Raw genomic sequence first — 57,671 nt, 5'->3', positions numbered from 1 at the left:
CTTCGTGCTTTGCGCCCTGCTCTACCGCCTCCCGGAGCTTGAGGGTATTCCGGGAAGGTGCATGGGCGACAACCAGCAACTTTTTCTTCGCATCCATACCACCTCCCCGATAGAGCGGGAACTAACCACAGAACTTAAAGAAGCTCACCATTCGCGTCTGCAGTTGCCTCTTCGGCTTCGGCTGCCTCTTTCTTGGCCGGCTTGGGCATCAGCTTTTCACGCACGGCTGCTTCAACCTCATTGGCAATTTCCAGATTCTCTTCCAGGAACTTGCAGGCATTGGCCTTGCCCTGGCCGATCTTGTCGCCCTTGTAGGCGTACCAGGCGCCGGACTTGTCCACGAAGCCTTCCTTCACGCCCATATCGAGCACTTCAGCCATGTGGTAGATGCCCTTGCCGTACATAATCTGGAACTCGGCCTGCTTGAACGGTGGGGAAACCTTGTTCTTGACCACTTTCACGCGGGTTTCGTTGCCCACCACTTCATCGCCTTCTTTAACGGCACCGATGCGGCGAATGTCGAGGCGAACGGATGAGTAGAACTTCAGGGCGTTGCCACCGGTGGTGGTTTCGGGGCTGCCGAACATCACACCAATTTTCATGCGGATCTGGTTGATGAAGATCAACAGACAGTTGGCGTGTTTTACATTACCGGTCAGCTTACGCAGCGCCTGGGACATCAAGCGAGCCTGGAGACCAACATGGCTGTCCCCCATCTCGCCTTCAATTTCGGCCTTGGGCGTAAGTGCTGCTACGGAGTCCACAATGATGACGTCAACGGCGTTGGAACGCACCAGCATGTCAGAGATTTCCAGCGCCTGCTCACCGGTGTCCGGCTGGGACACAAGGAGCTCATCCACGTTCACACCCAGTTTTTCGGCATAGACCGGGTCCAGGGCATGCTCTGCATCCACGAACGCACAGGTTTTTCCAGCCTTCTGGGCCTCGGCAATTACCTGCAGGGTCAGCGTGGTTTTACCGGAGCTTTCCGGGCCATAGATCTCACAGATACGACCATAAGGCAGGCCGCCTATTCCCAATGCCACATCCAGGCCCAGGGAGCCGGTGGATACCGCAGGGATCGCTTCCCTGGGCTGATCGCCCATCTTCATGACGGCGCCCTTGCCGAACTGGCGTTCGATCTGGCTCAGTGCTGCACCCAGTGCTTTCTTGCGGTTGTCTTCCATCGTTGCAAACCCTCTGTCGCCAATGCCGTTATCGGGACGGGAGCCCGGCGGCCAAAATCATGGACTGCGGAACCCGGATAACCGGACTCCTGTATATTTGAACAGTATTAAAACACAACACGGAGGCAAGACCAACCCCTCCGTCTCAGGCCTTCTCCAGAAAGCTCCTAACTCCCTGTAACACATAAAGAACCGCCTGGCGCCGAACCTGATCACGGTCGCCCTGAAACTGTTCAACCACCGCTTCGGTGTCAGCCGCAGAACGCCCCCAGGCAAACCACACCGTGCCTACCGGCTTGTCGTCACTGCCACCACCAGGGCCAGCCACGCCACTGATCGCAACAGCCACATCCGCACCCGTGGTCGCCAGGGCACCAGCAACCATTTCCCGCACCACCGGTTCGCTGACGGCGCCGTGCTCGCCGAGGGATAGCTCGGTTACACCCAGCAGCCCCCTTTTTGCATCGTTGCTGTAGGTCACGAGTCCCGCCAGAACGTAGGAAGAAGAGCCCGCGCGATCCGTCAACACCTTGGCAACCCAGCCGCCAGTGCAGCTTTCGGCGGTGGCAATCGTGAGCTCGCGTTGCTTCAACACATCAGCCAATTGCGTGCCCGCTTCCGCCAATGCCTCGTCAGTCAGTGGCATATTGATCTCCTTCGTTTCATCATGGCGGTTATTTTCTTACAATCCCTGCCTCCACATAAAGCCAATGGATCCGGAACCGTTCATGTCAGCAGCCCAGACCGATCTGTCCCACCACACCCCGATGATGAGGCAATACCTCAAGATCAAGGGCGAACACCCCAATGAACTGGTGTTCTACCGCATGGGGGACTTTTACGAGCTGTTCTACGAGGATGCCAAGAAAGCCGCCGAACTGATGGATATCACTCTGACGGCCCGGGGGCAGTCCGGGGGCAATCCGATTCCCATGGCGGGCATTCCATATCATTCCGCTGAAGGCTACATTGCACGTCTGGTTCGTGCTGGTCAATCCATCGCCATTTGCGAACAGATTGGCGACCCGGCGACCAGCAAGGGGCCGGTGGAGCGCAAAGTGGTGCGCATTGTGACACCGGGCACGCTGAGCGACGACGCGTTCCTGGAAGACCGCCGGGACAACCTTCTGGTCGCGATCTTCAGCCACCGGGAGCAGTTCGGTTTCGCCTCCCTCGACATCTCCAGCGGACGGTTTACCGTGTCTGAACTGGACGATCTCGAGGGCCTGCAGGGGGAACTCCAGCGCCTGCGACCAGCGGAGATCCTGATCAGCGAGGACTTCCCATATCAGGACATACTGAACGGCTATACCGGTATCCGCCGCCAGGGCCCATGGCTGTTTGAGTCCGACACCGCCCGCCGCGTTATTACCCAACAGCTGCAGGTCCGTGATCTGACCGGCTTTGGCTGCGAAGACCTCACGCTGGCCATCTGCGCCGCCGGTTGCCTGTTGCAGTACGCCAAAGAAACCCAGCGCACCGCCCTGCCCCACATTCGCAAACTCAGCCGCGAACGGCGCGAGGAAGCGGTCATCCTGGACGCCACCAGTCGCCGTAACCTGGAGATTGACACCAACCTGATGGGTGGCACCCAGCACACCCTGGCCTGGGTGATGGACCGGACAGCAACCGCCATGGGAGGTCGCCAATTAAGACGATGGCTTAACCGTCCCTTGCGGGACATTACCGTGGTGGAACAACGCCAGCAGGCGGTTTCAGCGCTTCTGGACGGCTTTCACTACGAGCCGGTTCACGACCTGCTGAAAAGCATCGGTGATATCGAACGGATTCTGGCCCGTGTAGCGCTGCGTTCAGCGCGCCCGAGGGATCTGGCACGGCTGCGGGATGCCTTTCTAAGTCTGCCGGATTTACAGAACGCTCTGACACCGGTCAGTTCCCACCATGTCGTCAGACTCGCCACAATCATCAGCGAGTACCCCGAATTGTCCGACTTGCTGGAACGGGCCATCATCGACAACCCGCCGGTGGTCATCCGGGATGGCGGCGTTATTCGCGAGGGTTTTGACGACGAACTGGACGAGTTGCGCAACATCAGCGAGAACGCTGGTCAGTTCCTGCTGGACGTTGAGACTCGTGAGCGTGAGCGCACCGGGATCAGCACGCTGAAAGTCGGTTACAACCGGGTGCATGGATACTACATAGAAATCACCCGCACGCAATCCGGGCAGGCACCAGTAGATTATATCCGCCGCCAGACTCTGAAAAACGCCGAACGCTTTATCACCCCGGAACTGAAAGAATTCGAAGACAAGGCCTTGAGCGCCAAGAGCCGCTCGCTGGCACGGGAGAAAGCCCTGTACGACGAGGTACTGGAAACCGTCGCCGCCGAACTGGCACCCCTGCAGGACGCTGCCCAGGCCCTGGCTGAGCTGGATGTGCTCAGCAACTTTGCCGAGCGGGCCACCAGCCTGCGCTTCAATGCCCCGGAATTCAGCGACACGCCCGGCTTCGATATCGAAGAAGGCCGCCACCCGGTGGTGGAACAGCTGTTAAGCGATCCCTACGTGCCCAATGATCTGCTGATGGACCAGCAACGGCGCATGCTGGTGATCACCGGCCCCAACATGGGCGGTAAGTCCACGTACATGCGGCAGGCAGCACTGATTGCCCTGCTGGCTTACACCGGAAGCTATGTGCCCGCCAACCGCGTGGTCATCGGGCCACTGGATCGGATTTTCACCCGCATGGGGTCTTCAGACGACATCGCCGGCGGCCGCTCAACCTTTATGGTGGAAATGACTGAGACCGCCAATATCCTCCACAACGCCACGGAATACAGCCTGGTGCTGATGGACGAGGTGGGTCGCGGCACCAGCACCTTCGACGGCCTGTCCCTGGCCTGGGCGACAGCGGAACACCTGGCCAAACACATTCGCTGCTATACCCTGTTTGCCACTCACTATTTCGAGCTTACGCAACTGGCCGACGATCTTGAGCACGCCGTCAACGTTCACCTGACTGCCACGGAGCACGACGACACCATTGTGTTCCTGCACAACGTTCATGACGGCCCGGCCAGCCAGAGTTATGGTTTGCAGGTCGCAAAACTGGCAGGCGTGCCTCAGGACGTGATTCGCAATGCCAGGGAGCAGTTGTCCCACCTTGAAGGCGGTGCCGCGCCTACAAGGCCGGCAGCCGATCATACCGCCATGGCACCGGCTGAGCCTGAAAAACAGCCGCGCTCCGCCCGTGTTAGCGAGCCGGTTATGCAGGCAGACATGTTCGCCAGCCTGGAGCCCAGCAAAGTGGAAGAATGCCTTGCTGACCTGGATGTGGATGGACTAACCCCGAGGGATGCCCTGAACCGACTATACGAATTGAAAGAACTGCTGGGGAAATAGCGGAACCCAGCGGCAGAATTGATCTGTGTAATAACGATAGTACGTCTCAGCGCTTGCGACAGGGCAGGCCGCTCAATACAATATCGCGCAATTATTATTACACTGATGAGATTGACTACTGGACCAGGAAACTGACTATGACGTTTGTCGTTACTGATAACTGCATCAAGTGCAAATACACGGACTGCGTGGAAGTATGCCCGGTTGACTGCTTCTACGAAGGCCCGAACTTTCTGGTAATCGATCCGGACGAGTGCATCGATTGCGCCCTGTGTGAGCCGGAGTGCCCTGCTGAGGCGATTTTCTCGGAAGACGAGCTGCCTGCGGATCAGGTCCAGTTTGTGGAACTCAACGCCGACCTGGCTGGCAAGTGGCCTAACATCACCGAGAAGAAAGACCCGCTGCCAGAGGCCGAAGAGTGGGATGGCAAGCCAGACAAGCTGCAGTACCTCGAAAAGTAATAGCAGCTTTCGGCGCATTGCGATCAAAAAAAGGGGAGCCTCGGCTCCCCTTTTTCATACATCACCACTTTACTGTGTCGCCAGTTTGGCCCCGATAGCCACGAAGAAACCGCCAGTCAACGCGTTCAGCATGCGCTTTACACCCTGCCCCACGCCAAGTCCGCGGGATTTGACCACCACCAGCGCCAGCCCACATTGCCAGGCCATCGCCAGCACAAAATGAACCGCCGCAAGGAACAGCGATTGCTGGAATGCGTTCCCGGCAGGATCAATAAACTGGGGGAGCAACGCCATATAGAACAGCGCCGTTTTCGGGTTCAGCACGTTGGACAGCAGGCCTTCATGAAACGCCACCCAGGTTGATACCGGCTTCACCAATGCGTGCTCGGCGTTGGATATCGACGCCCCATCAGCGTTTGCGGGCGTGCGGGCCATGGCCTGACGCAGCGAACTCAGCCCCAGCCATATCAGGTAGCAGGCACCTGCCCATTTGACTGCGGTAAACGCCCAGGCCGTCTCCACCAGCAACACCGAAATACCCAGAGCGGACAGGGTGGCGTGGATAAACAACCCACAGCAGATACCCACACTGGTGACACAGCCGTCCCGCAAACCGTGATTCAATCCACCCCGCCCGGCGTTCCGCATAACCAGCAGGGTATCCACCCCCGGCGTAATAGTCAGTAACGAGATAGCCACCAGATAGGCCCAGAACAGCTCCATTGGTACCAGCATTGCTAAACATCCCACGCGAACGCAGGAGTGCTCAGTTCTCCTGCTGCAAAAGTTTTTTCGCCGCGGCCGACTTATAGAATGACGCAAGACGACGACGGATCAAGGCTTCAAGATAACCCTCCTCCCGCAGCACGTCTATCACAGGAAGTGCGTAGGCATCCACCTCCGCCATGACCACATCCCGATCAACCCCAACGGTGCCCAGCAGCTCAATCACCGGTCTGTCGCCATAAAGGGTGAACAGATGCTCCACTACCGCCCTGGTGCAGCCCTCGAAATATTTGGTCTGGCGGAATTGCAGCCAGAACTCGTATCCCAGCACCACAAACTCCTGCAGCTGCACATCTCCCAGGCCCTCATGCAGCTCCTCGATGGTGCGATCTTCCAGGGAGACCCACGCCGCCATCACACTGTCACGCAGTTCCTCGTCCGACAGCGCTTTGTTCAGGAACTGTTCGCTCCGGCTGATCAGCCCCGGCAGACTGTCCGCCAGCCAGGCCTTGAAACGACGTTCGAACGTTTCGTCCAGGCCTGGCACCGCCCTGTTCGCCATGCGTTTGCCAAACTTCATCATCGAGCCGACACCGGGAACGCTCTTGGTGATCAGGTTGTCTTCATAGAGATAATTCACCACACCCTGATACACCACATTGGAAACCAGCTCCTGGTAAACAGGGTGAGCCATGATTTCGCTGATCACCCGCTCGCGTTGCTGACGAAGCTCAAGGGCTTCTTCCAGAAACCCGGTGGCCTGCTCCCGGGTGATGATATCCCGCAACCGGGACGTGCGCTGGACCGGTGCGTTCAATACTTCCGTGGCCATTTCGGCCGCCAGTTCCGGTATGCCGGCATCCAGTTCCATGTTGATCACAACGCGCTGGATCACACCCATGACCTGTTCCGCCGAAGTCAGCCGGTTCAGAGTGATGGACCCGGCATAGTCAAACAGCTCATCTACTTCGGTTTCGAGAAAACGCCGCAACTTGGCCCCTTTCAGGGACGCCAGTTCGTGTTTTACGTGTTGCTCGAGCAAGGCATTGGCGAGATCTGTTTTACCTTTGGTCATAATCAGGGTCCGGTGCTGTCTGGAATTGGGCTTCTGGAATCAAAACGACACGAGGCTAACACGAAGCCCGACCGGCTGCGTTCGCCGCAGATACAGCCATTGGTGTGCGAGCGGGCCAAGAAGCGGGAGGCGCTTCGTGAACGCCCGGTATTCCCGGCTACTGGAAGTCGCTGAATTCGTGGGGTTCCGCGGCCAGCGCCAGGCACAGACTGCCGGGGCCGATGTAAATGCTGCTGGTAATGCCCATCTGGGAGAGCAACAGCTCAACACCGTTTTTCTCGCAGGCGTCACGCAGGCGGTTCAAACCAGGAAGATCCTCGATTTCTGTCCAGGTCAGTCCGCAGGAAAGGCTGACATAAGGCGTCAACAGACCTGCCTCGACCCTCGCGGTGGCGTAATTCATCACTTTTTCCACTGCCATGTCAAAACTCCGGGTTTTGGCAGCGGGTTGCCCTTCAGCGCCCTGACCAAAAATGACCGGGGTGATATTCAGTGCCTTACCGAGAAACGCCACCAGGGCCGACACGCTCTTGTCGCCGCGCCGTCTTGCACGCTCGCGAATGTAGTGTAAATCCCGGGGGATCACGCAGGTATAGATTTTGTCGGTAAACGTGTCGACTTCATTGCGTAAGGCGTTTTTCGAAAGCTTCTGCTCAATCAGGCGAAGGGTGTGGGCCGCCAGCAGCCCCTGGCCGGCAAAGATCTGCTTGCTGTCGATCACCCGCATGGCGAACTTGCCCTCACGCCCTGCGGCGTGACGGGCCTCATGGTAGTGCCCCATCACACTGTTCATGGCTTCCGTGGCGTTCTGGAAAATCAGGCTGCGAGAGCGGGTCACCGTCTCACAGATGGCGATGTCAAATTCAGTGACAATTTTCTCCATGAACAGGTCGTGGATCTGTTCGGCGGAGAAGGCGTGGGTTTCGGCGTGATGGCCCTTCTGCAACAGGCCGCTCTGATAGAATTCCTGGGTCCTGACCGGATCGTGCTCGTCGATGTAGGTCTGACCATCAATAACGGCGGTGACAGGTAGCACAAACAGATCGTGCTTGCGACTGAACTCATAGGGCAGATCACATGCAGAATCAACGATAAGACCAACGCGCATGGGGCCTCCAGCTATGGGAAGCTATTCCAGCCGGTCGCTTCCCTTCATTTTATTCTCATTGTTATTCGCAGCGCCCAGTCTTACACAAAGCAATCAACATTTCAGCACCTTGCTAGCGAGCTGATGGCTTCAGTTCGAGTTCATTGAGGTTTTTCTCGATCAGTTCACGGTTATCCTGTTGCCACGGATGAAATCCCTTGCGGAAATAGGCAAGGAAGTCCGGCATGCACTTGCGCAATACCCCCGGTTTACCCCATAGAAAGTTAATACCACCTATCCAGGTACCCATGTTCCATAACTTGCCGTCGGTTTTCAGCAGGCTGCAGGTGTTCAGGAAGGTGTACTTGAAGAAGTTCCAGGTCACAAACAGGAATACAACCCGGCGAAGACGCTCATTGCCAACGCAGTGTCGATAGACGTCGAAAGCCACCGACTTGTGCTCCGTCTCCTCGATGGCGTGCCAGCGCCACAGCTTTTCCATGTCCGGTGTGGCCCCTTCCATCCATTCCGGATGACGGAGAATGGCATTTGCCAGCACCGCCGTATAATGCTCTGCTCCGCAAGTTCCGGCCAGCTGTCGACTGGGCGGCAGCTTGCCCACCCATGCCATGTGCCGGCGGAATCGCTCATCAATGGCATCGATGTTGTACCCACGAGCCTTCAACGCTTCATTGTAGTGCTTGTGTTCCCGGCTATGTAGCGCTTCCTGGCCAATGAAGCCGCGAATCTCTTCCTTCAGTTTGGGGTCGTCCACCTTGTCCCGGTAAAGACGAACGGCATTGATAAACTGCTGCTCACCATCGGGGAACTGGAGCGAGAGTGCGTTGAAAAACGCCGTGCGGAACGCGTCATTGCCGTGCCACAAGGTTTTGAGGTCGTCGGCGATATCGAAATGAAGGTGTCGGGGTGTAACCGAAACGCCTTCGGGAGTGGAACTGATGGTCATGACTGCCTCCGGTTTATTGTGATTATGGAGCGGCATTCACCGTACAGCGGCAATGCCGAGTACGAAAATTGATCAGAGACTTCAGTTTAAACCCGAATTCAACACGGAAGGAAGGTGGCAACCCAAAAAATTGGACAGATTGTCACGAAATGACAGGTTGTCAAAAAACAAAAAAGGAGGCATGGCTAAGCCAATGCCTCCAAGGACACATAAGGGTATAGTGCTGTGAAACTGCCTAGAGGCCGTCGGTTTAATGCTCTTCCGCGGCTTTAACGCCCGGCGCTTCCGGGTCGGCTGTGAATCCGAGCAGTTTGGTTCGCTCAATCAGGAAATACAGAACCGCTCCAGTGGCCAGGCCCCAGCCCGCACCGTAAACTGCCAGAACCACGCCCATGGTGCCGGCGATACCGCGCTCGGTGTTGTTCTCCAGTTGTTCAAGGCCAACCATCAGGCAGATGTAACCGGTCAGTAGCAGGGTCAGGGACAACGCAATCGGCAATACCGGCTGAAAAAAGCTTACCAACGGCAGAACAAATAACGCGATGAAGCCAGTGATCCAGAACGTACCGCCGCCGCTGTAGATAGAATCCATCGCGTTGCGGCCGTATTTATAGCGCTCAGCCATGGTAGCGGTAACCGCAGTCCAGATGGGGCCGGCAAGACCAGGATAAGGCGCAAAGAATGCGTGACCGCCGTTACGAATGGCCGTCACCAGGTGGGCCCGGTCAATGCTGTTGTCGATATCCTCATCCTTTCGCAGGTGGTCTACCCGATTCATCAATGACTGGCCAACCACGATATCGCCAAAGGCAATGACATAGGCAATCACTGCTGTCGGAATCGCATACATGAACACTTCGGCATCCGGAAACCCAACCGTAAACGGCAAGTAGTTCCAGAGCTCGTCAAACGCCGGCTTGGTGATTCCCCACTCCACATTTGGAACGGCATACTCACCGGTGGCAAAGCCCACCAGAATGGCAACAACCATCCCCGGAACCATGCCGTAGTTCGCGATTTTACGGGCAAGATGGCTGGTGTCGACGAAGCCTTTGAAGGACACCGAAAACATCAGGTACAGGCAAACCAGACCACCTACTATCAAGGAGATAGGGGTTTCCGCAAGCCGTCCACCGGCTTCAATCTCTCCCATCAGCGCAGCAATACCGGCACCAATAATAATGCCGCCTTTCATGGAACGGGGAATCAGCTCCACCAGCTTGCTACCCAAGCGGGTAATCCCCAGCACCAGGAAAATAATGAATACCAGGAACTGCAGCGCAAACAACGCTTGAATTGCTTCCGGACCCGGCTCGTAGTCACCCAGGAAGAGCAGCACTACAGGGATGCCCGGAGTAATCCAGCCCGGTATCAGTGGAACACCGAGTAGCGCTGGCAACATGAAACCGATGCCGCAGATCACCACGTAGGCAAGCGCAACGTCGTAGGGCACACCGAGGTATTTCTCCAGAAGCGGAATCATCGCAAGACTGACCACAAACATGATCAGCGCTTGCACCATTTCGGCAAACTCCCAACGGTAGTGAACAAACGGCAGTCGAATCTTGAAGGGGCCAGCCGGCCAATATGGCTGCTCTTCCCCGTTTCTACGGTGGTAAACTTGCATAAAAAGTCTCCTGGTGCGGAATCCTCCACACCTGATGTTGTTTTTTTGGTTAACGGTTTCCAGACCCGGTCGCCGGGTTATAACAGCACCAGATCAATCCAGTTCTTTTGCCTGGTCTCGCAGCACGAATTTCTGGATCTTGCCGGTTGAGGTTTTTGGCAGGTCAGTAAATACGATCGTCTTGGGTACCTTGAAGCGAGCCAATCGTTCACGACAGAAGTCGATCAGATCTTCCTCGCTCACTTCGCTGGCTTCCGGCTTCAGGGTGATAAACGCACAAGGGGTCTCGCCCCATTTGGCGTCTGGCCGCGCAACCACCGCTGCCTCCAATACCGCCGGATGGCGATACAGAGTGTCTTCCACCTCAATTGTGGAAATATTCTCGCCACCCGAAATGATGATGTCCTTCAGACGATCCTTGATCTCCATATAACCGTCCTCGTGCCACACAGCCAGATCGCCGGTGTGGAACCAACCGCCGCGGAAGGCTTCCTCAGTGGCCTTGGGGTTCTTCAGATAGCCCTTCATTACGGTATTACCGCGCAGGAAGATCTCGCCAATGGTTTTACCGTCTTTGGGTACCGGCTCCATGGTGCTGGGATCACCCACCATCGTGCCTGCCAGCGTGTGATAACGAACGCCCTGGCGTGCTTTGATCGTGGCCCGCTCATCCAGCGTTTTCTCATCCCACTCGGATTTCCACGCACACACTGTCACCGGGCCGTATACCTCGGTGAGACCGTATACATGGGTAATAGCAATCCCCATTTCCTCAATGGCACCGATAACCTGTGCAGGAGGAGCTGCACCGGCTGTCATCGCCTTCACCTCGTGATCAATTCCGGCTTTTGCAGACTCTGGCACATTCAACAGCGCATTGAGCACAATTGGCGCACCGCACATGTGAGTAACCTGATGATCGCGAATCAGCTGAAGGATTTTCTCCGGATCCACCCGCCTCAGGCACACATGGGTGCCTGCCATCGCTGTAACGGTCCAGGGAAAACACCAGCCGTTGCAGTGGAACATGGGAAGCGTCCACAGGTAGACGGGGTGCTGGCCCATTGACCACACGGCCTGATTGCCAAGACTGTTCAGATAAGCGCCACGATGGTGGTAAACCACACCTTTCGGGTTGCCGGTGGTGCCTGATGTATAGTTCAGTGAAATTGCATCCCATTCGTTTTCGGGCAGGTTCCACTGGAACTCCGGGTCGCCTTCCTGAAGGAACGCTTCGTAATCCAGATCGCTCATCTGGATACCCTCACCGTATTCGGGGTCGTCAACGTCAATGACCAATGGCTTTGAGTCCAGACGACTGACTGCATCGCGAACCACACCACCGAACTCTCGATCCGCCACCACCACTTTGGCCTCAGCGTGCTCCAGCATAAAAGCAATGGCCTCTGCATCCAGTCGCACGTTAAGAGTGTTGAGCACCGCCCCAATCATCGGAACGCCAAAGTGACACTCCACCATCGCCGGAATATTGGGCAGCATCGCCGCCACCGTGTCGCCACGGCCGATGCCCCTGCTGGAAAGCGCAGAGGCCAGTCGGCGACACCGTTCATAAGTCTGTCCCCAGGTATAGCGAATGGCTCCGTGTATGACTGCCGGATAGTCCGGGTACACACTGGCGGTGCGCTCAATAAAGTCGATGGGGGAAAGGACAGAGTGATTGGCGCCGACTGGCTCGAGGCCCTGATCAAAAATTGATGTCATTGTTATGGTCCTGTAAGCGTCATTATTCTTATGGTGTATTAAAGAAATCCACTGAAAGGGCTACAATATCTGGTATCGAGATACTATTTTATAGCAACACTACTAGAAATTACACCAATGTATTATAGTATATCTACCATATTAAAATGAAAAATAACCAGGGAAGCACTATTACAACCTTCCAACTCCCAAGTTCCGACCCTGAAGCGGGGCTCATACTCGATTCCGACGGCCAGCTGCTAGGCCTGAATCAGGCAGCGAAAGATCTGTGTGCAGAGACCGGAACCGACAACCCGATCAGACTGCTACCAGTCAATTTCTCAGCTCTGATCAATGCCTGTTTTACCCAGGGGCGTGCAATTGAAGGCGTGGAGAGTCGTCAGCATTCGGCCACCCTGTCATGGACTTTCATCCCCGACCAGAACTCTCGCCAGGTTCTGGCGCGGGGACGGGATGTCACCGACAACATCCGGAAACTGGATGAGGCAACCCGATCCAGCCGGCTTTACCGATTGATTACCGAAAACACCACAGACCTTATTTCCCGACATGCACCGGACGGCCGGTTCATTGATGCCACCCCGGCATCCTGGAGGCTGTTGGGGTACTGGCCTGAGGAGCTGAGGGGGAAACCTCTTGAAGAGGTGTTCCGAAGCAATGCCTTCAGCGCCGAAGTGGAAGAAGCCCGTAACCGGCTTCGGGACGAAGGCTACGCCACCATGACCATTGAGATCACTCACAGGGATGGCAGCAGGCGATGGTTTGAAATTGCCAGCCGGGCGATCAGGGAAACCTACACCGGAGCAGTGATCGAAGTCGTCAGCGTCTCGCGAGACATTACCGCAAGGGTAAAATCAGAAGAAAACAACCGCCGCCTGGCTGAAGAACTCGCCCATACTGCTCGCCTGGCGACACTGGGCGAACTGGCATCCAGTATCGCCCACGAGATGAACCAGCCACTGGCGTCTATCGTTAACTTTGCCAGTGCAAGCCAGCGCTATCTGAAACTGGCTCAGGAGAACCCGGAATGCCTTGAGCGGGTGGACGATGGTTTGCAGCGAATAACCCATCATGCCAACCGCGCTTCGGAAGTCATCAAGCGACTGCGGGCCTTTCTACGCAAGGGGCAGCAACGCACCGCGCCGGTTAACATCAATGATGCGGTAACCAACGTCAAGCGACTGTGCCAATGGGATGCCGACAAGCATAACGTCGTCATCCAGGAGAACCTGACGCCGCTCAACCCTGTACTCACTGCCGACCCGGTCTTACTCGAGCAGGTGTTGATCAACCTGATTCGCAACGGTATCGACGCCAATACCGAAGCCCGGCAGGATAACAGCGCCCCATCTCACATTAAGATTGAAACCTGCGTAACACCGATACAGGAGACCCTGATCAAGGTGACTGACCACGGAGCGGGCCTTGACGAGGAAGGCATGCGACACATGTTCACGCCTTTCTATACCAGCAAACCTCAAGGACTTGGCCTTGGGCTTTCCATGAGCCGCTCCATTATTGAGGGGTATGGCGGCTTTCTGGACGCACAACCGGCCGAAGGTGGCGGCCTGACACTGATATGCCGCTTCCCTCCCCCTCTTTGCACTGACAGTGAATCCGGCAACCTAAGGGAGACAGATCAGGATGAGTGAATTCCCCCATACCGTTTATGTAGTAGACGACGATGCCGGCATGCTGGAATCCACCCAGTGGCTACTGGAATCCGTTGGTTTACAGGTGCGGCCTTACGCCGATGGCCGCCAGTTCCTTAACGCCGTGAACCCGGAGGAAACCGGCTGTGTGGTCCTCGACATACGCATGCCCGGACTGGGAGGCCTGAACGTCCAGGAGGAATTGCAGAAACGAGGCTCGCAGCTGCCTATTATCTTCGTTTCAGGCCATGCGGATGTGCCCATCGTAGTCCGCGCTTTTAAGTCCGGTGCTTTCGATTTCATCGAGAAACCATTTAACGAACAGTTGCTGCTCGACAGCATCCAGCAGGCGCTGCAGGAACACCAGAAAACAAGCAGGCAGCAACGAGGAGATCAACACACCGACGCCCTGATCACTTCACTCACCCGCCGGGAAAAGGATGTATTCATACCACTCGCACAAGGCTACACCAGCAGGGAAATAGCGGAACAACTGGATATTGGCATCAAGACGATTGACCTGTACAGGGCCCGTGTAATGAAACGGCTGGGCGTGGAACGCGTACCGGACGTCACAGGTATTGCAGTTGCCATCGGTCTGCTGGACCCAACGAACCTGCGCAAAAAATAGATCCGAGTCAGTCTCGGGATTCAGCGGCAACAGCGGTTGCAATGGCGCCAAGCCGGGCAACGGCCTGTTCAACCCGCTCACTCCAGGGATTGGCGCCGTTCAGCCGCAGACAATTATCGTACTTGTCGGTGGTGGAGAACATCAGGCCCGGGGCCACGTTGATATTCTCCTCCCGCGCCCGGCGAAACACCTCAGTGCCTGAGACTATGCCCGGAAGCTGCACCCACAAGACGAAACCACCCTGGGGGCGGCTGACGGCCGTACCTTCAGGGAACGAACGCCCTACAGCCGCACGCATACGGTCGGTGGCCTCGCGATAGCGTTGCCGGGCAGAACGCAGATAACGATCGTACCCGCCCTGCTCCAGGAAATGCGCCACGGCAATCTGTGGCACACTTGCCGTACCCAGGTTGCTGAAATACTTCTGCTGCCGTGCTTCGGCCAGATATTTTCCGGGCATCATCCATCCCAGACGCAAGCCAGGCGAGATGGTCTTGGAGAACGAGTTGCAGTAAATCACGTTGCCGGTGCGGTCGAACACTTTTGCCGGCCTGGGGCGGTCGGCGCCATAGTACAGATCACCGTAGATATCGTCCTCAATCAACGGAACGCCCGCCACTTCCAACATCCGCACCATTTGCTGCTTGCGAAGGTCGGACATCGTCGCTCCCATGGGATTGCTATGATTGGGAACCACTACGCAAGCCTTCACCGGCCACTGTTCCAGTGCCAGCTCCAGGCCCTCAAGGCTCAACCCCTCTGCAGGATGGGTGGGCACTTCAATCACCCGAAGCCCGACCACATCCAACGCCTGGAGAATACCCGGGAATGATGGTGACTCGACAACCACGATATCCCCAGGCGAAGTGACCGCCTGCAGGGCAAGAATTATGGCTTCCTGGGCGCCGTTGGTGGCAAGAATGTCGTCGGGCGTGGTAATAATCCCCAACGCGGCCATTCGCTGAGCCACCTGACGGCGGTATTCAATCTTGCCGGGAAAGGCATAATCCAACGTTTCCAGCCCGCGCCGCGCGGCCCAGAGAGTGGCATGCTGGATCTGCCGCACGGGCAGGAAATCGGGATGTGGCACGGCGGCCGCCAAAGGCACCATGTGTTTCTCTTCATCGGCACAGAGATCAAGCGCCATATCGCGGGCACTCACCGGCACCGGCTTGGCCTTGTGCTTCTGCATCACCGGTTCTGGCGTATCTCGCCGGGGCAGATGCACAAAATAGCCACTGCGCTCCCGCGCTTCCAGGTAGCCTCGGGCCTCCAGCGTCTGGTGGGCTTGCAGCACCGTGGACACGCTCACCCCAAACTGTCGGCTGAGCGCCCGAACACCGGGCAGCCGCTCCCCTTCGCGATAAACCCCGTCGCGAATCAATGCGTGTAACTGGTCTGCTACCTGATTATAGAGAATGCCCATTACTTCATCCTGCCAGATCAATCCGGAATGACTGCAGTACAGATCAAACAGATTCTCACCAGCACAGATGTCGAACAAAAACGCCTGTACCGGTCCAAAATAACGATATCTGAATCTGTTATGGTTGTCTGTATAAACAGAGAATGGTGATCCTGGCCATCACTCATCGAATTTCGCGAAAGGAAAGGGAATGAAAACACTACCGATTTACCAGGTCGACGCTTTCTCCAACGACGTTTTCGGCGGCAACCCCGCGGCTGTCATGCCGCTTGAAGAATGGCTGCCAGACGACACCATGCAGAAACTGGCGCTGGAAAATAACCTCTCGGAAACGGCCTTTCTGGTTGCCCTTCCCGACGATACAGAAGAAGACTTCCACATCCGCTGGTTCACCCCAGGCATCGAAGTACCACTCTGTGGCCACGCCACCCTCGCCAGCGCCTGGGTTCTTTTCAACAAACTGGGCCGGGAAAAGAATCAGATACTCCTCCAGTCCAAAAGTGGCCCCTTGGGCGTAAAGCAGACGGACGACGGCTGGCTGGAACTGGATTTCCCGAACCTGGCGTTCGAAGAGTGCCCAACGCCCAACCTGATTCTGGATGCCTTGGATGGCGCCCCTGAGACGTCGTTTTTCGTCCCCAGCGACACCAACTACATGGTCATTCTGAAAGATGAAGCCGCAGTAAAAGCCGCACAACCGGACATCCGCAAGCTGAAGCAGCTCGGCAGCCTGGGGGTCATTCTTACGGCACCGGGTAGCGACTGCGACTTTGTCAGCCGCTACTTTGCCCCCGGCGGAGGCATCGACGAGGATCCGGTTACCGGCTCCATCCACAGCGTTCTGGTGCCCTACTGGGCCGAAAAGCTCGGAAAGAACCACCTGTTGGCTTACCAGGTATCTGCCAGGGGTGGTGTTCTGAGGTGTGAACTTAAGGGCGACCGAGTCGCCATCGCCGGCCAGGCGGCATTTTATATGGAAGGAAGCGTACACCTGCGTTAAAGATGCCTTAGCTGTATAATCGCGTTCTTTGATTCGCGGGGACGGATGGGCACGATGTCTGGCAAGGTGGCGGTTAGGGGCGGTTCAGGATCGTCAAAAACAGGGATGTTTTTGTCGAGCGTACACGGATGTATTTACCGCGTATCGTGGACCGCCCCTAACCGCCACCGGAACTCCACGGAATGACACCTGAAAGCTACGACGTCATCATCATAGGCGCCGGCGCCGCGGGCCTGATGTGCGCAGCAACAGCGGGCTACCGTGGCCGCCGCGTGCTGGTTATCGACCACGCCAACAAACCCGGCAAGAAAATTCTGATGTCCGGCGGTGGCCGCTGCAACTTCACAAACCTCAACAGCACGCCGGCGAACTTCCTCTCGGACAATCCCCACTACTGCATCTCCGCCTTGAAACGCTACACCCCCCAGCACTTCCTGGACATGGTGGAACGTCACGGCATTGAGCACGAAGAAAAAGCCGCCGGCCAGCTTTTCTGCAAGGACAGCAGCAAGGAAATCCTCAACATGCTGCTGACCGAATGCGAATGGGCAGGTGCAGAAGTGCGGCTTAAAACCAGCGTTAAAATAATCAGCGGTGACGATCACGGCTATCAGCTACACACCAACAGCGGCACCCTGACCTGCGAATCCCTCGTCGTCGCCTGCGGCGGCTTATCCATTCCCACCATGGGCGCCACCGGCTTCGGCTATGATATTGCGAAACAGTTTGGACTTAGCGTGCTGCCAACCCGGGCAGGGCTGGTGCCCTTCACCCTGCACCCGGAACTGAAGGAACAGCTGGCGCCGCTGTCCGGCGTCAGTTGCCCTGTGGACGTGCACTGCAACAACGAACATTTCCGCGAGCCCATGCTCGTAACCCATCGCGGCCTCAGCGGCCCGGCCATGCTGCAGATCTCCAGTTTCTGGCGTCCAGGCGACAGCCTGAACATCAACATGCTGCCCGCAACAACGGTAGAAAAGGACCTGCACGACCTGCGGAAATCAAAACCGCAATCCACGGTGGCCCAATACCTTGCACAACACCTGCCCAAGCGCTTCGCCCAGGCCCTGAACGACCTTCACGGCTGGGCCGGCCCGCTGCAAGGCTACAAGAACAGCGATATAGAACAGGCGGCCCGAACCCTGGACCAATGGACCATCAAGCCCGCCGGCACCGAAGGCTATCGAACGGCCGAAGTAACCCTGGGTGGCGTGGACACCCGCCAGCTTTCCTCCAAAAACATGGCGGTTCTGGACAGGCCTGACCTGTACTTTATTGGCGAGGTGGTGGATGTAACCGGCCACCTGGGTGGCCATAATTTTCAGTGGGCCTGGGCGTCGGGGGTGGCGGCGGGGAATGATGCGTGAATAGCCGTGGTCAGAAATGCTCCTTTCTAGGTATTGAGATATAGCTCCGACATTCCGTCCAGCCTCATTTTGACCGCCTCCCAATCCGGCATATTACGCTTGAGAAGCCGGTAAAACTCATTGCTATGATTATGCTCTTTTAGGTGGCACAACTCATGGAGAACCACATAGTCGATGCAACGGATTGGTGTCTTCACCAGGTGTGGGTTTAGAAGAATCGTGCCCGCTGGAGAACAACTACCCCATTGGGTTTTCATGTCGCGCATCACCCAGGGCGGAGTCTGTTCCACCCAGGGAAGAGGTTCGCTCACAGCCATCAGCCGACGAGCGAAAACATCCTTCGCGCGCCCCCGATACCACTCAGCCAATCGTGCCTTTATTGCCGACGGCTTCGTGTCACTGGTTGTCACACGCAGTTGGCCTCGCAGCATTTTCACGTGCTGCGCCTCACTGGAAGGAACCACCTTCAGAGTATACCGGCGGCCCAAATAAAAAACCGTCTCGCCACTCACGTACTGGCGCTCGAGCACGGCCATCCTTCGCTCTTCGATTTCCTTTAAATGACGAGTCACCCAGCGCGCCCGCTTCAAAAGCGCTTTTTTGGCTTCTGCCAGGGTGGCTTCGCTCGGAGTTTCCACTTCTACCTGACCATTGGGATACACGTGAATTCGTGCCTTGCTTCCGACAACCTCCCGCAACCGCCAGCGGAATTCCAAGCGTTGCTCTCCGTATTGCACTGCGTGGGTTTTTCCCTGTGCTGATCGGATATCAGTCACTTTTCAACCCCACTTTGACGATGTGAACGATCTCATCCAGCATCTGGTTGGCCTTATCCAAGCCGAAACGTTTGAACAGGTCCGGCAAAAGCGCTTTGCGAATTCCAGCGTCAATGCCGCCTGGGTTTAGCGTATTTTCTGCAACAACGTCGTTGACCGTCCCGTCGATGGTAAGCGCGAGCGCAATTAAATCGTCTCGCGTTTTATCCATCTGAGCATCGACCACTTCATCACCCAGGACGAGCCGAAAAACACCGAAATAAGCTTTGGCGTGGGGCTTTCCGGCCAGCTCCCCCGGAATACCAGGAGTCTGTCGCTCAGCGACTTTTTCCTCAAAGTTCTTTAGCAAGGCGTACTGTTTTCCGGGGTAATCGAACAGTGCATCGGCTTCTTCAATCGCCTGTTTCAGCAATTCAGAGAAGACTTTTTGCGCGTATGGGTCAGAACCCATGTCCTGTTCAATGGTTTTTCGTGTTCGGCTGCGGATGGTATCCGCCTCGTTGCGGGTCTTCTGGTCGTCCCAGGCTTCCGGGTTGTCGCCCAGCTTATCCACGACATACACACCTTCGCTTTCTTTCACCTCCACGCCGACAACGTCCCGGTCAACCAGCTTACAGATCTGCTTTTCGTAAGCACTGTAGTCCACGGTTTCCTGTGCATCCTGCCGTGCAACCTGACGTAACTCGACGAAAAATTTCAGATCCTGCTTATAGGTGTTGATCATCTGCTCGCTGAAAAAGGTGTCCTCAAAGAATGAGCGCGATGAACGAGCCACCTGCAAACACATACCGAAATCCGTCAATGCCTGGTAAAAATCTTCACGCAGCTTTTGGCGACTGTCGTATTCATTACCATATTCGTCGGCCTTGTAACGCGGGATCAACACTTGCCGAAATGCCTGCATATCCCGAGTGTTCTTCACATCGTCGAAGAAAGACCACAAGGCCTTGTGTAGCCAAGGCAGTTGCTTGTATTCGGTATCCACACTTCGGTAAAGACCTTCGATGTCGTCGATGTCATAACCAGCCTGGGTATGTTCTTCCAGATTTTGGTATGTCTCGATGGCGGTATCCAGTTCTGCAAGTATGCCCCGGTAATCGATCAACAAGCCGTATGCTTTCTCTTCATGCAAACGGTTTACGCGTGCAATGGCCTGAATGAGGTTGTGGCCCTTGAGCGGCTTGTCTATGTACAACACGGCATTGCGTGGCTCATCGAAGCCGGTAAGCAGCTTATCAACCACGATCAGCAGGTCCGGCGCTCCTTCCATGCCGAAATACTCAATAGTCTGGCGCTCGTACTCATAAGGATTGTTTTGAACATTATCGGCCCACCACTGCTGCACTTCCGGCTGCTCGGCTTCGTCCACTTCCGTGTGGCCTTCACGGGTGTCTGGTGCAGAGATAACAACCCGCGAGCTAACTAACCCTGTTTCATCCAGGTACTTCTTGTAGCGAATGGCCGAGTGTTTGCTATCACAAGCCACCTGCCCCTTGAGGGTTTTACCCAGCTTTTTGACGTTTTCGCTGAAGTGCACCGCGATATCCCAGGCGATCAAACGTATGCGGTTTTCAGCGCCATAAACTGCACCGCGCTTGGCATACTTGCGCTTAAGATCCGCTTTCTGATCGCCACTCAGCCCTTGGGTTATACGCTCAAACCAGTTGTCGATGGCCTTTTGATTCACATCCAGCGCTGGGCGTCGCTCCTCATAGAGCAAGGGCGCTACCGTGCCGTCCTCGACAGCGCGGCGCATGGTGTACGCATGAACAATGGGGCCGAAGGTTTCCACCGTTTCTTCCCGATCTTTTTTCAGCAAAGGCGTGCCCGTGAAGGCAATGTAGCCCGCGTTGGGCAGCGCCTTACGCATGCGCTGGTGGTTCTCTCCACCATGGCTGCGATGGCCTTCATCCACCAGCACCAAAAGGTTTTCGCTCGGGTTATAGCACTCTTTGTACTTAATGGCGGAAAGGAACTTTTGCACCAGTGTGAATACCACCCGCTGCTCCCCCTGGCCTATCTGCCGGGCCAATTCACGGCCAGATCCCATGCGGGCTTTTCCAGCCTCACCAGTGCTTACTGACGTCAAACCCAATGCACCGGCAGAGGCGAAGGTGCGGGATAGCTGTTTCTCCAGATCCAGCCGGTCGGTTACCGCGACCAGTCGGCATTGCGTCAAAGACTCATGCAGTACCAGCAGCTTGCTGAGAAACACCATGGTGAACGATTTGCCCGAACCGGTGGTGTGCCATATCACGCCGCCCTGGCGAGCACCGCCAGCCCCCACCTGGTTGACCTTATCCAACAACGCCTCAATGCCGAAAAACTGCTGGTAGCGGGCAATGATCTTATCGCTCTTGTAAAAAAGTATGTAATAGCGCAAAAAAGCCAACAGCCGCTTTGGGCTGAGAACGCCGATCAGCAACTCATCCTGTTCCGTGGGCAGCACCGCCCCGGACCAAAGCTCCTCAAAATAGGCACGGATACGCGGCGGGCGGTCGGCAAACAGCGCGGCTACCTGTTCGTCGCCCAAGCGCCGGTTCTTGATGGCATGGCGCTCGTCTTTGCTGACGCGCTCTTCTTCCCACAGAGACCAGAATTTTCGCGGTGTGCGGGTAGTGCCGTAGCGGCCTTGGGTCTGACTGACTGCCAGCAGCAACTGTGCAAAGGCGAACAGGTAGGGAATCTCCTGCACTCCCTGATTGCGCAGCATCTGGCTGATGCTTTCATCAATCATGGACTTGTTCGGGTTACCGGAAGCCGCACGCTTGGCTTCAATAACCGCCACCGGGATACCATTCACAAAACCCACCAGATCCGGTCTCCGGTTGCCGGTGGCTGAAGCGTTCTGAACCTCCATTTCATCGGTGACCAGAAAGCTGTTGCGTTCGATATCTTTCCAGTTCACCAACGGAACCGTTGTGGCGTGGCGTTTGCCATCCGGCATAAACTCATTGACGGTAATGCCGAGGGTAAGCATGTCATGCACGGCTTCGTTGGCGTGCATCAGCCCTTCGGCCAAACCCGGGGCGGCCAGCGTGGTGAGTACCTGCTGAATACCCTGACCGGACAACGGAAAGAGCTCGCCCTTATACTCGAACCGGTGCTCGCGAAGAAAATCAATCAGCACCGGGCGCAACAGCACCTCGCGGGTAGAACCCCCACGCCATTCCATCACCTGCGCGGGTGATCGATACCCCCAGCCCAGTTTCACAAGGGTGACCATGGCAGGTATGTGTGACGCGTACAGCTCGCTGGCGTTGGGAGTGCCACTACTCACTTTTAATTCTCCTTTCCTTGATCACGCCCATAGTGGGTGAACCTTCCAGTCAGAAGGCATGCCCATCGCGATCCGGTATCGGTCTTCGCCCGCATATGGTTCCAGTAACTCGTTACAACTTGCCGCCCAGTGGTCACCGTTGTGATTGCTCCTGAGCAGTACACGCAAAATCAGCAGTACATAAAACAACCTGTCATGGCGTGGGGTTATCGGCGGATTCCAAACGGCGTCGCCGACCTTCTCCGGCTTGATGGCAAGATTTCGATTCCAGAGACGACTGTGGTGGGCACAAATATTCCGAACATACGTCAGCGTGTGTAGCCAGTCTTTCAGGCGCTTATGGTGAATGCCAAGCTGCTTTGCGATCTGCTGCTTATCCGGGTTTTTCAGGCCGGTATAGCAGAAGGACAAAGAGCCCAGAGACATCACCTCCGTCGACATCCAGATCGGCAATGTCGGAAAGCCCGTGTATTTGCTCTTGAAGTGCTCCACGAAAGCATCTTTCGATTGGGACGCCTCGCCCTCCAGCTTTGTCAGCCATTTGGCATGATCGAACTTGGGGTGGAAATTGGTTGAGTCAGTGTGGCCGAACGGCCCGTACTGGTGACCGAGGTGGTAGGTCAGCAGCGTACGGATATGCACCTCTATCCGCTCAATGGCATCCATCACCAGGAGCCGCAGCCGGCGGTCAAATTCGTACAGCCGAACAACTTGATCAAAGCTCGTGCCCGGTTCGAATGCCCCGGTCATTTGCCCCTTGTCATCGCGCTCTTTGAAGGGATACCAATAGGCACTCAGTCGGTAGTAGCTGATAGAGCTGAGCTGGCGTAGCGCCAATGCTCGGTCGGGAACCGTCAACCCGCGGTACTCAAGAAGCTGCAACTGATCAGCAAAGGTAAGTGGAAGCTTGGTATAGGGTGTCAGCATTGGACGCCCCGTTCGCCATAGGCGAAAAACAAACAGGCATAAAAAAGCCACCAAGGTTGCGCGACACCCTCTAGGAGGACACTAAGCGTGGTGGCTGTGTTAACTGAACTATAACGAATTCCCGACGCCAAGCGCAAGCGGCTATCCCGGTTTTTCCGGAAAAGAGCCAGACGATACGAGGCGCGGAGCTCGCTGGTATTGAGGGGCAGCTTATCGGGCAAAATACTCTCCGGTCCTTGGTCAGGTGCGAATCAGGCGGTGGCCGGTTCGGTCTCGGCTAATTTTACGCGGCGTTTGCCCGTGAGGAGTTGTTGCATCAGAGCTTTCTTTTCCAATGTGAGCTGCAGTAGCTGCTCATTAATGCAAGCTAGCAACTCATCTTCTCTAGCGAGAACGTCGGCTATAGCCGCCTGTTCTTCCGCACAGGGAACAAAAACCTTGATCTTGGCAAACTGCTTGTATTTTAGATTCCATGTGTCGGATACAAGACCCTGAGAGTGCCGATAAAAGCGATGAACTATTTCTGGGAGTTTGAACAAGTATGCCGCAAACCGCGAATCCACCCCGCTGTTCGGCTGGAGAACTGTATAAGCGGGACTTACGATACCTTCGAGGCCGGATAAGGCGGACACACCCTGCCACATTCGCATCGTGTTATAGGCAATGTCTCCGGAACAGACTCTCAGATACTTCGATTTATCGGCGCTGGAAGTGTCTTTCCGGCCAACATTATTGCGATTTATGACTCCATGCTCCGAGGTCACGGATAGGAGCGGTAGGTTCGAAATTCCTATTTCTCTACGCTCGCTGAAAAGTTCACCAAGAGCTAATTCGGCCCACACCCACTCAAACCCCGGCAAGCGCTTCTTACCCGTTAGCAACTGCTGCATCAGGGCCTTTTTCTGTTGCTCGCTGTTGGCCAGAAGCTGCTCTGTGGTGGCAATGACTTTGTCCCAAGTGGATAGTATTTTGGCGATTCTTTGTTGTTCTTGAGGAGGTGGAAAAACACACTTTATTCCATGAACATTGGCTCTATTTAGCGTGGGTACCGAAGAAGCTTCATCAAGTCTTTCCAACTTCAAGTAGTTCAAAAAATATTCAATGTAATGAATATCATTTCCTTTAAAGTCCTTGACCCAAAGGGTAGTGTCGTGCGGCCAAAAGTCTCCTTCGACTAAATAAACAGGGCCTACGCTTCCCTTTCGACCTGTGACTATCCCCGGCCCCTTAACCTTTGCCTCATTGTGGTAGTACGACAGACCGGAAGAAGAGTAAACTGGCACATTACCTAGCTCTGCATTCTGTTGCGTTAAATCAAACCCTCTTTGTAGAAAAAGGAAATTTTGAACCTTTCCTTCAAGCCACCCCTCAGGAACCATAATCCAGCTCCTTCAGATACCCATCCATCTCCTGCTCCAGCAAGGCCAGCTTCTCCTTTAACTGCTTACGCTCGGCCCGCACCGCCATCAAGTCAATTTCCTCCTCTTCCTCAAAGGTATCTACATAGCGAGGGATATTCAGGTTGAAGTCGTTCTCGGCGATTTCTTCTGACGTCGCCAGATGGGCGTATTTGTCCACATGGGTGCGGGCAGTATAGGTGTCGACGATCTTGCGGATATTATCGTTGGACAGGGCATTCTGATTCTTGCCAGCCTGAAATTCCCGGCTGGCGTCTATAAAGAGCACGCTGTCACCAGCTTTGTTCTGGCGGAACACCAGTATGGCCGCCGGAATGCCGGTGCCGAAGAACAACTTTTCTGGCAGTCCTATCACTGCATCCAGCAGATTTTCCTCGATCAGTTGCTTGCGGATTTTACCCTCGCTGGAGCCCCGAAACAGAACGCCGTGGGGCACCACCACACCCATGCGCCCGATTGACGGCTTCAGGGTTTCAATCATATGCAGAATGAAGGCGTAGTCGCCCTTGGTTTTCGGCGGGATACCCCGGTGAAAACGGTTGTAAGGATCGTCTGTCGCGCCTTCGTGGCCCCATTTGTCCAGTGAAAACGGCGGATTAGCGGCCACCACGTCAAACAGTTTCAGCCGCCCCTTGTTGTCCAGTAGTTTGGGGTTACGCAGGGTGTCGCCCCACTCGATTTTGTGGTTGTCTACGCCGTGCAGGAACATGTTCATTTTCGCCAGCGCCCAGGTGCTGCCGATGGCCTCCTGGCCATAAAGCGCAAAACGCTTGGAGCCATTATGGGCATTCTTCACCTGATTGGCGCATTTCAGCAGTAGCGAGCCGGAGCCACAGGCGGGGTCACAGATCTCGTCGCCTTCTTTCGGCGCCAGGAGCTCAGCGATCAGCTCGGAGACCTCTCCCGGCGTGTAGAACTCGCCGGCTTTCTTGCCAGAAGTCGCTGCAAACTGGGCGATCAGATACTCATAGGCGTTACCGATAATATCCAGCCGGCCGATACGGCTCGGCCGCAGGTTCAACTCCGGCTTGTGGAAATCCTCAAGCAGAGCCTTGAGAATTTCGTTCTTCTGTTTCTCGTCACCCAACTTGCCGGAGTTGAAGCTGATGTCCTGAAACACATCGCTCAGCTTCTGGATATTGGTTTCCTCGATGGCGTGCAACGCCTTGTCGATCCGCTCGCCGTTGGCCGGCTCATGCCGACGCTCGTATAAATCGTAAAAATTTGCCGCTGGCGGCAATACAAAGCGCTCATTCTTCATCAGCTCCCGAATCAGTTCCGGGTGATCGCCGTGCTCTCGCTGGTATTCTTCCCAGTGATCCTGCCAGACGTCTGACAGATACTTCACGAACAGCATTGTGAGCACATAATCTTTGTAGATACTCGGATCTACCGTGCCCCGAAAGGTGTCACATGCTCGCCATACGGCTTTATTGATATTGTTCTGGTTAACCTGTTCGCTCATTCAACTGCTCCGGAAAGTAATTGCTGAACCACGCCCAGCACCTGGGTTTCGCGGTTTTCTATCAAGGCTTTTGTTACACGTCGCTCTTCGTCTAGTAGGGCGTCGAGGCGCAGAATCTGATCCTGCACTTGTCTCGACGGCAGAGGGATCGTCAGTGCCTGCAACGCTTTCTTGCTGATGGAAAAAATGCTGGTGCCCGATTGGAATTCCGCCATGCGGCGTTGAGTTTCCGGGTAGTTTAAAACCCAGCAAAGAAAACCGGGGGATATTGACCACTTATCCCTGACTGACAAAACCAGCAACTGGCTAGAGGGAATCACCTGATGTTGTTGGTCTAAAAACAATGCCGCCCGGTTATAGCTTCCTTTTGCGGCGAGCACAACCTCCCCTGGCACGAGAGTTGGCAACTGATCGCTTCCTTGCCAGTTAATGACTGAGAGGTGGTCCGGGTCGACGACTTTCACGTTTCGAACATCCCGGATTTGCAGGCCCAGAATCTCCCCAGATTGCTTTCCGGACGAGGCCTCCCGAAACGTAAAACCGGTTCGAATGTCGGCAAGTTGGCTGATAGGTACTGTTTTCATAAAACTCAAACTTCTTCGGAAGCGCCGTCCGTGGCGCCATTAAGTCAAGCTGCTTGACGTTCCAGCAGGTCTTTAAGGTAGTTGCCGACTTTTGGATTCAAGTTATCCCACGCCGCTTCACCCTTTAAGCGAGTGACCAAAATACCATCGTCGTGATCCATGGCGCCCTTCAGATGGTCTCTGACCTGTATTGCACTACTTTCAGTTGCAATGACCCAAGTAGATTCCAAAGGATGACACCACATTGGGTAGCTCTCGATACGCTGATACAGGGGCTGATAGTCGCGCCGATTACGCAAGTCGTAGTCAATTTGATATACTTTCATAGCTTTAACACCTCGAATGCTAAATTGGTTTAAAGTAATTGCGGCAGGTGGCAGCCTGCCGCACACTTCCCGGGCACCCTTCCTTTAACTCTGTAGAAAGCCTACTGCAGGAAGTGCACCCTCAGGCTACATAGACCTCGCATTTCAGTCAATAGTTTTTTTACAGTAGAGCATCTACAGCAAATTAAAAACCAGGGAGTAGGTGTAGAGTTTCTAAAGATGTGGTGGCTCAGCTCGTTAATTGGCGTAAACCAGGCTAGAGGTACTTCTCGATAGGCAACCACGACAAAAACTCGGACTTGGCCCGCCGCCACCAGTGGACGGTCGGCTCGCTGTCGAACACCGCTTCACCGCTACGCCACCGAAGATTCCCGTCGTCGTCCCGGGTAACCTGCCAGCTATTGCGTGGCGCCATGGTCAGCCGCACATCCTCCGCCACACGCTTTGCCAGCTCGGCACTGTGGATAATCAATACAGTTTCACCGTTGAGATAGATGGAGCGAAGGTTTACGTTGAAAGACCCCACCACCAGGGTGCTGCGATCAAAGACCACAGACTTGGAGTGCAGGCTGACCTCGCCCGTGGCGCAGAAGGCGTCCTCACTCAGCCATTGCCGGCAGGCCTCGGCATCGGGCTTGAGTTCGTAGATGTCTATGCCCTGCTCCAGCATGTAGGGACGCCAGCGGGAATAACCGGCATGGTTGGTGACCAGGTCGTTTGAGGCCAGTGAATTTGTAAGCGCGACAACCTCCAGTTGCGGGCTCTCGTTGGTACCCAAGGCCTGCAACTGTTCCTTGGCCAGAATCAGGTAGGCGGACTCGATCAGAATTTCCCGGGTGGCTGTCTGCGCCAGGCGTTGCAACGCCAGTGCGCTTCGTTTGGGCGTCTCTGAGGGTGCGTCCATGTTTTCGGGTGGAGGGTCAAACACCAATTCTCCCGGAGCTATCGTCATCCGGTTAAACGCCTTTGCCAGCTCAGACCTACCCTGCTCCGCCCCTGTAGGCGCAGAGACGGGAAGCCGGGGTTGTGCGACGGCCTGTTGCCGAAGCCCCTCCATCGTCTCGGCTAACTCGGTGTCAGCAGGCGCGGAGGCGTATAGATCGGAAGCGGGGTAAGCCCAGCGGCTGTTCCAGTAGGCCTGAAAGTTATCCGCCATGCCCTCAACCACCGGCCCCAAGGCAAGGACATCGCGGTCCCGGAAATAGCGGCTCTGATCGAAGCCGAAATATTCATCACCGATGTTGCGGCCACCGACAATGCCAGCGGCGCCGTCCACCACAAATGTCTTGTTGTGCATTCGGCGGTTGATGCGCTGGAAATCCATCAGAAACGATACCCATCGGCCCCAGCCGCTGCGGTTTCTGGCGGGGTTGAAGATACGAATATGAATATTCGGATGGGTATCCAGGGAGGCAAACAGCTCGCCGATCCCTTCGGCGTTAAAGTCATCCAGCAGCAGCCGGACTTGTACACCACGATCCGCTGCCAGTAACAGCCGGCCAGCCAGGTGTAGTCCGGAGTCATCACGGTTCCAGATGTAGTATTGAGCATCAATACGCTGTTCAGCCGCCTCAATCAGCGCGGCTCGGTATAGGAAGGCGTCCTGACCAGAATCCAGCAGATAGTAACCGGATTGACCATTCGCCTCGGCCAGCCGTTGCCGAGACTGGCTGGAAAGGAAGCTGTCATCAGTCAGCACGGCGGTTTCAGCTCCGGAATGAGTGGCCGGCGGCAAACTGCCGGCGCAGCCTGTCAACATCGCCAGCAGCACCAGTAAGCAATGGCGTGCTGACATCAGCCGAGCAACAGAACCCCGCTCGGATGACATTAGCGCAGGATCACCAGCGGTTTTTTCGCAGTCTTCAGCATCGTGGTCGTGGTGCTTCCTACCAGGAACTGCCGAATTCGTGAATGACCATAAGCCCCCATCACCAGGATGTCGATATCGTGTTCTTCCTGATAGCCATGGAGCGTTGGCTCTACATCCCCCGCGCGGATCGCCAGGGTGATGTCGGCGCCAAGATCGCCCAGCATTTTCTCGGCTTTCCTGAGCTGTTCCCAGCGATCACTGGTGTCCGCTCCAATCATCACCAGATGGATCGGCATGCCTTTCAGTACCGGGCTACCCGCCAGAAGTTCCACACCCTTGAATGCCGTGGCGCTACCGTCAAAAGCGAGCATGGCGCTCTTCGGCTGCTCGTACTCGTCCGGAACCAGAAGAATCGGGCGGTGGACACTGCGAATCACGGTTTCCAACTGGCTACCCACGTGAACGTCACGGTCTGAGCTGCTCTCGCCGTGCAGTCCCATCACCAACAAACGTGTCTGGTTTTCCAGGGCCAGCAGGGATTCTGTCAGGTCCCCATGGCGCTGGCGCTTGATCACGTCGTCAATGCCCTGTTCCTTCACCCGGCGCTCTGCCTCATCGAGCATGTGATGGCCGTGTTCCAGAGCAAGCTTTGAACGCTTGCGATCAAGCTCGGCCAGCTCATCCATCAGCTGTTCACGGCTTCCCAAGCCAATGCTACCCGCCAGATCCGGCTCTGTTGGGTAGCGCTCCTCGTCGAGAACATGCAGCAGAGTCATCGGGGTTTCCATGTGCTTACTGGCCCAGGCAGCGTAATCACACACCGCCGGAGCAGCCCGGGAGCCGTCGATACAGGCAACTACTCGTAGCATTTCAACCTCGCCTTGATGATCCTTGTGGTTGTTATTCTGACCGGTTACGTCGTTGAATTCCTTGGCTTGTGTCATATCAGTGCGCCATCAACTGGTCAACGGCGTCGGGTTTATCGTGCACCCCAAAGCGATCAACAATGGTGGCGCTGGCTTCATTCAGCCCGATAATCTCCACCTCCGCGCCTTCGCGACGGAACTTGATCACGGCCTTGTCCAGCGCGCCCACTGCGGTAATGTCCCAGAAGTGCGCCCGGGTCAGGTCAATCACCACATTATCCACTGCTTCCTTGAAATCAAAGGATTCCGTGAATTTTTCCGAGGAGCTGAAGAACACCTGGCCGACAACATTGTAGGTGCGGGTATCGGTCGCCTCATCAAACTCGGACGTCACCAGCATGTAGTGGCCCACCTTGTTGGCGAAGAACAGCGCCGCCAGAAGCACGCCTGCCAGCACGCCGAAGGCCAGGTTGTGCGTGGCGACGACGACAATAACGGTCACGACCATCACAATGTTGGTGGACAGGGGATGCTCTTTCAGGTTTTTGATCGACGCCCAACTGAAGGTACCGATGGACACCATGATCATCACAGCCACGAGAGCCGCCATGGGAATCTGTACCAGCCACTGGTCCAGCACCAGCACGAGAACCAGCAGGAATACACCCGCTGTCAGCGTGGACAGCCGCGTTCGGCCGCCGGATTTGATGTTGATAATGGACTGGCCAATCATCGCGCAGCCGGCCATGCCACCCAGCAGCCCAGAGCCGATATTGGCAACGCCCTGCCCTTTGCACTCCCGGTTACGGTCACTGGTGGTATCCGTGAGGTCGTCAACAATGGTGGCGGTCATCATGGATTCCAGAAGGCCAACAATGGCGAGGCCAACAGAGTAAGGCAGAATGATCATCAGGGTTTCAAGATTCAGCGGCACGTCAGGCCACAGGAAAATCGGAAGCGTATCCGGTAGTTGCCCCATATCACCGACCGTGCGGATATCGATGTTGTAGACCATCGCGACAATGGTCAGCGAGACGATACAGATCAACGGAGATGGCAGTATGCGGCCAACGACCGGCACCAGTGGAAACAGGTAAATGATCCCCAGCCCGGCTGCGGTCATGGCATAAACGTGCCAGGTGACATTGGTAAGCTCTGGCAACTGCGCCATAAAGATCAGGATAGCCAGGGCATTCACAAACCCGGTCACCACGGAACGGGACACAAAGCGCATCAGACCGCCGAGTTTCAGATAGCCAGCGCCGATTTGCAGGAGCCCGGTCAGCAGCGTGGCCGCCAGCAAGTATTCCAGACCATGTTCCTTGACCAGGGTCACCATCAACAGCGCCATGGCCCCTGTCGCGGCAGAGATCATACCAGGGCGGCCGCCCACGAAGGCTATCACCACAGCAATACAGAATGAGGCATACAGCCCCACTTTCGGGTCTACACCGGCGATAATGGAAAAAGCGATGGCTTCGGGAATCAGCGCCAGCGCCACCACAATGCCGGCAAGCAAATCGCCGCGTATATTGGAAAGCCAGTCGGCTTTAAGCTTGTTCACCATATCGTTGGTATCCAGTCAGAGAGGGCAAATTCGGGACGTAAGAACCGGTTGTAGTCATCTCGGGGTGACTACCGGAGTTCAATCAGGGCATTAACCTGGGAGCGCAGGACGCTAGGGCGGAGTGATCGTCGTAACGGTCGTGGAGACGTTCATTAAGGTACGTTCATAAGCTGCGAATTAAAGGCGGCGAAGCATACCAGAACGGTGCTGGAAAAGTAACCGGCGGGCCCGGAGACCGGGCCCGGTTTACGCCACAGGCCCGGACAGGCCGTTGCTGGCGAGGTGAAAGGCAATAATCGCCATCATGGAACCAATGGCGCCATCAATGAACCGCCACGACATGGGGCTCGACAGCCAGGGAGAAAGCGCCGCCCCGCCGAACGCCAGCAGGCAGAACCACATAACTGACGCACTGCTGGCGCCGGCCACGAACACCAGCGGGCTGGCCTGTTGCGCGCCGATGGCGGGAATCAGCAACAGGGTATCCAGATACACTTGCGGATTCAGCAACGTTACCGCCAGAGTGGTCAACACCACGGTCCGCAGGCTCGAAACGTCTGCTTTCCTGGCATCCAGGGCATCGCGCCCTTTCGCAGCACGGGTGAACGCCAGCAGCGCCAGCCAACTGAGGAAGGCCACGCCCAGCCAGCGCATGACATCCAGCGCTTCTGGTACAGCCATCAACGCGGCGTTAACTCCGAACATGCCTGCCGTGAACAACAGGATATCCGCCGTCATGCAGATGCCCGCACAATACCAGTGATGTTCCCGGCGTATCGCCTGCCCCAGGATGTAGGCGTTCTGAGCACCGATCGCAATAATGATTCCGCCGCACACCAGCAGCCCTGTCAGATAACTTGTCAGCATGTTTCCCTCCGAATGTGCTGGAAGCTTAAGGGCTAATCGCTATACTTAAAAATCATAAACCTTATATCTCATGAAAATTTCTTATGTTGGACTACAAACTTCTTCAGGCACTTGCCGCGGTGATCGAGAATGGCGGGTTTGAGCGTGCCGGGGAGATACTCGGGCTCACCCAGTCCGCCGTATCACAACGCATCAAGTCACTTGAAGTGCGTTTGGGGCAGCCCGTTCTGGTCCGGCACCCGGACCTGCAGGCAACGCCGGCAGGTAACAAACTGCTGAACCACTTCCAGCAGGTACAGTTGCTGGAACGAGACCTTCGAAAGACCATACCCGCCCTGGCCGAGGACACCACGCGCCTGCGTATCGCCATCAACGCCGACAGCCTGGCCACCTGGTGGGCCGCTGTGGTTGGGGAATTCTGCAGCCGGGAGGGTTTATTGCTGGACCTGGTTATTGAGGACCAGGATGTGGGCCTGAAGCGAATGCGCGATGGCGATGTGGCCGCCTGCCTGTGCAGTAGCAGCCAGCCCATCGCTGGAGGGCGTTGCGTGGCCCTGGGGGAAATGACGTACATGCCCCTGGCGACCCCGCAGTATGTCCGGCACTTCTTTCCGGATGGCATTACGCCGGAGGCTTTCGCGACCTCTCCGGCCATTGTGTTTGGCCCCAACGACCAACTACAGCACCGATTCATGGCCGGCTGCGGCTACCACGGCCGTTTCCCTTACCACCTGTGCCCCTCTTCCGAAGGGTTCGTCCAACTTGCCAGGGCCGGCATGGGCTACGGTATGATTCCGCAGATCCAGGCCAGTCATTGGCTGGACAATGGGAGCCTGATCAACCTTGCACCGGGGCATGAACTGAAAGTGCCTCTCTATTGGCACTTCTGGCGCCACAGTGGAGAGCTGCTACAGCGTTTGACCACCACTCTTGAGGGTGCCATCACCCACCGTTACCGCGCACGGCGAAACGTCAGATTGTAACGGCTGTCACCCGTCAACGAATGCTGTGCCTGCTTGAGCGTCAACACGCCATGGTAGCGGAGCCGCGCCGGGCCTCCCCAGACCACAACATCGCCATTCTCCAGAGGCACACGCTGTGGCCGGTCACTGCGCCGGGCGCCTCCAAACTGGAACATGGCCGGTGTGCCCAAAGACACTGAAACAATCGGCTGATCGAAATCGTCCTCATCTTTGTCTTGATGGAGACCCATCTTGGCGCCGGGCGCATAGCGGTTTACCAGGCAGGCATCCGGTTCGAACTCAGAGTACCCCGCAGCGCTTGCCGCCATAACCGCCAGGGACCGAAACATTGTCGGCATTACCGGCCAAGGCTCCCCGGAAAGCGGATCGGTTCGCTGATACCGATAGCCCTGCGTATCTGTCACCCAGCCCCACTCGCCGCAACAGGTCATGGCCACCGACATGGTGTGACCGCCCGGCGTCTGCATTTGCCGAAACGGCGCCTGTTCCGCCACGCCTGAAATCGCCTCCAGCAATTCGCTGGCGTCGGCGCGGGCGAAACGGCGAAGGACAACCGCTCCCTCGCAGAGCGGCTCGTCCCAGGGCTCAGATGAAGATGACTCGAACAAATCCATAGTCATTGGGCGCTCACCGTATGATCAGGAAAACCGGGAGTTTAACGTCTACCCTTGGGTCAGTGCAGCACACTGCGCTTTGATACACCAGACCACCGTTTAAGGATGAACCATGCGTCGAAATCGCCAGTCAGCGCAGGTGTCGCTTGCTTTTCTGATTGCCTCCGCGATCACCCTCGGCATGCTGGTGCTCACCATTGTACTGGTCGGGCAAAGCTTTCGCGGTATGGAGAACGCCAAGATAACCGCCGCCAGTGCCACGGCCCGCCAGCTTGCCGTCAGTGTGGACGACCGCATCCGTGCCATTACCGGCCCGCCGTCAACCGCTCTCGCGGTCCTCAGCCACGACCCTCTGGCCATCGCAGATACATTACAACAACGACTGGTCAGGCTGCCGGTTGTCGCTGACATTCTCGACAGCAGCGACATCGTCAGTGCCGTTTACGCTGGCTATGCCAATGGCGATTTTTTCCTGCTACGAAAGATACGCAGCTCCGGCGCCACGCAGTTTCCAGATGCACCCACCAATGCGCAGTACCTGCTCCAGTCCATCACCAGGGCCGCGGATGGAAAGTCGCAATCCATGTGGCACTTCTACGATGCCGGCCGCACCCTTCTGGAACGCCGCACGCCATCCGACTACCACTTTGATCCTCGAGACCGTGGCTGGTACGAACTCGCCGATGCCTCCAGCAATACGAAACTGACCGCACCCTATGTCTTCTTCACCACAGGTGAAACCGGCTTGACACTTTCCCGACGACAAGCCATTGCGAAGGGCATGGACGGCAATACTGTGTTTGGCATAGATGTAACTGTCACCGACCTGAGCACACAGCTAGCCGAACTGCGGCAGACGCCCGGCACCCGCATTGCCATCGTCAATGCCGAGGGCTCCCCCCTGGCCCACACAGGGCCTGATGCCACCCACAGCGGGGCAATTTCCGACTCAGCTGAGCCGCAAGAGCTTTACGACGACGCCATCACCGCCGTCCTGGATCACGACAGCAGTCAGGTCTCACCTGAACAGGTAAACAGCTTTACCACTGAAAACCGGGACTGGTACGGCATGACAGAACCCCTTGAGTCCCTGGACAGGGAGAACCTGAAAATCGCCGTGGCCATTCCCGCCGACGAACTATTGGCCGATGTCTGGGCGGCCCTGACCCGTCAGACTGCCCTGGCAAGTGCCATTGCACTTTTATTGCTGGTCATCGGCTGGTTCCTGGGCCGTCGTGTGGGTAGGCCGCTGGAATTGCTGACACGCCAAGTGGGTGCACTCTCCCGTTTTCGCTTCGACACGCCCATCTCCGTCAATTCCCACATTCGCGAAGCCCGTCAGCTCAGCGTCGCCCTGGACGATATGGCCAGCACCATCCGCAGCTTCCAGAGCATTGCCACCGCGCTCAACCGGGGTCAGGACCTGGATAGCCTTTTGCAAGATATCCTTGCACAGATCGTTCACATTCTCGGGCAGACCCGGGGTGCTATCTACCTGATGAGCCGCCAGAATAGCGAGCTCTCGTTAGCCGTAGACCGTGGCATACACCCGCCGGAAACCATCTTTGGCATCAACGCCTCGGATGACGACAACGAAGTGATACAAGCGCTTCGCCACGCCCTTTCCGGCCACCCAGTGTTCGCCATTCTCAGGAACCGTCGCAAACAACTGATTGGGGCCCTGATTATCGAAATGGAGCATGGGGACCATACCCGCCTGAGCAACGACCTGATCGTATTCGTCGATGAGATCGCCGGCTCGGCCGCCGTCGCGATCGAAACCCGTGAACTGATTGAAAGCCAGCAGGCGTTGCTTGAGGGCATCATTCGCCTGGTTGCCAACGCCATTGATGCCAAGTCACCGTATACGGGTGGCCACTGCGACCGTGTACCCAAACTTGCCCAGATGATGGTGGATGAAGCCATCCAAAGCCCCGCCGAACCCTTTGCCAACTTCACCATGAACGACGACGAGCGCTACGAGTTCCACCTGGCAGCGTGGCTTCACGACTGCGGAAAGATCACCAGCCCCGAGCATGTGGTGGACAAGGCAGTCAAACTGGAAACGATCTACAACCGCATCCATGAGATTCGCACCCGCTTTGAGGTTCTGCACCGGGACGCGGAGATCAGGTGCCTGAAAAGACAACTGGCTGGCGAAAGTTCTCAGCAGTCGGAAACCGACCGGGACCTTGAACAGGAAGAGCTGCAGAAAGCCTTTCGCGCAGTCGCCAACGCAAACACTGGTGGCGAATTCATGTCGGAGAACGATATAGAACACATCCGACAGATCGGCCAACGCACCTGGGTACGTCATTTCAGTGACAGGCTGGGATTGTCCGGCGACGAAAAACAGGTGCTGACTGACACGCCGGAGCAGGCGTTACCTGCGACCGAACCTCTGCTGGCAGACAAGCCCTCTCACCTCCGCTCCTGGGGTGAGCACAAACCACCCGTTACCAAAGACGACCCACGGAACCTGTGGGGATTCGACATGACACTTCCAGAACATGCCGTCAATCAGGGTGAGCTCCACAACCTGACCGTGGCAAAAGGAACCCTGACACCCGAGGAACGCTTCCGGATCAACGACCACATCGTACAGACCATCTGCATGCTGGACGCCCTGCCCCTGCCTGACAGGCTTGCGAACGTGCCGCACCTGGCAGGCACCCACCATGAACGCATGGATGGGCAGGGCTACCCCTGCCGGTTGAATGCAGACGACATGGGCATTCCCGAGCGAATCATGGCGGTGGCGGATATTTTCGAGGCGCTGACCGCCGTAGACCGCCCCTACAAGGAGGGCAAGACATTGACCGAATCCCTGACCATCATGCAGAGAATGGTAAATGACGGACACATCGACCGGGCGGTGTTCCAGTTATTCGTCCGGACAGGTATCTACCGCCAATACGCGGAGCAACACCTGCGCCCGGAGCAAATTGATACCGTGAATGAGGAACGCTATCTGACATGAACATTCCTCCATCGCAACGGGTTGCTTTCGAATTCTCCGCCGAAACCCGTATACTTTGCGCAGTTTTAAACACTTGAAAAGGACACTGACATGTTCGGCCTGTTTATCGGCGGTTTGATCGGCTACCTGTTTGGCCGCTTTCCCGGCCTATTGATTGGCGCTGTGGCAGGCGTACTGTTGACCCGATACATCAAAAGCCGTCTGTGGCAAAAGCTGCGCAATGTGCAGACGGACTTCCTGGAATCCGTGTTTGCGGTGATGGGAGCGCTCTGCAAAGCCGATGGCGTTGTTACTCGCGATGAGATCCAGGTGGCGGAACGCCTGTTCGACCGGTTCCGCCTCTCCGGTGAACACCGGGAGCGTGCCAAGGCTGCCTTCAACCGGGGCAAAGCCGATGACTTCGACCTGGATGCAGAACTCCAACACTTCCTACGAGTGAGTGGCCGCCAGCCCGCATTGCTGCAGATGTTCCTTCAGGTACAAGTGTCTGCCGTTGCCGCCGATGGTGTGGTACACCCGGCCGAACACGAAATGCTGGTGCGCATTGCCCGGGGGCTGGGACTGCCCGAGGCCCAGGTAGACCAGCTGGAAGCCATGTTGAGGGGCGCACATGCGGGCCAGGCTGGCGCGTCTGGCCAGGCATCGTCCGCCAGCCAGATTGATGATGCCTACAAGGTTCTCGGGGTGTCGCCTTCCGCCAGCGACGCCGAGATCAAGAAAGCTTACCGCAAACTGATGAGTGAAAATCATCCGGACAAACTGGCCGGACGAGGCCTGCCTGAAAGCATGCGGGAAATGGCGGAAGAGCGCACCCGAGAGATCAGCCACGCCTACGACGTGGTCAAGGACGCCCGCAACTAAAGTACCGGCGAACCAGACCTACAGCCAGCGAGGCACCTGCCTGCGGTAGGCCTCGTAAGCCTCGCCGAACAACTCGGCGAGGGCCTTTTCCTCCACCCTCGCCTGCCTGACCAATACCGTTACCCCCGCAAGCAGGCACACCAGCGAAAACACCGAAGGCAGCGCCAGAAAAAAGCCCAACTGGCCGAGCATAACCGCCATGAACACTGGGTTGCGGCTGCGGCGATAGGGGCCACCAGTGAGCAGATGGCGATCCTGTTTCGGGTCAACACCCGAACGCCAGTCCTCGTGCATGTAGGCCTGTAGATAATTGACCAGGCTGAACGACAGCAACAGGAGTAACATTCCGATGACCAGTACCGGCCCATGGTAGAGCGCATCGAAAACGCCCAGCCAGGGGTCAATATCCACAAAGACACGTGCTAATACCACCGCCAGGATTGAAGCCCGAAAGGCATTGAAAATGTGCCTGTGCCACCACCCGGCAGTGGCCCGCTCGCCGTAGTTTATAAAGGAAAACCCCATCCTGGCGTGGAGGCCGAGACTTCGTGCCGTGAACTGGAGGCCGATCAACAGGAAGAAAATGCCGAGAAAGTATCGGACGAGTGGTTCGGAAAATGAGTCGAAAGTGTCCAGGAGAATCATTAAATTCGCTTATTACCGTGATGGTGACCAGAACAAGCTTATCGCCTGTCAAAACGGTCTGAAACTGGATTCTTACCTTTTGTGCAGAGCGATGCAATTTCCTGATATGACATATCATCACGTTTAGTCTTTGTATACAGTGGATGCAGCCCCAGAGCCACACGGAGTATCCGCTTTGACCATCCAGCCTCGAGCACAATCCCTGCACACGTTCAGTGACGATCTACTTGACCGGCATGATGCCACCGCGCTGGCCGAACTGATTCGTAACGGCGACGTCTCACCAGACGAAGTGCTTGGGGCAACCCTGGCACGGGCGCGGCTGGCAGAACCCATTATCCATGGTCTAGTCGCTACCATTCCTGACAATGCGGAACTCGTCGCGACTGAAGTCCGTTCCGGGAAAAACGAGCCTGGCTTGTTTTCGGGAGTCCCCACGGTAATCAAGGACAACACCGAGGTAAAAGGGTTCCCCACCTCCCATGGCACCGCAGCCATCGGTTCCCATCCGGCGGACAAAACCAGCCCTTTCGCCCGCCAGTTGCTGGCCCAGGGCCTGGTGTGTTTTGGCAAAAGTACTCTGCCTGAGTTCGGTTTCAACGCCACCACAGAACCCGTCCATGGCGCCCCGAGCCGTAATCCCTGGCACCTTCATTACTCCACCGGCGCTTCGTCAGGGGGCTCTGCAGCATTGGTCGCGGCAGGCGTTGTCTCGATCGCCCACGCCAACGATGGTGGCGGTTCTATCCGTATTCCGGCCGCCTGTTGTGGGCTGGTCGGGCTGAAACCAACTCGGGGCAGGCTGATTGACAATGATGCGGCAAAAACCTTACCCGTTAATATTGTCAGTGATGGTGTTGTAACGCGCACGGTCAGGGATACCGCCAACTTTTATTACGGAGCGGAGCGCTATTTCCGGAACCCAAAACTCCCGGCCATTGGAAAGGTGGAGGGGCCCGGCACTCGCCCACTCAGGATTGGCCTGGTAACCGACTCCCTCAACGGTCACGCCACAGACACTCAAACCCGCGCCGCTGTTGAAAATACGGCACAGTTGCTGGAGACGCTGGGACACCGCGTGGAGCCAATGGACATTCCCGCTGCCTCCACCTTCCCCGATGATTTCGCGCTCTATTGGGGAATGCTGGCCTTCGGCGTACGCGCCAATGGCAAGCGGCTGATTCATCCAAGCTTTGACAAATCACAACTGGATGGACTGACACTTGGGCTCGATAAGGCCTTCAGAAAACAGTTCTACAAATTGCCGATGGCGCTCTGGCGCCTGCACCGATCATTTCACGACTACGCCCGCACCATGGCCAGTTACGATGCCATTCTCACTCCGGTGCTCGGCCACACTACGCCTGAGATCGGTTATCTGAGCCCCACGGTTGACTTTGACACCCTATTCGACCGCCTGACCCAATACGTAAGCTTTACGCCACTGGCCAACGCCACCGGCGCACCCGCCATCTCGCTGCCAGCCAGCCTCGATGAGCAAGGCCTGCCGGTTTCCGTCCAGCTGATGGGCAAACACGGGGGTGAACAGACATTGCTGGAACTGGCGTTCCTGCTGGAAGACGCCACACGCTGGCCCAGAATAGACCTGAACGGACGAGGGCTCGCAGGCGATAAATGAATGCCACACCCCTTATGACTTCAAAATGGACAGTGTCAGGGCCGGGTGCCAATATGAGAGAGTCGGGAAATGGGAAATGCTGGCGCAAATACGACCAATCGCCACTCCTTGTCGTAAACCCAATATAATTCCCGGAACTGACAGCCAGAGACTATGCCCGATACGGACACCTTCGTGACCTTTCACAAGGCACTGACCAAACTCAGCCACAGTTCCGCGTTTGTCGACAAGAAACGCCCGCAGAAACTCGCGGACCTGACGGCGCTCTGTGCACAGCTGCTCGATGTTGATCGGGTCAGTGTCTGGCAGTTCCCGGAAGAACGTGATCGCATTGAGTCCGAGTGGCTTCATACTGCGGACACCGCCTCCGGTAACAAGTCCAGCCTTTACCAATCCGGCAACCCGGAGTACTTCTCGGCCCTGGAAACAGAGCGCGTGCTGTCTGTTCACGATGCGCAGAACGATCCCCGAACCCGGGCCTTCACGCCTGGGTACCTGGCCCCTCTCAACATAATATCGATGCTTGACGCACCGGTGTTTGACGGTGCCCGGCTTAGCGGCGTTGTTTGCCTGGAGTCAACACACCGGCGTCAATGGACCCTGCCGGAAATCTCCTTTGTCGTCGCCATTGCCGATACCATCAGTCTGATCAATACCTACGAAGCCTGGCTCGACTCGCAACGCGCACTCGAATACGCCACCCGTTACGATTCACTGACCGGGCTATCAAACATCGACTCCCTTCGAAGCCGTATCGACCACCTTGCCGGCAAAATAGAGCGACGGGGTCTTGGTAGCCTGGCCCTGATATGGATTGATGTGGATCGCCTGAAATCCATTAACGATGGGCTTGGCCCGCAGGTGGGAGACAACGTTATTGCCGAAGTTGGCCGCCGCCTGAAAAAGCTCTCCGTTCCGGGCAAGGACCTATTGGCCAGGATTGCCGGTGATGAGTACGCCCTGATTGTGCGCAACCACACCATGCGGGACTCTCTGGAACTGACTGCCTCTCGGATACGGCGGGAAATTAACAAGCCCATCCGCCTCACCGGCCACGCCATCAACGTTGGCGCAAGCCTGGGTATCTGCCACCTGCCCGGAGACTGCCAAACCACCGGAGATCTGTTACGGGGCGCCGAAGCCGCCATGTACAACGCCAAGCAGCGAGGCCGGGACCAGGCCTGCTTCTTTGACTCCAGCATCCAGACAACGGCCCGTTCTCGTTTCGCCCTGGAAAACGAATTGCGGGCGGCCATCAGCCACCACACTCTGGACGTGTTCTACCAGCCGATCTTGAACGCCTCCGGTCTGAAAGTAGAGTCCCTGGAAGCCCTGGTGCGCTGGCAGCACCCACAACGCGGCTGGCTGTCACCCATCGAATTCCTGGGTATAGCCAGAAACGGTGGCCTGATGTATACGCTGGGGGAATTTATGCTCCGGCGAGTATGCGAACACTGGCAACAGGCCCGCAACCGGGGCATCACGCTGCCAGAGATTTCAGTCAACCTGGCGGCCGAGCAGGTTTCGGTGCCGGAACTTCCCAGCCTGATCCGGGGAACCTGTCGTGAATACAGCGTGCCGGTCAGGGCACTGCATTTCGAGGTAACCGAAGATTCCATTCAAGGGGATTTCAGCTCACTGACCGGTATCCTGGAAGAGTTGGTCGCCGACGGTGCAAGCCTGTCGATAGACGACTTTGGAACCGGCTATTCGTCGCTCTCCCGTCTGAAGAGCCTGCCTTTCTCACGGATCAAGATTGACCGCTCCTTTATCAGCCAACTGCCAGACGACGAAGATGACTGCGCCATTACCCTGTCTATTATTGGCTTGGCGCGGGGGCTTGGGCTATCGGTCGTCGCTGAGGGCGTTGAAACCAAAGCCCATGAACAGTGGCTTTTCGACCAAGGCTGTAACTATCTGCAAGGTTATCTATACAGCAAGCCGCTACCCTTTGAGCGCCTGATGGACCAGTATTTCACCCCCCTCTAGTGGCCAGCCGCTATTCCTGATCGATCATATGAAACTTTTGTGACACCCGCCATTTCGTCGTGTGTGAGCCCACAAATCGTGCTTTAATGCGCGCGCAAAAAATACGCGCGAATGAAACCTCCCGCTTTAAACAGGCCCCCACTACGTCATGAATTGGTATTCCCGAAGTATTCTCAATCGTGTGCTGAGCGTTGTTATAGCGGCAAATCTGGTAGTCGTACTGGTTGCCGGCTATTACTTCAACTATTCCCTTCAGGCTAAGAATGACTACCACCGGCTGGCCAGCCAACGTATGGTCAGGGCATTGGAGGCGCAGGACATACTCAGTGAGTTCAAGACCCAGGTCCAGGAGTGGAAAAACGTATTGATTCGCGGCTCTGATGCCGGTCAGCGTACGAAATACTGGACCCGATTCCAGGATCAGGAAGCCCTCGTCCAGCAAAAGCTGGATGGTCTTATCCCAAGGCTGGAAGATGATCAGGCCCGTGCACTGATGAGTCGGTTCCAGCGCTCCCACCGAGAGATGGGTGAGGCCTACCGGATTGGGTTCGCCGACTTCGTGGCATCGGGTTTCCAGCACGGCGAAGGCGATAGGGCCGTCAGCGGCATTGATCGGGAACCGTCAAAGCTGATTGAAGACGCCTCCGCACTGATTCGTCAACAGGGTGTGGACGAGGCAGCGGCCCTTAACCAATCCGTCACGACAAATACCTGGCGCGTCGGTAGCCTGATGCTACTCGCGGTGATTCTGGGAACGATCGCCTGCGTCATTGTCCTGATTCGTTCCGTCGTCCGACCAACGCAAACACTGATTGGCCAGATGCACAAACTGGGGGAAGGTGATCTGTCTGATCCTGCGACTCTAATCCGTCAGGATGAATTGGGTCGACTGGCTGATAGCGCCCGCAAGCTACACGACTTTCTCTCAGAAACCGGCGATTTGATGGAAGGCAACGCTCGTGAACTCGAACACACGGGCTCAACGATCAGGGACAATGCCAAAAAAGTCTCATCACAATCCGAACTTGCCCATCAGCGGATTGACCAGATAGCAACCGCCATGAACGAGATGTCGGCAACCGCCCAGGATGTCGCGCAACACGCCGCATCTGTTGCAAGCCAAGTGCAGGAGACCTCCGGCCAAACGGGAGAAGCCGACAAGCAGGTTAACGCTGCAGTGGACAGCATGAATCGACTCGCTGTCCAGATTCAGACCTCTTCACAGACCGTCAACCAGCTCACATCCGACGGCAAAAAAGTTGGCGACGTGATGAAGGTCATCCGCGAAATCGCGGACCAGACCAACCTACTGGCGCTGAATGCCGCCATAGAGGCAGCCCGCGCTGGAGAGGCAGGCCGTGGATTTGCCGTGGTCGCCGACGAAGTCAGGAACCTCGCAGCCAAGACCCAGGAAGCCACCGTGGAGATCGATCGAATTATCGACACCATAGCCACCGGATCCAGAGATGCCTCTGAATATATGCAGGCAAGCGAAATCGTCGCTCAGGAGAGTGGTCAGTCGGTGGAGGCAGTTAGACAGACCCTGGGCGAGATTAATCGCCGCATGGGCAGTGTGAATGATGCTACCACCCAAGTGGCAACCGCGGCCGAGGAACAAACCAGCGTCAGCGAGGAAATTAACCGTAACATCACCGAAGTTGCAGAGATATCTGAAACCATGAATCACGCTGCCGAAGACAACCTCACCATGGTTCCAAAGCTGGAAAGCATGGCAAAGGCGGCGCGGGACTTATCCAGCAGAATTCGGCGTTAAGTGCCGCGCGCCCGGCCAACGCGGTTCGTTGATCTCATGATTGTCGATTAACAAATCCACGTACCCGTTGGCCGGCTTTGTCACCTAAAACCAGCAATGCTGGGGTCAGCAACAGTGTGAGCACCGTTGCAAACGCCAACCCGCCTGCGATGGCGCTGGATAGCTGGGTCCACCATTGCGTGGATGGAGCACCGATGCCGAGAGAGGGCGTCAGAAGATCCACGTTTACCCCGAGCACCATTGGCATCAACCCGAGTATGGTGGTGATAGCCGTCAGCAATACCGGTCGCAGGCGCAGGCATCCGGTTTCCAACGCGGCCTCGAAGGCTGCCATACCGCTTTGGCGCATCTGGTTGTAGGTGTCGATCAGTATGATGTTGTTGTTCACCACGATGCCGGCAAGGGCAATGATACCCATGCCCACCATCACAATTCCGAACGACTGCCCGTTCAGCAGCAGGCCAAGCAATACACCGGCCGTGGAAAGCACAATGGCCGACAAAATCAGCAGGGTCTGGTAGAGCGAGTTGAACTGCGTAACCAGGATCAAAAGCATCAGGGCAATTGCGACCAGAAACGCCGATGCCAGGAAATTCGACGCCTGCTGCTGGTCCTCGTTCTCGCCGGCGAATCGCACGGATACGCCTTCAGGGGTTTCGGGCATTTGCTGCCGCAATGCCATGAGCAGTTCGTCCACACGACGGCCCGGTTCTATATCAGACTTGATCGTAATGGTGCGCTGTCCGTCCACCCGGGTGATGCTGCCGGTCTTGTCACCCGGCTGCAAATCGACGAACTCGGACAACGGCACCTGCCCACGGCTGGTGTTGATCGTCTGACGCTGGAATTGGTCCAGTTCCCGCCAGTTATTGGGCACTCTTACGGCAATATCGACTTCGTCGCGCACGTCCTCAGGACGATAGGTGGCGAGCACCAGACCGTTGGTGATCAGTCGCACCGCACTGCCCACGCTGAGCACGTCGGAGCCAAACCTGGCAGCAGCTGAGCGGTCGACATTCAGGCGCCATTCGATGCCCGGAAGGCTGCGGTCATCTTCTACATCCACGAAACCATCGATGCCAGACATCCGTTGCCGGATGAGAGCGACATACCGCTCCAGTTGGTCACTGTTCATGCTGCTGACCTTAAGCTCAATGGGCTTGCCATCCGCGGGACCGCCCTCCTGCTTGCGAAACTCCAATTCGATACCGGGAATATCAGCCGTTAATGAGCGAAAATCTTCCAGTATCTGTGTCGCTGGTCGGCGTTCAAACCAGTCTGTGAACTGGAACTGCAGTACACCGATGACGTCCGGCGCCATCTGGTTTCCGGGGTTGATCATTGAGCGGGCATAGAGGGCTTTCACCTCCGGCATTCCCTGTAAACGCTGCTCGACCTGCCGAACGATGGCATCGCGCTCCTGCACAGACAGATCCCCCCTGGCCCTGACATGTACCTGCGCTGAATCCGGCTCCACGCTCGGGAAGAATTCCACACCATAGTTGAACTTGCCATAGGCCGCATAGATCACCACAACAACGCCAAGCACGCCAAGCAGGGTAAACCCCGGCTTTGCCAGCAATCGCCCAAGAAAACCACGGTAGACGTCCGTCATCCGACCACTGATCGCAGACTGGGGACGGCGTTTTCCGCCGCTGATGCTTCCAAGGACCGGCAGAAACACAAGGGCCATGGCCAATGAGGCGGTCAGGCAGATGATGACGGTGGTGGGCAGAAATTTCATGAACTCGCCAACCACGCCCGGCCAGAACAACAGGGGAATGAAAACCGCCAGCGTGGTGGCGGTTGACGCGATGATGGGCCAGGCCATGCGGCTGGCGGCTTCGCCCCATGCGGACGTCACACCCTGGCCTTCGGAGAGGTTCCTGTCGGCAAGCTCGGACACCACTATCGCCCCGTCCACCAGCATCCCCGCTACGAGTATGAGGCTGAACAACACGACAATATTCAGAGTAAAGCCCATGCCCCAGATCACCAGGATACCGGTCAGGAACGCACCAGGAATGGTGAGTCCCACCAACAGGGCAGAACGGGGGCCCATGGCGGCAATGATCAGAATGATCACCAGCACGATGGCGGTCAGAACGTTGTTGAGCAGGTCGCTTAGAATATCCCGCACGTCGCCGGACTGGTCCATAATGTAACGAACCTCCAGCTCATCAGGTAGTTGCGGGCCAGCGCTTTCGATCAGCGCTTTCACCTTTTCCACGGTTTCAATAATGTTGGCGCCAGTGCGCTTGGAGATTTCCAGCACCAGCGCCGGCTCGCCATTGATCCTGGCGAACCCGCTCGGATCCTTAAACGTGCGTTGCAGCATCGCCACGTCGCCAAAGGTCACAACCGTGTCACCGCCCACCTTGACCGGCATGGCCATGACATCTTCCACAGACTCGATAACGCCGGGAACCTTCATGGTCATGCGACCGGCACCAGTATCCAGGCTTCCGGCGGCGACCAGTTGATTGTTACGAGTGACCAACGTCGCCAACTGATCAAAGTCCACGCCGTAGCTTTCAAGCACCTGGGGATCGACAACGATCTCAAGGAGGTCTTCCCTATCTCCTCCGATGTCCACCTCCAGCACTTCCGGAATGCCTTCAATGGCGTCCTGCAAACGCCGGGCAATGGTGACCAGTTCGCGTTCGGAAAGAGGCCCGGAGAGACCAACCGACATGACCGGAAACAGGGCCACGTTAATTTCATTCACCCTCGGTTCGTCAGCTTCCTGGGGCAGCTTGCTGCGGGCAGTATCAACCTTTTCCCTAACGTCCTGGAGCGCAATGTCCGGGTCAAACCCGGCATCAAATTCCAGCATTACCGAGGCATGGCCCTCCGAAGCGGTACCTCGCATTTCCTTGACGCCCTCCAGAGAGCGCAACTCCTGCTCCATGGGCCGGATAAGCAGGCGTTCACCGTCTTCCGGGCTGATTCCCTCCAGTGTCATTGACACATAGATCATGGGAATGGTGATGTCCGGATTCGCTTCTTTGGGGATGGTCTGAAAAGCCGCGATTCCGCCAAGAATCAGGAATGCCAGTGTCAGGAGTGTCGTTCGGCTGCGGTCAAGGGCCGCAAAAATCAAGGTTCGCATATCGGTTAGCCCCGGTCCGAATCACGATCGACCGGGCGTACCTGCTGCCCGATGGATACAAAACCCGCTCCCCGGGTAATCAACCGGATTTCATCCGGCAGGCCAGTGACCCAGGCGCCATCCGTGGTGACGTTCAGGAGTTTGACCGTGGTAAACACCACTTCGTTATTGTCACCCACATAGCGAACACCGGGCCGGCCATCATCCCCCAGGCTGAGATAGGCCGGCGAAATGAACATCGCCTCCACTTCCGGCAGGGCAATACGCAACGTGGCACTGCCGCCGGCAACCCGCTTGCGTTCCGGGTTGTCTATGGACACTTCCACCGGGAAACTGCGGGTGTCGGGGTCTGCGGCACTGGCCACGAAATTCACCACGCCTTCCAGGCTGTCGCCATCCAACGTGCGAATGGTCACGGCCTGCCCCTCTTCGACGGCACCCACTGACTGTTGCGGAATTTGCCCCGTCGCTTTCAGCCGATCTACGCGCACCAACTCCAACAGTGGTGACCCGACCTGAACCAGATCACCAAGATCGACATCCCGCCGATTCACCGTTCCTTCAAAAGGCGCGCGTGGCTCCAGGTTGTCAACCGCAAGACGTGCCTGAGCGAGTTCGGCTCTGGCCGCGGACAGTTCACTTTGCAGGGTCAACACTTCGGATTCAGATGTGAGATTCCGGGAGCGGAGCTTCTGGGCTGCCGATAGATCGGCCTCCAATTTGCGAATGCGGGATTGCCATTGGTCCACCGACGTACGTCGGCCATCCTCGGAGAGGCGAAGCAGGACCTCCCCTTCCTCAACCTGGTCACCCTGCGCCACCATCAGCTCGTCTACCGTGCCGGCAACCCGAGCACCAACTGACACGGTTCGCCAGGGCTCCAACTGCCCCTGCAGCATTAACCCGGGCTCGTAAAGCCTGGTCCTCAGGACATCCACCTGAACGGAGGGCGCGGTGACCGACTCTTCAGATGTATCCTCTGGCGCCTCGTCCAGCGCTTCCTTGACGTCACCGGTTGTCATCCAAACCACCAGTAAGGCCAGTACCAGAAAGGACAATCCGATGGATCCCAGTTTTGCTTTGGTCATTGATCGCTCACAGTTACATTCGGGTGATGTCGGTTTACAGCCCAGGCACTCGTTTTAAAAACTGTCAGAAAACGGTTGCATCCGGTTGTTTTCGTGGGGTAGATTCTACACATAAATTTCTCACAGATTCAGAGCAGATACTGATTTTATGAATCTCAACACAGTGGTTGTCCTTGTGAAGCTAGTCCTGGTGGTCGTGGTACCGTCCGGGGGCTTCTGTGTGGACAAGCGGGTGAGATAGCAACAGACTCAACAAACACACGAAAGCCCCCGGCACCGAAAGGTCCCGGGGGCTTTTTTTTGCACCAGAAAAAAGGGAAAACGACCATGAACGGCGCACAGCACATTCTTGATGCGTTCCACCGTCACAACGTCAGCACGGTTTTCGGTTATCCGGGCGGCTGTATCATGCCGCTATACGATGCGCTGGTGGACGATGTCGGCGTGGAGCATGTGCTTTGCCGCCACGAACAGGCCTGCGCCCTTGCCGCCGACGGCTACGCCCGTGCAAGCGGCAAGCTCGGCGTATGCATTGCTACCTCCGGCCCTGGCGCCACCAACCTGATCACCGGCGTAGCCAACGCCCACCGGGATTCCATTCCGCTGCTGGTCATCACCGGCCAGGTGCCCTCCGGCCTGATCGGCACCGACGCCTTCCAGGAAACCGACGTATTGGGCATGACGTTGGGCATCGTTAAACACAGTTACCTCATTGACGATGCCGACGCGCTGCCCGCTGTCATGGAAGAAGCCATGGAACTGGCTCAAAGTGGACGACCGGGACCGGTGTGGGTTGATATTCCCAAGGACCTGTTGTTGACTGACGTCAGCGATGCCCCCTACTTCCATTCCGAACCCCAGAAGACCAGCTTTCCAGATCTGGCCGACGCACTCACGATGCTTCGGGCGGCCCGCAAACCCATACTCTATAGCGGAGGTGGCATCAGTCTGGCACACGCTGAAGACCGCTTTCGCACGTTTGCTGAATCCGCCGCTCTGCCTTCGGTGGTAACGCTCAAAGGCATTGGCAACCCCGGCAAACACAACCCATACAACCTGGGCATGTTGGGCATGCACGGCTCCCGGGCGGCCAATAAGGCCGTGGATGAATGCGACCTGCTGCTGGTTATCGGTGCCCGCCTGGATGACCGCGCCACCGGCAAACTTGATGGCTTCGCGCCCAATGCAAAGATGATCCACATTGACGCCGACGCCGCCGAGATCAACAAACTGCGCGCGACCGAACTGGCTATTCGCGGGGATCTGAATAGCATTCTTGAAGCATTGACCAACGCCTTACAGGATAAGCCGCTCGACATTGGTGGCTGGCAGAAACAGTGCCGAACCTGGTACACCACCGGCGGCTTCCACGCCGCCGACAACGAAGAACCCCTGGCGCCGATCACCGGCCCGGCCTTTGTTCGCCAACTCTCCCGAATCGCTCTGGACGATACCGTCATAGCGTGCGACGTTGGCCAGCACCAGATGTGGGTGGCCCAGCACTACGACTTTGACCACCCTCGCCACCACCTCACCAGCGGCGGCCTGGGCACCATGGGCTATGGCCTGCCCGCCGCCATCGGTGCCCAGTTTGCCGACCGCAAGAGCACGGTGATCAACGTAACGGGCGACGGCTCGTTCATGATGAACGCCCAGGAGCTGGCCACTATCCGCCGCTATAACCTGCCGGTGAAGTTAATCGTAATGGACAACCAATGCCTGGGCATGGTGCGTCAGCAACAGGAGCTGTTCTATGGCAACCGGGAAAGCCAGATCAATCTGGATGACAACCCGGATTTCGTCGCCATGGCACGCGCCTTTGACATCCCGGCGTTGCATATCAACCGCACCGACCAGATCCGCCGAGGCATCGAAACCATCCTGGCCTACAACGGCCCGATGCTGTTGCACGTGGCCATCAGCCGTGAGGATAACGTCTGGCCCATCGTCAAACCCGGCGCCAGCAACCGCGAAATGATCGACGAAACCCGACGCACCAACAAAAAGGAACACGTTGCATGAAACCGCAAAGCCAGCCCTCAACACCGAGCTACAACATCAACTGCCGCATGTCGCAGGAAGCGGCCGCCCTGGAGCGCCTTTGCCAGGTGATCCGTATTCGCGGTTTCCGGATTGCCACAATGGCGGTGGAATCCGCCGGGGAGCATCTCGATATCACCCTGACCCTGGAGGGAACCCGGCCAATCGCCATGCTCCAGTCGCAACTGGAGAAGTTGCATACAGTGGCGGAGGTTGCCCTTGGTCAGGTTTCGGGGGTTCGGGTTCAGACTGCCTGAAGTTTGGGAGTTGCCTTCTGTTCGTAGCCTGCAGGTTTTGGGGCGGGCTTGCGGGGTGGTATCTGTATTTTTCTTGAAAAAGAACTCGCTTCGCTCAGACATCTTTTTCTGGCGACAAATCCAGATACCACCCCGCGCCGAGCTGACCACGGCGGGAAAGCCGATCACCAAGCCTTATAAGGCAGGAACTTACCGTTCATGGTAACCACAACCCGGTCACCCTTGGGGTTCTCCTCCTTGTCCACGTGCATGGTGAAGTCGATGGCGCTCATGATGCCGTCACCGAATTTTTCGTGGATGAGCTCTTTCAGGGTGTCACCATACACACCGACCACCTCATAGAGACGGTAGATCAGCGGATCCTGGGGAACGGCGCCGTCCCAGGCCTTTTTCGGGCAAACCTGCAGGGCTTCGGCAACTACCTTGTCGAGGCCAAGGGTTTCGCACACCGCGAACGCTTTATCCTCGGTCAAGCTGTTCATGCCCAGGCAGGCGGAGGTTGTAAACACCGGCGACAGGCCAATGGCTTCGGAAAGAGCTTCCCAAGAAACGCCCTTGGTGGCTTTTGCTTCCAGGATTTTTGCAGTCATCAGTTCTTTGCTGATCATGATCATTTCCACTTGTGACACCTTTTTCTGTTGGGCATTGCCTGCCGCTTATCAGGCAGATCATAGGGGCCACGCTTAGGTTTGATCACTTTGAAGCCAATTCCACAAAACACCATGTCACCACGGTGGATATCCCCAAACTGGGGCTTATCGCACCTTTCTGGTGCGCTTTTGGGGGCTCACTCTGTCGGATGCTTACCAATCACGGGCCCGCATCACAACCAGAGCAGTGTTTGTGCCAGGTTCCGACATCAACCCGGCTGGTTTTCGTCCACGCGTGCGCTGGTAAGGATGTGAGTAAGGCCCCCACAGTCCACCATCGGGTCATCGCAATTAACGATGATATCGGCCCGGTTCAGGACGTAGCTCTTGCCGGTAATGGTATTCTCGACCACTTGGTGTTTCCCTTCCTGGCGCACGCCAGTGAACTCACCGATAAATCCGGTTTCACGGAGGGAGACGGTTTCCAGGCGGTCGCCCGGGCTGATTTTGCCCTCGTAGTTCATTAACGCAAGCCGCGCTGAAGTACCCGTGCCGGTGGTGCTGCGGCAGATGACTCCAGGATGCACATAGGTGGCTGACCGTGAACGATACGAATGGTCAGACAATTGTTCCACGGGGCCCATGAAATGGAGGAAGGGCAGAGGCCCAACATCACCCAGCGTGTAGTGGGAGAAACCGCGCTCTGCCTGGATGGCCTCTACTATCTGATAGGCACATTCGCTGAGTTTGCGCTCTTCATCCAGAGTCAGGGAGAACCCCAGACTTGTCGCGTCCACCAGGGCGTAGAAACCACCGCTGTAGGCCACGCTGTAGGTTATGTCGCCGATCGAGGGCACGTGAATGCTGGCCTGGTAGGTGTCGATGTAACTGGGCAGCCCGCCACAGGTAATGGCTTCCACAACCCCATCCCGTACAAGGGCGTCGATGTGGACCAGGCCCGCAGGTGCTTCCAGAGCAAAGCTCTGCCACCCTTCCCTCTTGGCAACGATGCCACTCTCCAGAACGGCCGTCGCAGTGCAGATGGTGTTGGAGCCCGAGTAGATCGGGTATCCCATCACTTCCATGATGATATAACCGGCGACTGCTTCGGGGTCCGTGGCCGGCACCAGCAGGTCCACAGACATTTCCGGGATGCCGTAGGGCTCTTCCAGTAGTAACGTGCGAAGCCCATCCGCCTTGTCCCGCAGATATTCCATCTGGGCGCGCACGGTGTCCCCCGGAAGCGGGCAGATCCCGCCCGTCACAATCCGGCTTACATCGCCGCCGGCGTGGGTGTCCATCAGTTGCAGTTTGAGTTCAGGACGCATCAGGACTTCTCCAAGGCAAACGGGGCGCCATGCTCGGCCCATTGGGCATCAGGAACGATCACGATTTTGCCCAGGTAGTTGCTGTTGCGATTGACGAAGTAACGTTCGGCTTCGTGCAACTCTGAAAGTCTGAAAGCGGCGTGAAGTACCGGCTTCAGCTGACCGCTGCGAATCCAGGCCACCAGTTGTTCCGCTTCTTCACGGGTGCCGTGTGACACGCCGAACACCTGCACCTGATACAGATAGATCCGCGTCCACATGATTTCGCTGACGTTCCCGGCACTGGCGCCGGCGATGCTGAGCCTTGGATAATCCCTGCGACTGTTCATGTCGAAGATCATGGTATCGATAAACTGGTCGGTCATTTCACCACCGGCCAGATCCATGACAGCGTCTATCGGTCGGCCACCCGTGACGGACCGTACCTTATCCGTGAAGTTGTCCATGTCGGAACGATCCAGCACGGCTTCGGCACCCAGCTTGAGCAATGGGTCTGCTTTGTCACGCTGGCTCAGCGCATAGGGAATCGCCCCCATGATGCGGCAAAGCTGGATAAGAGCGGTGCCAACGCCACCACTGGCACCAGTCACGAGGATGTGCTCGCCTGCTTTTGCCCTTGCGGATGTGAGCATGTGCAAGGCGGTCTGGTAGGAGCACATGCCCATGGCGGCAAGTTCGGCATCGGCCAAATCGGCATTCTCGACATGGTGAAACTGGTTGGAAGGCACGGCGATATATTCCGCGAAACCACCATCGGCGCCGTGACCGTAGTAGTCCGGGGTCAGGTTGATATCCCGACGGTCGTCGGCGTAGAGATTGAAGTCCAGAAGGCCCCGTTGGCCGACCCTCGTTTCGTCCACACCCTGCCCCACAGCGACAATACGCCCAACAACGTCCGCGCCCTGAACTCTGGGGAAGGCCAACGTAGGTGAACCTCCCATCTGGAAGGAAGTTACGTCGCCCTTATCCTTGGTGGGGTACAGGCCCTCCCGGGCTTTGCGGTCGGTGTTGTTCTTGGCGGTAGCAGTGACCTGGACGAGCACCTCTCCCGTTCCCGGGGTGGGGGTGGGCACGTCTGTGGTGTATTCCAGTTTCTCGACGCCACCGTGGCCGGTGAGCAGCATGGCTTTCATGGTCTTCGGGATCATGGGCGTTCTGCTCCTGCTTTGCTGAATATCAGGTCAGGATAGGCCAGATTCATACCTGTGTCAGGGCCCCCTGACAGCTTTTACCGCGCAATAACCCTGTAGATCGGCTGCAGTTTCGGGATCTGCTTTAGGACCACCTGGATGATGGTCATCAGGGGGACAGCCAGCAGCACACCCACCGGCCCCCACAACCAGCCCCAGAAGAAGATGGACACAAAGATGACCACCGGGTTGATGGCCATTCGGAAGCCGTGGATCCAGGGTTCGATGAAAAAACCGACGGTGGAGGTAAGTGCCAGGTAGCCGAGCGGAGCGATGGCCATCATCCAGAGCGTGTCGAGGCTGGTGGCGGACACAACCGCAAGCAGGATGATGGTCAGGATGACGCCAAGATAGGGGATGAACCTGGCCAGGCCGGCGACGAGTCCCCACACGGCCGGGTCCGGAAGCCCCACTGCCCAACAGATAAGCCCGGTAGTGATACCAACCATCAGGTTGCTGAGGCTGAGTACCGCCAGATACTGGGCGATCTGCTGCTGGGAATCGCGGGCAATCTGGAGCACGTTGCGGCGCTGCCGCTTGGGGAGCTGCCGCACGAAGTTGAGGATGATGCGGTCCCCGCCCACCAGCAGAAAATAGGTCAGGGCCAGCGCAAGTGCGAGGCCCGCCGCACCGTTACGGGCCTTGGTCAATAGTTGGTTGCGCCACGAGTCGGTTTTCAGGACGACGGTGTTGGTTGTGGTCTTCTCGTCCTTGGACAGTTCGTCCATGGACTCTTCCACTTTCTTTGCCGATTCGTTGACCTTGTCAATCTGGTTTCTAATGCCGCTCTCTCCCATGAGTAGTCGGGAGATTCCCTGCGGTGCCTGCTGCGCCCACTCCAGGGCGGGAGTTGCAACGGCGGCCCCAATACCCGCCAGACCAGCAATCACCACGATCATCAACACCAGTGAACTGAGCACCCTCGGAATCCCGGCTTTGTCGTACGCTTTTTTAACAAGCGGGAACAGCAGCAGGCTGGTCAGGACCGCCAGGACAATGGGCAGCACAATCTGGTGGGCGACATAGAGGGTATAGAGTATCCCGAGGGCAAAGAGGCCATTCAGTGGTGTCGCGAGATCTGAGCGTGCGGGTTGTTCGTTATCGTTATCCATGCGAGTCCATGCACCTTGTCGAGCTGTATTTGGGGGTATGATACCTGAGGCACCACGAGCCTCAGTGTACCTGTCGCTCGGCTGCCATTCAGCCCTTATGGGCCAACGTCCGGTCATTGCCAGCACGTCACTTTTGTTGTAACACATAACCGGCTACCCTGTTGAAAACCGTCTCTGAAGAGTTCATACATGGCGAACTACAAGATTGAAATTGATGAAACCTTTGATGTGCCGCGCAACCGGGTGTTTGCAGTGTTTGCGGATCATGAGCGCTTCGGGAAGTTACTGGGAGCACCGGTGAAGCGCATTCGCGACAGCGACCAGGCTGACCCCAACGGCCTTGGATCCATCCGTAAGATCGGCATCGGCCCCATCGGCCTTGAAGAGACCGTCATTACCTTCGAGCCCGGGGTACTCATTGAGTACACGATTTCCAGCATGAGCCCCATCCGCAACCATCTCGGCCGTATCCGCTTCGACGATGACGCCAACGGTAGAACTCGCGTTCAGTACACCATTTCGTTTGACGACATCGTACCCTTTACCGGCAAACTGGTCAGCTCCGCGCTCGACCAGGGCATCCGCAAGGGCATTCGCCGGGTGCCCAAGTTGGCCTGAGCAGCAATAGAACGCATTGATGGGGAGTATTTGGCAGGGAAGTAACGATCAATCTGCGGTTGCAGCGCGCTCCCGCCAATGGCTGGCAAGTTGTGGGTCTGCCTGGGTCCCTGTACCCGCTTCGTAGGCCTTTGCCACTTCGTACATGCTAAGCTTGTCGCCAGCTTCCGCTGCCCTCAGATACCACTTGAACGCCTTAGAGTTGCTCTGTGCCGTACCTTGCCCGGCAGCGTACATATTGGCCAGATTGTACATACCCTGCTGACTGCCCGCTTCGGCAAGTGCCTGATAGCGCTCGAACGCCAAGTCGTACTGTCCCATTTTGTAGACGGCATAGGCTTCCAGAACCTTGATCATTTCGCGGGCCACGTCCATCTGCTGATCCGGCTCGGCGCTGTTTCCGACCGTCGGCGCTCCGGTGAAAAGCAGCAGACTCACGGCAGCAATGAGCGATGTTCGGGCTGATCTCATGGCAATCTCCGCGTTCGGTAACATTGACAGTGTCTCGACCCTAACACGCAGCCCCTCGACAGTACCTGACCGAAAAGTTCTGGAATCCTGGCACTTTGGTACCATGGCCGGACCATTGGCGAGCTTGCAAATAAGGCTGTCGCCAGCCTGTCTAGTCGAGTAAAATCCGCACTTTTGAAAACGACATTGAGGCAGCGTAATGGGCAGAGCCTATCAGAACCGCAAAGACTCCATGGCCAAAACGGCCGCCGCCAAAACCAAGGTCTACAGTAAGTACGGCCGCGAAATCTATGTGTGCGCCAAGTCCGGCGGCCCGGACCCGGATGCCAACCTCAGCCTGCGTGGCCTGATCGACCGTGCCAAGAAAGATCAGGTGCCCGCGCACGTCATTGAGAAGGCCATCGAGAAAGCCCGGGGTGGCGCTGGCGAGGATTTTTCCCCTGCTCGCTATGAAGGATTCGGCCCCGGCAACTGCATGGCCATCGTGGATTGCCTGACCGATAACCCCAACCGCACCTTCGGTGACGTGCGCCTGGCGTTCACCAAGACCAAATGCAAGATCGGCACCCAGGGCAGCGTCAGCCATATGTTTGATCATTGCGCCATTCTCGGTTTCAAGGGCGACGACGAGGAAGCGGCCCTGGAAGCACTGATGATGGCGGATGTGGATGTCACTGACATTGAGCACGAAGAGGGTATGATTACTGTATTCGCGCCCCACACCGAATACGCCAAGGCGCGACAGGCACTGCAGGAAGCGTTTGAAGGCCTGGAGTTTGAAGTGGACGAGATCCAGTTCCTGCCCCAGACCACCACCACTGTCGAAGGCGACGACATTGAGCTGTTCGAGAAGTTCATGGACATGCTGAACGACCTCGATGACGTCCAGAATGTATACCACAACGCAGTCATCGCGGACTGACGGGAGCAACACCTTGGCCAGGGTCGTCATACTCAAAACAGGTAATACCTACCCGTCCCTTCTGGAGTCATTTGGGGATTTCGATAGCTGGTTTTTGGCCAGGCTGGCTCCGGAGCTCGACCTGCACGTAGTCGATGTCACGGCTGACGATCTACCGGGCAAACCCGGGGATTGGGACGGGATCGTGGTGACGGGATCACCAGCCATGGTCAGCGACCGGGCGCCCTGGAGTGAGAACACTGGCGCGTGGCTGGCTGAGGCAGTGACGGAAGAGGTGCCAGTTCTGGGTGTCTGCTATGGCCATCAGCTACTGGCCCACGCTCTGGGTGGTGAAGCCGGCTACCACCCACGTGGCCGGGAAACCGGCACCCATCAGGTAGAGTTGCTGGACGCTGCAATGGATGACCCTTTGTTTAAGGGGTTGCCCCAGACATTCCCGGCGCAATTGACGCATCGGCAGTCCGTACTCCGATTGCCGGAGAATGCCGTCCTTCTTGGCCACAACGATTTCGAACCGCACCAGGCCTTTCGTGTGGGCCGCTGTGCCTGGGGTATACAGTTTCACCCGGAATTCTCAGCAGAGGTGATGCGCGCTTATCTCAAGGTGCAGGCACCCGATCTGGAAAAGGAAGGGCTCGATGCCAAGGCACTGATTGAGAACGTGATCGACGCGCCCAACGCCACGTCCCTGCTCGATCGATTCTCCCGACTGGTGCTCGACGCCCAGCCAATGCACCACTAATCCAGTATGTAGGCGGTTTTCTCCAGCGCATTTTCCTCTTCGTCAATGAAGCGGAACTCGTTCCAGCCAATGCGAACCAGGTCGTTACTGTTCAGGCGCTGGCGTCGGTCAATCCGGAGTTCGTTCACAAATGTCCCGTTGGTGCTGTTCTGGTCGGTGATGTAGTAATCCACTGTGCCTTCCAGATAGGCATTGGGTACCGCCTCGATCAACGCATGATGGCCGCTGACCGAAATTTCGTCGATGCGGATATCGTTATCGCCACGCCTGCCGACATGAATCTCCGGCTGATCCAGCTCAAAGGTGGTCACTACAACGTTGTCCACCAATTGGGAAAATGACGCCATACAGGCCTCCTCTATTAATTAAGAATCAACAGTACAACGGACACGTTGTCGGCCGCCTCATTATCCAGGCTCGCATCCACCAGCGCCCGGACCTTCTCGTCGGCTGTCTCGCACACGGATATAAGCGAAAGCCATTGATCCTCTGGCAACGCACCCGTAAGGCCATCGGAACATAGCAACAGGGAATCTCCAG

The 57,671-nt window shown here is 56.8% G+C and carries 49 protein-coding genes (2 of these 49 running past the window's edge); 17 read left to right on the top strand and 32 right to left on the bottom strand.

The window, feature by feature from the left end:
* The 3 genes from AC13D2_RS17570 to AC13D2_RS17560 all read right to left on the bottom strand — a co-directional run.
* Positions 1-97, bottom strand: the 5' end (the start) of a protein-coding gene (locus AC13D2_RS17570; RefSeq protein WP_300498733.1) for a flavodoxin family protein. 374 nt of this gene lie to the left of the window's left edge; the window shows 97 of its 471 coding nt (coding positions 1-97); its start codon is at positions 95-97; the stop codon falls past the left edge of the window.
* A gap of 37 nt (positions 98-134) precedes the next feature.
* On the bottom strand, positions 135-1,187 hold the full coding sequence (gene recA, locus AC13D2_RS17565) for a recombinase RecA (RefSeq protein WP_482938952.1): 1,053 nt from the start codon (positions 1,185-1,187) through the stop codon (positions 135-137).
* Positions 1,188-1,332: 145 nt separating this feature from the next.
* A complete protein-coding gene (locus AC13D2_RS17560) occupies positions 1,333-1,833 on the bottom strand; it encodes a CinA family protein (RefSeq protein ID WP_292048292.1) in 501 nt (166 codons plus the stop codon).
* Between the two features lie 82 nt (positions 1,834-1,915).
* Between AC13D2_RS17560 and mutS the strand changes: the two genes are divergently transcribed.
* On the top strand, positions 1,916-4,549 hold the full coding sequence (gene mutS / locus AC13D2_RS17555; protein ID WP_300500352.1) for a DNA mismatch repair protein MutS: 2,634 nt from the start codon (positions 1,916-1,918) through the stop codon (positions 4,547-4,549).
* A gap of 137 nt (positions 4,550-4,686) precedes the next feature.
* The gene (gene fdxA, locus AC13D2_RS17550) at positions 4,687-5,010 is read left to right on the top strand and encodes a ferredoxin FdxA (protein ID WP_007151871.1); all 324 of its coding nucleotides are present in this window, start codon (positions 4,687-4,689) and stop codon (positions 5,008-5,010) included.
* 69 nt (positions 5,011-5,079) lie between these two features.
* Here fdxA and AC13D2_RS17545 read toward each other — a convergent pair whose 3' ends face one another.
* The 6 genes from AC13D2_RS17545 to AC13D2_RS17520 all read right to left on the bottom strand — a co-directional run bounded on the left by AC13D2_RS17545 (position 5,080) and on the right by AC13D2_RS17520 (position 12,214).
* Positions 5,080-5,745 carry a LysE family translocator gene (locus AC13D2_RS17545; protein ID WP_300499175.1) on the bottom strand — a complete coding sequence of 222 codons (666 nt, stop codon included), beginning with the start codon at positions 5,743-5,745 and terminating at the stop codon, positions 5,080-5,082.
* 31 nt (positions 5,746-5,776) lie between these two features.
* On the bottom strand, positions 5,777-6,811 hold the full coding sequence (locus AC13D2_RS17540; protein WP_300499172.1) for a hypothetical protein: 1,035 nt from the start codon (positions 6,809-6,811) through the stop codon (positions 5,777-5,779).
* Between the two features lie 157 nt (positions 6,812-6,968).
* Positions 6,969-7,919, bottom strand: a complete 951-nt coding sequence (locus AC13D2_RS17535; RefSeq protein WP_292048296.1) for a DegV family protein — start codon at positions 7,917-7,919, stop codon at positions 6,969-6,971.
* 112 nt (positions 7,920-8,031) lie between these two features.
* On the bottom strand, positions 8,032-8,865 hold the full coding sequence (locus AC13D2_RS17530) for a metal-dependent hydrolase (RefSeq protein WP_420390850.1): 834 nt from the start codon (positions 8,863-8,865) through the stop codon (positions 8,032-8,034).
* Positions 8,866-9,115: 250 nt separating this feature from the next.
* Entirely contained in the window at positions 9,116-10,492 is a 1,377-nt protein-coding gene (locus tag AC13D2_RS17525) for a solute carrier family 23 protein (RefSeq protein WP_420390849.1), read from the bottom strand.
* Between the two features lie 93 nt (positions 10,493-10,585).
* Entirely contained in the window at positions 10,586-12,214 is a 1,629-nt protein-coding gene (locus tag AC13D2_RS17520; protein WP_421910463.1) for an acyl-CoA synthetase, read from the bottom strand.
* A gap of 146 nt (positions 12,215-12,360) precedes the next feature.
* Between AC13D2_RS17520 and AC13D2_RS17515 the strand changes: the two genes are divergently transcribed.
* Both AC13D2_RS17515 and AC13D2_RS17510 read left to right on the top strand, forming a co-directional pair.
* Positions 12,361-13,866 (top strand): sensor histidine kinase, encoded by a 1,506-nt coding sequence (locus AC13D2_RS17515; RefSeq protein ID WP_421910462.1) that lies wholly within the window; start codon positions 12,361-12,363, stop codon positions 13,864-13,866.
* Positions 13,859-14,497: a response regulator transcription factor gene (locus AC13D2_RS17510; RefSeq protein WP_007151879.1), complete on the top strand. Its 639-nt coding sequence runs from the start codon at positions 13,859-13,861 to the stop codon at positions 14,495-14,497. Before AC13D2_RS17515 ends, AC13D2_RS17510 begins: the two co-directional genes overlap by 8 nt.
* Before the next feature lie 7 nt (positions 14,498-14,504).
* Here AC13D2_RS17510 and AC13D2_RS17505 read toward each other — a convergent pair whose 3' ends face one another.
* Entirely contained in the window at positions 14,505-16,001 is a 1,497-nt protein-coding gene (locus tag AC13D2_RS17505; RefSeq protein WP_482938951.1) for an aminotransferase-like domain-containing protein, read from the bottom strand.
* Positions 16,002-16,113: 112 nt separating this feature from the next.
* Here AC13D2_RS17505 and AC13D2_RS17500 point away from each other — a divergent pair, with 112 nt between their 5' ends.
* Complete coding sequence (locus AC13D2_RS17500; RefSeq protein ID WP_482938950.1) at positions 16,114-16,923, top strand: PhzF family phenazine biosynthesis protein; 810 nt, start codon at positions 16,114-16,116, stop codon at positions 16,921-16,923.
* Between the two features lie 182 nt (positions 16,924-17,105).
* Positions 17,106-18,290 (top strand): BaiN/RdsA family NAD(P)/FAD-dependent oxidoreductase, encoded by a 1,185-nt coding sequence (locus tag AC13D2_RS17495; RefSeq protein WP_482938949.1) that lies wholly within the window; start codon positions 17,106-17,108, stop codon positions 18,288-18,290.
* 26 nt (positions 18,291-18,316) lie between these two features.
* Here the strand turns inward: AC13D2_RS17495 and AC13D2_RS17490 are convergent, their stop codons facing one another.
* The 11 genes from AC13D2_RS17490 to AC13D2_RS17440 all read right to left on the bottom strand — a co-directional run bounded on the left by AC13D2_RS17490 (position 18,317) and on the right by AC13D2_RS17440 (position 32,176).
* Positions 18,317-19,006, bottom strand: coding sequence for a M48 family metallopeptidase (locus AC13D2_RS17490; protein ID WP_300499152.1), 690 nt, complete (start codon positions 19,004-19,006; stop codon positions 18,317-18,319).
* 52 nt (positions 19,007-19,058) lie between these two features.
* Positions 19,059-22,346: a type I restriction endonuclease subunit R gene (locus AC13D2_RS17485; protein WP_300499150.1), complete on the bottom strand. Its 3,288-nt coding sequence runs from the start codon at positions 22,344-22,346 to the stop codon at positions 19,059-19,061.
* 21 nt (positions 22,347-22,367) lie between these two features.
* Positions 22,368-23,273, bottom strand: coding sequence for an Abi family protein (locus AC13D2_RS17480; protein ID WP_300499147.1), 906 nt, complete (start codon positions 23,271-23,273; stop codon positions 22,368-22,370).
* 251 nt (positions 23,274-23,524) lie between these two features.
* Complete coding sequence (locus tag AC13D2_RS17475; protein WP_300499145.1) at positions 23,525-24,652, bottom strand: restriction endonuclease subunit S; 1,128 nt, start codon at positions 24,650-24,652, stop codon at positions 23,525-23,527.
* On the bottom strand, positions 24,642-26,156 hold the full coding sequence (locus tag AC13D2_RS17470; RefSeq protein ID WP_300499142.1) for a type I restriction-modification system subunit M: 1,515 nt from the start codon (positions 26,154-26,156) through the stop codon (positions 24,642-24,644). Before AC13D2_RS17470 ends, AC13D2_RS17475 begins: the two co-directional genes overlap by 11 nt.
* Complete coding sequence (locus AC13D2_RS17465) at positions 26,153-26,740, bottom strand: restriction endonuclease subunit S (RefSeq protein ID WP_300499140.1); 588 nt, start codon at positions 26,738-26,740, stop codon at positions 26,153-26,155. Before AC13D2_RS17465 ends, AC13D2_RS17470 begins: the two co-directional genes overlap by 4 nt.
* 44 nt (positions 26,741-26,784) lie before the next feature.
* The gene (locus AC13D2_RS17460; RefSeq protein ID WP_300499137.1) at positions 26,785-27,066 is read right to left on the bottom strand and encodes a hypothetical protein; all 282 of its coding nucleotides are present in this window, start codon (positions 27,064-27,066) and stop codon (positions 26,785-26,787) included.
* A 256-nt stretch (positions 27,067-27,322) separates the two neighbouring features.
* Positions 27,323-28,861 (bottom strand): phospholipase D family protein, encoded by a 1,539-nt coding sequence (locus AC13D2_RS17455; protein ID WP_482938948.1) that lies wholly within the window; start codon positions 28,859-28,861, stop codon positions 27,323-27,325.
* Between the two features lie 32 nt (positions 28,862-28,893).
* Positions 28,894-29,820, bottom strand: a complete 927-nt coding sequence (locus AC13D2_RS17450) for a universal stress protein (RefSeq protein ID WP_292048306.1) — start codon at positions 29,818-29,820, stop codon at positions 28,894-28,896.
* A gap of 1 nt (position 29,821) precedes the next feature.
* Positions 29,822-31,309 carry a SulP family inorganic anion transporter gene (locus AC13D2_RS17445; protein WP_292048308.1) on the bottom strand — a complete coding sequence of 496 codons (1,488 nt, stop codon included), beginning with the start codon at positions 31,307-31,309 and terminating at the stop codon, positions 29,822-29,824.
* A 246-nt stretch (positions 31,310-31,555) separates the two neighbouring features.
* Complete coding sequence (locus AC13D2_RS17440) at positions 31,556-32,176, bottom strand: LysE/ArgO family amino acid transporter (protein ID WP_292048309.1); 621 nt, start codon at positions 32,174-32,176, stop codon at positions 31,556-31,558.
* 83 nt (positions 32,177-32,259) lie between these two features.
* Here AC13D2_RS17440 and AC13D2_RS17435 point away from each other — a divergent pair, with 83 nt between their 5' ends.
* Positions 32,260-33,159 (top strand): LysR family transcriptional regulator ArgP, encoded by a 900-nt coding sequence (locus AC13D2_RS17435; protein WP_292048310.1) that lies wholly within the window; start codon positions 32,260-32,262, stop codon positions 33,157-33,159.
* On the opposite strand, the gene alkB is transcribed toward AC13D2_RS17435, so the two are convergent.
* Positions 33,129-33,779: a DNA oxidative demethylase AlkB gene (gene alkB, locus AC13D2_RS17430; RefSeq protein WP_292048311.1), complete on the bottom strand. Its 651-nt coding sequence runs from the start codon at positions 33,777-33,779 to the stop codon at positions 33,129-33,131. The two genes, AC13D2_RS17435 and alkB, sit on opposite strands and share 31 nt — an antisense overlap.
* Before the next feature lie 106 nt (positions 33,780-33,885).
* Here alkB and AC13D2_RS17425 point away from each other — a divergent pair, with 106 nt between their 5' ends.
* Positions 33,886-36,753, top strand: a complete 2,868-nt coding sequence (locus tag AC13D2_RS17425) for an HD domain-containing phosphohydrolase (protein ID WP_292048312.1) — start codon at positions 33,886-33,888, stop codon at positions 36,751-36,753.
* A 90-nt stretch (positions 36,754-36,843) separates the two neighbouring features.
* Positions 36,844-37,614, top strand: coding sequence for a co-chaperone DjlA (gene djlA / locus AC13D2_RS17420; protein WP_292048313.1), 771 nt, complete (start codon positions 36,844-36,846; stop codon positions 37,612-37,614).
* An 18-nt stretch (positions 37,615-37,632) separates the two neighbouring features.
* Here djlA and AC13D2_RS17415 read toward each other — a convergent pair whose 3' ends face one another.
* A complete protein-coding gene (locus tag AC13D2_RS17415; protein ID WP_292048314.1) occupies positions 37,633-38,259 on the bottom strand; it encodes a methyltransferase family protein in 627 nt (208 codons plus the stop codon).
* Between the two features lie 175 nt (positions 38,260-38,434).
* Here AC13D2_RS17415 and AC13D2_RS17410 point away from each other — a divergent pair, with 175 nt between their 5' ends.
* The 3 genes from AC13D2_RS17410 to AC13D2_RS17400 all read left to right on the top strand — a co-directional run bounded on the left by AC13D2_RS17410 (position 38,435) and on the right by AC13D2_RS17400 (position 43,661).
* A complete protein-coding gene (locus tag AC13D2_RS17410) occupies positions 38,435-39,898 on the top strand; it encodes an amidase (RefSeq protein ID WP_367187227.1) in 1,464 nt (487 codons plus the stop codon).
* A gap of 153 nt (positions 39,899-40,051) precedes the next feature.
* Positions 40,052-41,887 carry a putative bifunctional diguanylate cyclase/phosphodiesterase gene (locus tag AC13D2_RS17405; protein WP_300496838.1) on the top strand — a complete coding sequence of 612 codons (1,836 nt, stop codon included), beginning with the start codon at positions 40,052-40,054 and terminating at the stop codon, positions 41,885-41,887.
* Between the two features lie 148 nt (positions 41,888-42,035).
* Complete coding sequence (locus tag AC13D2_RS17400) at positions 42,036-43,661, top strand: methyl-accepting chemotaxis protein (protein ID WP_482938947.1); 1,626 nt, start codon at positions 42,036-42,038, stop codon at positions 43,659-43,661.
* Between the two features lie 34 nt (positions 43,662-43,695).
* Here AC13D2_RS17400 and AC13D2_RS17395 read toward each other — a convergent pair whose 3' ends face one another.
* Together AC13D2_RS17395 and AC13D2_RS17390 are read right to left on the bottom strand one after the other, a co-directional pair.
* Positions 43,696-46,773, bottom strand: coding sequence for an efflux RND transporter permease subunit (locus AC13D2_RS17395; RefSeq protein WP_300496844.1), 3,078 nt, complete (start codon positions 46,771-46,773; stop codon positions 43,696-43,698).
* A gap of 5 nt (positions 46,774-46,778) precedes the next feature.
* On the bottom strand, positions 46,779-47,861 hold the full coding sequence (locus tag AC13D2_RS17390) for an efflux RND transporter periplasmic adaptor subunit (protein WP_300496847.1): 1,083 nt from the start codon (positions 47,859-47,861) through the stop codon (positions 46,779-46,781).
* Positions 47,862-48,188: 327 nt separating this feature from the next.
* Here AC13D2_RS17390 and ilvG point away from each other — a divergent pair, with 327 nt between their 5' ends.
* Complete coding sequence (gene ilvG / locus AC13D2_RS17385; RefSeq protein ID WP_300496850.1) at positions 48,189-49,883, top strand: acetolactate synthase 2 catalytic subunit; 1,695 nt, start codon at positions 48,189-48,191, stop codon at positions 49,881-49,883.
* Entirely contained in the window at positions 49,880-50,158 is a 279-nt protein-coding gene (locus AC13D2_RS17380) for an ACT domain-containing protein (RefSeq protein WP_300496853.1), read from the top strand. Before ilvG ends, AC13D2_RS17380 begins: the two co-directional genes overlap by 4 nt.
* Positions 50,159-50,322: 164 nt before the next feature.
* Here AC13D2_RS17380 and cynS read toward each other — a convergent pair whose 3' ends face one another.
* The 4 genes from cynS to AC13D2_RS17360 all read right to left on the bottom strand — a co-directional run bounded on the left by cynS (position 50,323) and on the right by AC13D2_RS17360 (position 54,378).
* Positions 50,323-50,766 (bottom strand): cyanase, encoded by a 444-nt coding sequence (gene cynS, locus AC13D2_RS17375; RefSeq protein ID WP_292048321.1) that lies wholly within the window; start codon positions 50,764-50,766, stop codon positions 50,323-50,325.
* 251 nt (positions 50,767-51,017) lie between these two features.
* Entirely contained in the window at positions 51,018-52,076 is a 1,059-nt protein-coding gene (locus AC13D2_RS17370) for a proline racemase family protein (protein ID WP_300496857.1), read from the bottom strand.
* Complete coding sequence (locus AC13D2_RS17365) at positions 52,076-53,224, bottom strand: zinc-binding dehydrogenase (protein WP_292048323.1); 1,149 nt, start codon at positions 53,222-53,224, stop codon at positions 52,076-52,078. Before AC13D2_RS17365 ends, AC13D2_RS17370 begins: the two co-directional genes overlap by 1 nt.
* Before the next feature lie 80 nt (positions 53,225-53,304).
* Positions 53,305-54,378 carry an AI-2E family transporter gene (locus tag AC13D2_RS17360; RefSeq protein WP_482938946.1) on the bottom strand — a complete coding sequence of 358 codons (1,074 nt, stop codon included), beginning with the start codon at positions 54,376-54,378 and terminating at the stop codon, positions 53,305-53,307.
* Between the two features lie 189 nt (positions 54,379-54,567).
* Here AC13D2_RS17360 and AC13D2_RS17355 point away from each other — a divergent pair, with 189 nt between their 5' ends.
* On the top strand, positions 54,568-54,996 hold the full coding sequence (locus AC13D2_RS17355; protein ID WP_292048327.1) for an SRPBCC family protein: 429 nt from the start codon (positions 54,568-54,570) through the stop codon (positions 54,994-54,996).
* Positions 54,997-55,044: 48 nt separating this feature from the next.
* Here the strand turns inward: AC13D2_RS17355 and AC13D2_RS17350 are convergent, their stop codons facing one another.
* The gene (locus tag AC13D2_RS17350) at positions 55,045-55,467 is read right to left on the bottom strand and encodes a tetratricopeptide repeat protein (protein ID WP_157132721.1); all 423 of its coding nucleotides are present in this window, start codon (positions 55,465-55,467) and stop codon (positions 55,045-55,047) included.
* Between the two features lie 199 nt (positions 55,468-55,666).
* On the opposite strand from AC13D2_RS17350, the gene AC13D2_RS17345 reads away from it, so the two are divergent.
* Positions 55,667-56,389 (top strand): YebC/PmpR family DNA-binding transcriptional regulator, encoded by a 723-nt coding sequence (locus tag AC13D2_RS17345; RefSeq protein WP_007151905.1) that lies wholly within the window; start codon positions 55,667-55,669, stop codon positions 56,387-56,389.
* Between the two features lie 13 nt (positions 56,390-56,402).
* Complete coding sequence (locus AC13D2_RS17340) at positions 56,403-57,131, top strand: glutamine amidotransferase (RefSeq protein ID WP_482938945.1); 729 nt, start codon at positions 56,403-56,405, stop codon at positions 57,129-57,131.
* Here the strand turns inward: AC13D2_RS17340 and AC13D2_RS17335 are convergent.
* On the bottom strand, positions 57,128-57,478 hold the full coding sequence (locus AC13D2_RS17335; protein ID WP_300496871.1) for an FHA domain-containing protein: 351 nt from the start codon (positions 57,476-57,478) through the stop codon (positions 57,128-57,130). The genes AC13D2_RS17340 and AC13D2_RS17335 overlap by 4 nt on opposite strands.
* Positions 57,479-57,492: 14 nt before the next feature.
* Positions 57,493-57,671, bottom strand: the final stretch of a protein-coding gene (locus AC13D2_RS17330; protein WP_482938963.1) for a PP2C family protein-serine/threonine phosphatase. Its footprint extends 565 nt past the window's final position; the window shows 179 of its 744 coding nt (coding positions 566-744); its start codon lies off the right edge, out of view; its stop codon occupies positions 57,493-57,495.

Source organism: Marinobacter sp. B-12, from assembly GCF_056857915.1.
This window is presented reverse-complemented; position numbering and strand designations above follow the sequence as displayed.

Coding starts and splice junctions, on each gene's coding strand:
- recA (WP_482938952.1), bottom strand. CDS start 1,187: ATGGAAGACAACCGCAAGAAAGCACTGGGTGCAGCACTGAGCCAGATC.
- AC13D2_RS17560 (WP_292048292.1), bottom strand. CDS start 1,833: ATGCCACTGACTGACGAGGCATTGGCGGAAGCGGGCACGCAATTGGCT.
- mutS (WP_300500352.1), top strand. CDS start 1,916: ATGTCAGCAGCCCAGACCGATCTGTCCCACCACACCCCGATGATGAGG.
- fdxA (WP_007151871.1), top strand. CDS start 4,687: ATGACGTTTGTCGTTACTGATAACTGCATCAAGTGCAAATACACGGAC.
- AC13D2_RS17545 (WP_300499175.1), bottom strand. CDS start 5,745: ATGCTGGTACCAATGGAGCTGTTCTGGGCCTATCTGGTGGCTATCTCG.
- AC13D2_RS17540 (WP_300499172.1), bottom strand. CDS start 6,811: ATGACCAAAGGTAAAACAGATCTCGCCAATGCCTTGCTCGAGCAACAC.
- AC13D2_RS17535 (WP_292048296.1), bottom strand. CDS start 7,919: ATGCGCGTTGGTCTTATCGTTGATTCTGCATGTGATCTGCCCTATGAG.
- AC13D2_RS17530 (WP_420390850.1), bottom strand. CDS start 8,865: ATGACCATCAGTTCCACTCCCGAAGGCGTTTCGGTTACACCCCGACAC.
- AC13D2_RS17525 (WP_420390849.1), bottom strand. CDS start 10,492: ATGCAAGTTTACCACCGTAGAAACGGGGAAGAGCAGCCATATTGGCCG.
- AC13D2_RS17520 (WP_421910463.1), bottom strand. CDS start 12,214: ATGACATCAATTTTTGATCAGGGCCTCGAGCCAGTCGGCGCCAATCAC.
- AC13D2_RS17515 (WP_421910462.1), top strand. CDS start 12,361: ATGAAAAATAACCAGGGAAGCACTATTACAACCTTCCAACTCCCAAGT.
- AC13D2_RS17510 (WP_007151879.1), top strand. CDS start 13,859: ATGAGTGAATTCCCCCATACCGTTTATGTAGTAGACGACGATGCCGGC.
- AC13D2_RS17500 (WP_482938950.1), top strand. CDS start 16,114: ATGAAAACACTACCGATTTACCAGGTCGACGCTTTCTCCAACGACGTT.
- AC13D2_RS17495 (WP_482938949.1), top strand. CDS start 17,106: ATGACACCTGAAAGCTACGACGTCATCATCATAGGCGCCGGCGCCGCG.
- AC13D2_RS17480 (WP_300499147.1), bottom strand. CDS start 23,273: ATGCTGACACCCTATACCAAGCTTCCACTTACCTTTGCTGATCAGTTG.
- AC13D2_RS17475 (WP_300499145.1), bottom strand. CDS start 24,652: ATGGTTCCTGAGGGGTGGCTTGAAGGAAAGGTTCAAAATTTCCTTTTT.
- AC13D2_RS17470 (WP_300499142.1), bottom strand. CDS start 26,156: ATGAGCGAACAGGTTAACCAGAACAATATCAATAAAGCCGTATGGCGA.
- AC13D2_RS17465 (WP_300499140.1), bottom strand. CDS start 26,740: ATGAAAACAGTACCTATCAGCCAACTTGCCGACATTCGAACCGGTTTT.
- AC13D2_RS17460 (WP_300499137.1), bottom strand. CDS start 27,066: ATGAAAGTATATCAAATTGACTACGACTTGCGTAATCGGCGCGACTAT.
- AC13D2_RS17455 (WP_482938948.1), bottom strand. CDS start 28,861: ATGTCAGCACGCCATTGCTTACTGGTGCTGCTGGCGATGTTGACAGGC.
- AC13D2_RS17450 (WP_292048306.1), bottom strand. CDS start 29,820: ATGACACAAGCCAAGGAATTCAACGACGTAACCGGTCAGAATAACAAC.
- AC13D2_RS17445 (WP_292048308.1), bottom strand. CDS start 31,309: ATGGTGAACAAGCTTAAAGCCGACTGGCTTTCCAATATACGCGGCGAT.
- AC13D2_RS17440 (WP_292048309.1), bottom strand. CDS start 32,176: ATGCTGACAAGTTATCTGACAGGGCTGCTGGTGTGCGGCGGAATCATT.
- AC13D2_RS17435 (WP_292048310.1), top strand. CDS start 32,260: ATGTTGGACTACAAACTTCTTCAGGCACTTGCCGCGGTGATCGAGAAT.
- alkB (WP_292048311.1), bottom strand. CDS start 33,779: ATGACTATGGATTTGTTCGAGTCATCTTCATCTGAGCCCTGGGACGAG.
- AC13D2_RS17425 (WP_292048312.1), top strand. CDS start 33,886: ATGCGTCGAAATCGCCAGTCAGCGCAGGTGTCGCTTGCTTTTCTGATT.
- djlA (WP_292048313.1), top strand. CDS start 36,844: ATGTTCGGCCTGTTTATCGGCGGTTTGATCGGCTACCTGTTTGGCCGC.
- AC13D2_RS17415 (WP_292048314.1), bottom strand. CDS start 38,259: ATGATTCTCCTGGACACTTTCGACTCATTTTCCGAACCACTCGTCCGA.
- AC13D2_RS17405 (WP_300496838.1), top strand. CDS start 40,052: ATGCCCGATACGGACACCTTCGTGACCTTTCACAAGGCACTGACCAAA.
- AC13D2_RS17400 (WP_482938947.1), top strand. CDS start 42,036: ATGAATTGGTATTCCCGAAGTATTCTCAATCGTGTGCTGAGCGTTGTT.
- AC13D2_RS17395 (WP_300496844.1), bottom strand. CDS start 46,773: ATGCGAACCTTGATTTTTGCGGCCCTTGACCGCAGCCGAACGACACTC.
- AC13D2_RS17390 (WP_300496847.1), bottom strand. CDS start 47,861: ATGACCAAAGCAAAACTGGGATCCATCGGATTGTCCTTTCTGGTACTG.
- ilvG (WP_300496850.1), top strand. CDS start 48,189: ATGAACGGCGCACAGCACATTCTTGATGCGTTCCACCGTCACAACGTC.
- AC13D2_RS17380 (WP_300496853.1), top strand. CDS start 49,880: ATGAAACCGCAAAGCCAGCCCTCAACACCGAGCTACAACATCAACTGC.
- cynS (WP_292048321.1), bottom strand. CDS start 50,766: ATGATCAGCAAAGAACTGATGACTGCAAAAATCCTGGAAGCAAAAGCC.
- AC13D2_RS17370 (WP_300496857.1), bottom strand. CDS start 52,076: ATGCGTCCTGAACTCAAACTGCAACTGATGGACACCCACGCCGGCGGC.
- AC13D2_RS17365 (WP_292048323.1), bottom strand. CDS start 53,224: ATGATCCCGAAGACCATGAAAGCCATGCTGCTCACCGGCCACGGTGGC.
- AC13D2_RS17360 (WP_482938946.1), bottom strand. CDS start 54,378: ATGGATAACGATAACGAACAACCCGCACGCTCAGATCTCGCGACACCA.
- AC13D2_RS17355 (WP_292048327.1), top strand. CDS start 54,568: ATGGCGAACTACAAGATTGAAATTGATGAAACCTTTGATGTGCCGCGC.
- AC13D2_RS17350 (WP_157132721.1), bottom strand. CDS start 55,467: ATGAGATCAGCCCGAACATCGCTCATTGCTGCCGTGAGTCTGCTGCTT.
- AC13D2_RS17345 (WP_007151905.1), top strand. CDS start 55,667: ATGGGCAGAGCCTATCAGAACCGCAAAGACTCCATGGCCAAAACGGCC.
- AC13D2_RS17335 (WP_300496871.1), bottom strand. CDS start 57,478: ATGGCGTCATTTTCCCAATTGGTGGACAACGTTGTAGTGACCACCTTT.